The sequence below is a fragment of the Actinomadura verrucosospora genome (genome assembly GCF_039540335.1).
Classification (GTDB): Bacteria; Actinomycetota; Actinomycetes; order Streptosporangiales; family Streptosporangiaceae; genus Spirillospora; species Spirillospora verrucosospora.
In genome coordinates this window covers 169,647-226,088 of record NZ_BAABEV010000007.1, presented here as the reverse complement: position 1 = coordinate 226,088, position 56,442 = coordinate 169,647, and the positions used below count along the sequence as shown (strand labels likewise).

Sequence of the window (56,442 nt, the reverse complement as noted above, 5' to 3'; positions counted from 1 at the left end):
GCACCAGGTAGTCGACCAGGTCGCCCCGCAGCCGCAGGGCGAGCACGGTCGCCGCCGGCGTCGTCGGAACCCGCAGGTCGCAGGTCGCCCGGTGCGCGGCCGCCACGTCCGCGATCGCCCCGGCGAGCCGCGCGACCAGCGGCCGGGCCCCCGGCCGGTGCGCGCCCCCGGGCGGCCCCACCGGCGGGCCGGCCTGCGGGCCGAGCCCGTCCAACATCCGGGCCAGCAGCCGGGTTCCGAGCGAGCGGGAGTACCAGGCGGTCCCGTGCACGCAGCCGAGGTCGGTGCCGAGCGGCAGCCCGCACCCGTCGAGCACCACGACCGCCCCGGCGGCCGCCGCCACGAAGTCCTCGTTGGGCCGCTCGGGGCTGCCCTGGTCGGTCGCCCATTCCACCCGCATGTCCACTTCCACCCGCATGTCCACGTCCTCCCGTCGGCGGTGCCCAGTATGGCCGGACGGCCCGCGCCCCGGCCCTCAGACGAGGACGGCGCGGTCGTCGACGCGCGCGACCGCGCGGACGGGGGCGCCGTCCGCACCCGCCAGGGCCAGCGGGAAGAGGGAGACCTCGATCGCGCAGCCCGCCGCCTGGGCGTCGGCGAGACGTCCGAGACCGGTCAGGTTCTCGGCGATCACGGCTCCGGCGCCGCAGAGGACGCGGTGGGCGGCGAGCGAGAAGTCGTCCGAGCCGGGCGGCGGGGTCCGGTCCACGCTGAGCGCGTCGATGCCCACCGTCCTCACGCCCGCGGCGACGATGGCCTCCGCGGTCTCGGGCGCCGGATAGGGGTGGGCCAGGTAGGCCCCGGTCCCCCAGTGCCGCGACCAGCCGGTCGCGATGAGCAGGACGTCACCCGGCGCGAGCCCCGGCGGGACGGCGCCGGGCGGTATCGGCGCGCGAGGCGGGAGGCCCCGGACGTCCATCACCACGGCCGGACCGGTGAAGCGCTCCAGCGGCAGCTCGTCCAGCCTCGGCAGCGCGTCGTCGATGTGGAACGGGGCGTCGACGTGCGTGCCGGTCTGCGACCCCAGGTGCAGCCGCAGCACGTTCACCCCGGCGTCCGCGACCGTGAGGGCCGGGACGGCCTCCACCTCGGGATCGCCCGGATAGACCGGCATGCCCGTCACGATCGGCACCGACAGGTCGACCAGCTCAACGCCCATGCGATCGATTATCCCGGCCGCCGCCCCAGCCGATAGCGTTGCGACGTGTTGCCACATGTGACCGCCATCCGCTACGTGACGCCGCTCCGCGAGGGCGGATCGCTCCCGGGCGTCGTCGAGGCCGACGACCTCGGCACCTACGTCATGAAGTTCCACGGGGCCGGGCAGGGCCGCAAGGCGCTGATCGCCGAGGTGATCGCCGGTGAGCTGGCGCGCCGGCTCGGCCTCCGGGTGCCCGAGCAGGTGCTCATCGACCTGGACCCGGCGATCGGGCGGCACGAGCCCGACCCCGACGTGCAGGACCTGCTGAAGGCCAGCCCCGGCTGGAACCTCGGCGTCGACTTCCTGCCCGGGTCGCTCGGCTTCGACCCGCTCGGCTGGAGCCCCGACCCCGGCTTCGCGTCCCGGGTGCTGTGGTTCGACGCGTTCATCGGCAACGTCGACCGCAGCTGGCGCAACCCCAACATGCTCGTGTGGCACGGCGACGTGTGGCTCATCGACCACGGCGCGAGCCTCATCTTCCACCACGCGTGGCCGAACGCGGCCCGGCTGTTCTCCGGCCCCTACGACGTGGACGACCACGTGCTGACCCCGTACGCGACCCGGCTGGAGGAGGCCGAGGCCGAACTCGCCCCGAAGATCACCGAGGGGCTGCTGCGCGAGGTCGCCGGCCTCGTCCCGGACCACTGGCTGGAGGGCGAGCCCGGCTTCGCCGGCCCGCGGGCCCTCCGCGACGCCTACCTCGACATCCTGCTGCCGCGCGCCGGGAAGCCGCGCGAGTGGCTGCCCGCCCTCGACGTCAGCTCCCACCGTCCGGACACCTCAGCGCGGCGCGGCCAGAACCGTCCCGGCTGGCTCGGGGGCGCCTCGTGACCGCCGGCAGGACGACCAACATCAGGACGGCGGCCGAGCCGACGGTGTTCGAGTACGCCGCGCTGCGCGTCGTCCCGCGCGTCGAGCGGGGCGAGTCCATGAACGTCGGCGTGGTCGTGTACTGCCGCGCCCTCGACTACCTCGGATGCCGCACGCACCTGGACGAGCGGCGCCTGCTCGCCCTGGACCCCTCGCTCGACCTCGCGGGCGTCCGGTCCGCCCTCACCGCGGTCGACGCGGTGTGCTGCGGCGGGGAGCGCGCGGGCCAGGCCGCCGGGGAGGCCCCGGGCGCGCGGTTCCGGTGGCTGACCGCGCCGCGCAGCACGATCGTGCAGCCGGGTCCGGTGCACGCGGGGCTCACCGGGGATCCGGCGGCCGAGCTCGACCGCCTTCTCGACCTGCTCGTGCGGTAGCGGCCGGGTCCGCCGCGGCTCAGGTCCACTCCCAGCGGATGCCGTGGAAACCGGCGGCCATCCCGAACTCGATGAAGTGGACGCTCTGGTAGCTGGACAACCGCAGGTCGGCGGAGTCCTTCAGCGCGGTGTGCCCGTCGGGCCGCCACGTCCGGTAGCAGCGGGCGGGCAGCGCCGCCGGATGGAAGCGGACCTCGATGAGGTACTCGTGCTGCGGGGTGCGGAAGCCGCGCCCCTCCTCGGTCACGGGCGGACCGGTCTCCTCGAACCCGAAGCCGTACTCCAGCAGGTAGGTCTCGCCGCGCCCGAGCGCCCGGTCGAACAGCAGCTCGGCGGCGATGAGGCCGCTCGTCTCGTCCATCCGGACGCGGCCGAACCGGCAGCCGCGCACGGTGCGGGACGAGGGCAGCACGCCCTGCGGGTGGTGGTACACGGCGATCCAGCGGTCCACGCCGCGCTGCTGGGCCTGGAACACCGCGCGGACGCGGACCTCGCGCAGTTCGCGGCGCCGCCCGATGAGGTACTGGTCGTGCAGGCTGAGCCCGGTGAGCTGCCGCTCGCCGCGGTCGCCGATCTCGTCCAGGAGGTCGCGGACGCCGGGCTCGGGGCACAGCTCCTCGACCGGCAGCCAGGGTCCGGCGGGACGGTCGGTGGTCGGCCTGAGCAGCGTCAGCAGGGAGTGCCGCGGCAGTTCGAGGATGGTCTCCAGGCCGCGGACGGCGCGCAGCGAGTCGGCGCGCTCGGGACGGGTCCGGCCGCGCTGCCAGTAGCTCAGCGTGGACAGGCTGACCGCGATGCCCTGCTCCTCCAGGCGGCGCCGCAGGGAGTCGAGGCTCAGGCCGCGCGCCTGGATGGCGGCGTGCAGGGCGACGTTGAACGGCCCGTACTGGAGGATCTGGAGAAGATCGTCCTCTGCGACACTCTGCATGCTCGGCCTCCGGATCGGCTCCGGCCGGCCCCCGCAAAACGGCCTTGACTACCGCAATTGCCACTTCCGCGCTCACTGTAAGGCTCCCCGGCCCCGATGCCAACAGGCAAAGTGTCACAACCATCGGGCCCGTCCTCCGCCGAATCGGGTACCAATCCGGGCGTGCCGCGGCACCGGATCCCGGCGCCGCGGGTCCGGGCCAGCCGGCGCGGGACGGGCCCGGAAGCCGGTCAGAGGCCGCGCTTGTCGAGCAGGCGGTTCGGCGTCCGGCCGGGTTGCCGCGGATCACGCCGCTGACGGCGTTGGAGACGAGCCAGGCGCGGACAGCGCTGTAGGACGCGTGGCCCTAGGTGGCCTTGCCTTCCGGTGTCAATGCCATTCCCACTCGATGCCCACGATCCCGCGCCGGACGGTTCCGGCCGCGAGGTTCGCGCTTCCCGAGGTGCCGATCCACAACTCGCCGAGCCGCCGGCGCGGGGACGTGGAACTCTCGGCCGTGAAGCCGTAGCAGCGGGCGGGCAGCCGGTCGCCGTCGAACCGGACGAGCGCCAGATAGTCGTGGACGGGGTGGGAGAAGCGCCGGTCGTAGCTGTCGGGCGCGGGGAGCCCGATCGGGCCCAGCTCGTACTCGATGACCGCGGTGTCCCCCGTCGCCAGCACCCTGTCGAAGACCAGCTCGAACGCGACCAGGCCGCCCTCGGCGCGGATCCGGCCGGGGCGGCAGTACCGCACGTCCAGGAGCCCGGCCGCGTCGCCGTCCACCACGCCGGGAAGGTCGCCGTCACCTGTCTGGTGGACGCAGACCACGCGGTCGATGTCGTCGCCGGCCGCCCGCAGGACGGTGCGCACCGACAGCGTCCAGGACCGGCGCGCCTCGTCCAGCCGGTACACGTCGTGGACGCTGAGCCGTTCGAGCCGGTGGTCGCCGGAGCGGTCGAGCTGCCCGACGAGGCAGGCGTAGCGCTCGGCGTCCGGCCACAGGTCGCGGACGCCGCGGCCCCGCTCCGTCCCGTTCGGCCCGCCGGGGGCGCCCCCGCGCGCGGACGTGCCCCGGACGGGCGCGGCGCTCGGCGCGGGATCCTCCAGCAGCTCGATGAGGGCGCCGGACGGCACCTGCAGGATCTCCTCCAGCGCGACGACCACGGTGCGCGAGCGCGGCCGGCTGCGGCCCCGCTGCCAGTAGCTCAGGGTGGCCACGCTGACCGTGAGCCCGCGCCGGCCGAGCCGGTGACGGATCCGCTCCAGGGTCAGCCCGCTCGACTGGATCGCCTGCCGCAACGCCCCGGCGAACTCCACGGCGGGATGGTACCCGGCCCGGAAGATCGATTCAGGTACCGGGTCATATCAGGCACGCAATGACAATCAGAAGAGAACCGACATAAAAGAGCCCAGTTCGGTGAATCCGACCCGGCGGTACGCCGCCCGCGCGCGGGTGTTGTAGTCGTTGACGTACAGCGAGACGGTCGGCGCGACGCCGTGCAGCGCCTCCCGCACCACCGCGGACATCCCCGTCTCCGACCGGCCCTGCCCCCGCAGGTCGGGAGGCACCCACACGCCCTGCACCTGGCAGGCGCGCGGGGTGACGGCGCCGATCTCGGCCTTGAACATGACGCGGCCGTCCTCGATGCGGGCGAAGGCGCGGCCGTCGCGGATCAGCTCGGCGACGCGGGCCCGGTAGAGCACGCCCCCGTCACCGGCGTTGGGCGACACCCCGACCTCTTCGGTGAACATCGCCACGCAGGCCGGGTAGACGATGTCGAACTCCTCCATCCGGACCCGGCGCACGCCGGGGTCGGCGGGCACGTCGGGGACGGAGGAGGTCGCCATCACCGGCTGGGCGGCGCGGACGGCCCGCGGCGGCCCCCAGTACGGCGCGAGGATCTCCCACAGCTCTCCGACCGCGCCGACGGGTCCGACGATGGACGAGCAGCGCCGTCCCTGCGCCTGGGCCCGCTCGGCGAACGCCCGGACGGCCTCCGGCCCGGCCGCGACCGGGATGAGGTTGGCGCCCGAGTAGCACAGTGAGACGAGCCTGCCGTCCCGCAGGTAGCCCCACATCTGGGCGCCGAGGCGGCGCGGATCGAGTCCCGCGGCGTGTACGCGGGAGCTCACGAAGACGTTGGACACCGGGTCGGCGTCCAGGATCGCGAGGGCCTCCGCGCGGTACCTGTCGTCCAGCACGCGCACCGGCATCGAGCCCAGCATCCGCACGGCTACCGGCCCCCGGCCCTCACCACTGAAAGCTCCACGTGGACAAGCCTATGCCGTCCGGGGGCCGCACACCTCCACGGCCTCCGTCACGGCCTCGTCCGGGAAGTGGTCACCGGTGCGCGGCCGCGTGCTCCGCCCTGCCCGCCTTGGCCACGACGGGTTCGGGCCCGGCCGCGCACTTGCGGTCCGGCCCCGGCCGGTTCGCGGGCAGCGCCCCGCCGCCGAGGTAGGCGGCGACGGCCCCGTCGACGCACCTGTCGCCGGAGAGCGAGACGCCGTGGTTGCGCCCGCCGACCTGGACGAGCAGCCTGGACGTCGGGAACCGGCGGTGCATCTCCAGCGCGCCCGGATACGGGGTCGCGGCGTCCTCGGTGGCCTGCACCATCAGGATCGGCGGCAGCGCGGAGCCGCCCCCGACCCGCGGCTGCGGCCCGCCCGGAACCCCCCAGAAGGCGCAGGGCGCGTTGTACCAGGTGTTGCTCCAGGTCTCGAAACGGTAGCCGCGGCGGTAGAGGCGCTCGCTGTCGGCGTGCCAGCGCCCCCAGTCGCGCGGCCAGGCCGCGTCCCGGCACTGGACGGCGTTGTAGACCGTGTAGTTGTTCTGGTCGAGCCGTGACGGCGGCTGCCACACCTTGCGCAGCGGCCCCGGGTCGTGCCGGACGGCGTAGGCCGACAGCGCCCTCGCGTGCCCGGCCCAGTTGTAGTCGCCGTACCCGTCGGCGAGGAACGCCTCGTCGAGTTCGGAGGGCCCGATCCGCCCGCCGATCGGCTTGGCCTTGAGCGCCGCGCGCACCCTGGCGTAGGCGGCGGCGACCTTCCGTCCGGAGTCGCCGAGCCGGTAGGTCGTGTGGTGGCGGGCGATCCAGGCGAAGTACGCGTGGATGCGCTTCTCGAAGGCGACGTTCTGGTCGAGGTTGTCGCCGTACCAGACCCCGCTCGGCCGGACGACGCTGTCGAGCACCATGCGGCGGACCCGCTGCGGGTACATCGTGGCGTACACCGCGCCGAGGTACGTCCCGTAGGAGTACCCGAAGTAGCTGATCTTCTGCTGGCCGAGGGCGGCGCGGACGGCGTCCATGTCGCGCGCCCCGTCGGCGGTGCCCATGTGCGGAAGGATCGCGCCGTACCGGCGGGCGCAGTCGCCGGCGTAGTGCCGCGCCCGCGCCTTCCACGCCTCCTCCTCCGCCGCGCTCGCGGGGACCGTGTCGGGGCGGGCGCGGCCGGGGCTCTGGTAGCCGGGGTCGCAGATCAGCTCGGGCCTGCTGGCGCCGACGCCGCGCGGGTCGAAGCCGATCCAGTCGTAGGACGCGGCGACCCCCTTCGGCAGCGAGTCGGCGAAGAACCGGGCCAGGTCGCGCCCGTGCGCGCCGGGGCCGCCCCGGTTGAGCAGCACCACGCCCTTGGACCTCGGCGCGGTGTGCCGGGCGCGGCTGATCTCCAGGGTGATCTGCCTGCCGGCCGGGTCCGCGTAGTCGAGCGGCACCCGGACCGACGCACACTGCAGGCCCTTGAGCCGGGTGCCCTCCACCGGATCCTTGGCGGGGCAGGACTTCCACGCGAGACCGGCGGGCCTCGGCTCGGGACGGGGGGCGGGGGCGGCGTCCGCGGGCCTCCCCAGTGCGGCGGCGGCCCCGGCGACGGCGAGGGTGACCGCGGCGGCCGCCGTCCCGGCGGCGGCCCTCTTTCCAGCGTCGTTCAGCACGTTCGCTTTCTACCGGCGCGGCGGCCGGGAACCGCGCACCCCGAGGATCGCGCGATTCCAGCCCCAAACGGGACCACCCGCGAAAACCAAGCGCCGGTGAAGCGCGACGCGGTGCGCCCGCCCCGCCCTCGCTGAGGGACGGGACGGACGCACCGCGGAACACGCCTGCGCACTATCCGATGGCTGCGCTGCCCACCGTTGTGCTGACCACCGCTGTGCTGCTTACCGTTACGGGCGCCCGACCGGGAGGTCCTTGCCCGCGGAGGCGCGTGCGGCCTTCGCGGTCATGGCCGTCGGGTCGGGGTCGTTCAGCGCCGGGACGGCCTTGCAGTAGGCGTCCGGGCCGCGGTGGCTCTGCGGCAGCGCCCCGGTGTCGAGGTACGCCGCGACCTTGTCGTCCAGGCACGCGTTGCCGTTGAGCGTGTTGGCGTGGGTCTTGCCGCCGACCTCGAACACCAGGCGCGAGGACGGGAAGAGCTTGTGCATCTCCACGCCGCCCGCGACCGGGGTCGCCGCGTCCTGGGTGGACTGCACGAGCAGCATGCCCGCCAGGCCCTTGGCGCCCTTCAGCTTGAACTCCGGCCCGCCCTGGAACGGCCAGAAGGCGATCGGGGCGTTGAACCAGACGTTGCTCCAGGTGTTGAACCTGTAGCCCTGCCGGTAGAGCTTCGCGGCGTCGTGGTGCCACTTGCTCCAGTTGCGCGGCCACCGGGCGTCGGCGGCCTGGACGGCGTTGTACACGGCGAAGCCGTTGTCGTCGCCGCCGGGGTTCATCCAGTCGAGGAGCCCGGAGGCGTCCTTGTCGTTGACCCACGCCGAGAGCGCCTGCGCGAACGGGATGTAGTAGCCGGTGTTGTAGCCGGCGGACAGCACGGTGTCGTCCAGCTCGTCCGGACCCATCTGGCCGCCGATCGGCGCCTTCTTCGCGGCGGCGCGGACGGCGTAGTACTTGGCCTCGACGGCCTTCTCGCTCTTGCCGAGGTGGTAGAGCGAGTCGTACTTCGCGATCCAGGCCCACCAGGCCTTCATGTTGTGCTCGAACGCCTTGTCCTGCTCCAGCTGGGCGTCGTACCAGACCGTCTTCGGGTTGACGTTGCCGTCCAGCACCATCCGCTTCACGCGCTTGGGGAAGAGCGTGGCGTAGGTGGCGCCGAAGTAGGTGCCGTACGAGAAGCCGTACCAGCTGATCTTGTCCTGGCCGAGCGCGGCGCGGATCGCGTCGACGTCGCGCGCGGCGTCGGTGGTGCGCATGTGCGGCAGCAACCAGCCGAACTTCTTCGCGCAGTCCTGCGCGTACTTCCTCGACTTGGCGATCCAGGCCTTCTCCTCCTTGGCGGAGGAGGGCACGTAGTCCGGCCGGATCGGGTCGGAGAAGTTCGGGTCGCAGCTCAGCGCGGGCTTGCTGGAGCCGACGCCGCGCGGGTCGAAGCCGATGATGTCGTACTTGGCGGCGACGTCGGCGTGCCCGGTGCCGCCGATCCAGCGGGCGAGGGCGGGCGCGTACTGCAGGCCGCTGCCGCCCGGGCCGCCGGGGTTGACGAACAGGGTCCCCTGGTAGTTCTTCTCGTCGGTGTGCCGGAAGCGCGACACCGCGATGGAGATCTTGCGGCCGTTGGGCCGGGCGTAGTCGAGCGGCACCTCGACCTGGGCGCACTCGGCCTTGTTCATCGGGTCGCTAGGGCCGCTGACCTCGCACTTGCCCCAGTCGATGCCCTTGACCGCCGCGGCACCGAGGCCCCCGGTGTCCGCGCTCGCGGAGACGGCGAACCCTGCGCCGCCCGCCGCCACGACCGCAGCGGTCGCGACGAGAACGATCCTTTTCACTTGACCCCCTCAGATCGGCGACTCCGGGCCGGCGCCATGCCGGAGGGGGGCGTCGCCGATGCGTGGCTGATGCGTACTACCTGCGTGTCGCGACCTGCTCGCCGCGACCTGCGCGGCCGGCGGGTGCCGGACCCCGGGGACCGCTCCCCGGGGTCCGGACCGCATGGGCCGCGCCCGGCGTCAGCGGATGACGTCGGCCTTGAGCTGCGCGGCCTTCAGCGAGCCCGTGCCGCTCAGCGTCCTGGCGGTCGCCGTGGACGGCGGCTTCGGGTCACCGAGCTGCGGGACGTGGACGGTGCTCTGCTCCGGGCGCTCTCCCCGCAGGAAGTAGGCGTCGAAGTAGGCGTCCACCTGGGCGGAGCCGCGGTGCACGATGCAGTGCGTGCGGTCGCCGTCCTGGACGACGAGGCGCGAGCCCTTGAGCCTGCGGTGCATCTCCAGCGCGCCCGCGTACGGCGTGGCCGCGTCCGCGGTCGACTGGAACATGAGGATGTTGCGCGGCAGGTCGCGGGTGTGGCCGATGTTCACCGGCTTGCCGGCCTTGGCGGGCCAGTACAGGCACGGGGCGTTGTACCAGGCGTTGGCCCAGGTCTCGAACGGGTGCTTCCGGTCGATCCGCTTGTTGTCGCGCTGCCACTTGTTCCAGCTCAGCGGCCACTGGACGTCGGTGCACTGCACGCCGAGGTAGACGGCGTAGCCGTTGTCGTCGGAGCCGCCGGTCGTCGGCGCGCCGAACGTCCCCGCGAACGTGGCGGTGTCGCCCGACTTGTACGCCGCCAGGGCGGACGCGTACCCGTGCCAGATGGCCTGGCTGCGCCGGTACCCGGCGTTCAGGATCACGTCGGTCAGCTCGTCCGGCCCGACGGCGAGCGTCTGCCCGCTGTCCGGGTCGGTGTAGTAGACCGGCTTGTTCTTGAGCTGCGCCCGCAGGTCGTAGAAGAAGCTCCGGACCTGCTTCTGCGTGGTGCCGAGGTGGTACACCGAGTCGTACTTGGCGATCCAGCCGAAGTAGTAGTCGATGTTGATGTCGAACTGGACGTCCTGGTTCAGGTTGGCGTCGTACCAGGCGTCGGACGGGCCGACGTTGCCGTCCAGCACCATCTTCCCGACGTTCTTGGGGTAGACGGTGGCGTAGGTCGAGCCGAGGTAGGTGCCGTAGGAGGCGCCGTAGTAGTCGAGCTTCTTGTTGCCGAGCGCCCGCCGGATCGACTCCACGTCGTTGACCGAGTCGATCGTCTTGATGTGGTCGAGCAGCCCGGTCTTGTCGGCCTTGCCGCACGCCTCGGCGTAGCCCTTGGACAGCTTCAGCCACGTGGCGACCGACGTGCGGTCACCGGTGCCGTAGTCCGGGCGCGGGGCGTTGGTGTAGTTCGGGTCGCAGCTCAGGGCCGGGACGCTCATGCCGACGCCGCGCGGGTCGAAGCCGATGACGTTGTACGCCTCGCGCATCGGGGCGGAGTTCTGCGCGAACACCCGCGGCCCGAACAGGGCGCCGCCGCCGCCCGGCCCGCCGGGGTTGACCACGATGTCGCCCTTGGCCGGACCGGAGCCGGTGTGCGGCGTCCGGGTGAGCTGGATCGTGATCTTCTTGCCCTGCGGCTTGGCGTAGTCCATCGGCACCGACAGCTCGGCGCACTGGACGATCTTGGAGACGGGGTACAGCCCGTCGTACAGGTTGTGCACCGTCTGGACGAAGTCCGCGGGGCAGGCGTGCCACTGGGCCGCCGAGGGGTTGAATCCTCCGGCCGTTCCGGCGGAGGGGCTCGCGGCCTGTGCGCTTGTGGCGCCGAGACCGGTGAGACCGAGCCCGGCCACCGCGGCCACGACAACAGTCCTCTTCACATATCCCCCTATCGTGCCGACTCCGGTTGAGTCAGACATACGGGTAAATGAGTGAAGATTGTGGCGGTTCGGGCGTACCGCCCAACAGGGGCCCATCAGAGTGGATGCGGAATCGTGACAAGATCAGCGGAACTCTGTGATAACTCCGAACGTTCCGGTCGCGGATGCCCAGCTCCGGGGCGGGTTCCGGGCATACGAAAAGGCCCCGGGTCACAAGACCCGGGGCCCTGAAGTCCCGTTACGGCGCCGCCCGGAAGGCGGGCGCCGGCCCGGACGAGCGGGTCAGCCGACCACCACCTCGGCGCCCGGTCCGGAGACCGTGCCGTCCTCGGCGATCTCGATGCCCATCTCGTCGGCGATGCGCATCGCCTCCTCGATCAGGGTCTCGACGATCTGCGCCTCGGGGACGGTCTTGACGACCTGCCCCTTGACGAAGATCTGGCCCTTGCCGTTGCCCGACGCGACGCCGAGGTCGGCCTCGCGCGCCTCGCCGGGCCCGTTCACCACGCAGCCCATCACGGCGACGCGCAGCGGGACCGGGAAGTCCTTCAGCCCGGCGGTGACCTGCTCGGCCAGCGAGTACACGTCCACCTGCGCGCGACCGCAGGACGGGCAGGAGACGATCTCCAGGCCGCGCTTGCGCAGCCCGAGCGACTCCAGGATCGCCGTGCCGACCTTCACCTCCTCCACCGGCGGCGCGGACAGCGACACCCGGATCGTGTCGCCGATGCCCTCCGCCAGCAGCGCGCCGAACGCGACGGCCGACTTGATCGTGCCCTGGAACGCCGGGCCCGCCTCGGTGACGCCGAGGTGCAGCGGGTAGTCGCAGGCCGCCGCCAGCTTCCGGTACGCCTCGATCATCACGACCGGGTCGTTGTGCTTGACCGAGATCTTGATGTCGCGGAAGTCGTGCTCCTCGAACAGCGAGCACTCCCACAGCGCCGACTCGACCAGCGCGTCGGGAGTGGCCCTGCCGTGCTTCTCCAGCAGGCGCTTGTCCAGGGAGCCGGCGTTCACGCCGATGCGGATCGGCACGCCCGCGTCCTTGGCGGCGCGCGCGATCTCGCCGACCCGGTCGTCGAACTTCTTGATGTTGCCCGGGTTGACGCGGACGGCCGCGCAGCCGGCGTCGATCGCCGCGAACACGTACTTGGGCTGGAAGTGGATGTCGGCGATGACGGGGATCGGCGACTTGCGCGCGATCGCCGGCAGCGCCTCGGCGTCGTCCTGCGACGGCACGGCGACGCGGACGATCTGGCATCCGGACGCGGTCAGCTCCGCGATCTGCTGGAGCGTGGCGTTCACGTCGGCGGTGAGGGTCGTGGTCATCGACTGCACCGACACGGGGGCGTCGCCGCCCACCGGGACGTCGCCGACCATGATCTGCCGGGATCTGCGGCGGGGCGCGATCGGTCCCGGCGCCCCCTGCCCGTCGCCCTCGCCGCGGACGCTCGGTATACCCAGTGAAACGCTCATCCCTCTCCTCAATTTTCGGCCCCGTACAAAGCCTAGGTGCCCCGCGCGGCTGAGTTGACGGCACCCGGCTTCAGCCAGTGTGACCATTTGAGCACACTCGGTAAACGTTTCACGTCATTACGGCAGTCGGAGGGGGTTCAGCACGTCGGCGAGAATCAGCAGCACGCCGAATCCCACCAGCACCAGCACGGCCAGGTATGTCAAGGGCATGAGCCGCGTCATGTCCACGGTGCCCGGATCCGGCCGCCCCCTGATCCGGTTGACGCCGGCCCGCGCCCGCTCGTAGGCGACCACCGCCAGGTGACCGCCGTCCAGCGGGAGCAGGGGCAGCACGTTGAGCACGCCGAGGAAGATGTTCACCGAGACGACGAGCGACAGGTAGAGGGCGACCTTGTCGCGGGCGGAGCTCTGGGCGGAGAAGATCTGCCCGGACACCTCGGTCGCGCCGACCACACTGCCGACCTGACCGCCGGGCGTGCTCCCCCGCTCGGGCGAGAACAGCTTCGGGACGGCGGAGGGCAGGTCCGCCGCGGCCCGCCCGATCCCGGCCACGGTGCGGCCGATGCCCTCCCCGGCGAACACGGCCGCGTTGAGCGGCCCGGTCCGCTCGTACCCGGCGCCCACGACCTTCGCCGACATCCCGACGAACGGCCGCCCGTCCACGTCCGCGAGCGTGATCCGGAGCGTCACCGGCCTCGGCGCGCCCGGCCGCACGACCACGGCCGTCACGGTCCGGCCCGGCTCGGCGGCGTCGATCGCCCGGGTGAGCCCGCTCCAGTCGGAGATCGCAGTGCCGTCGAACGAGACGACGCGGTCGCCCGCGCGCAGCCCGGCCCGCACGGCGGGGGACGTCGGCCGGTTCCCGCCGCAGCCGCTGGACAGCGAGGCGGGCACGCACGTCGTGACCGCCTCGACCGTGCTGGTCACCGTGCCGGGCTCCCGCACGCCGATCGTCATGGCCATCGCCATGAGCAGCAGGAACGCGAACACCAGGTTGGCGACCACGCCGGCCGCGATGACGACCGCGCGCCTCCCGGCGGGCTGCCGGTAGAACGCGCGCGGGCGGTCCGCGGCGGGGATCTCCTCCAGCGGCGTGTAGCCGACGATCTTGACGAAGCCGCCCAGCGGGACCGCCTTCACGCCGTACTCCGTCTCGCCCCGGCGGGTGGACCACAGGGTCGGGCCGAACCCCACGAAGTACTGCGTGGCCTTCATCCCGAACCGCTTGGCGGTGAGCAGGTGCCCGCCCTCGTGGAGCATCACCGAGACCAGCAGCGCCACCACGAACGCCACCGCGCCGAGGAAGAAGGCCATCGGGTCCCCTCCGAGGTTCCTCCCGAGGCGGGCCCCCGGGTCAGACGGTCGCGGTCAGTTCCCTGGCCCTGGTCCGCGCCCAGGTGTCCGCCGCGAGGACGTCGTCGAGCGTCAGGCCTCCGGTGGTGCCCGAACCGTGCTCCTCCACTACCCGCGCGACGGTGTCGACTATCCCGAGGAACGGGAGCCGTTCCGCGCGGAAGGCCTCCACGCATTCCTCGTTGGCGGCGTTGTAGACGGCGGGGACCGTCCCGCCCAGCTCGCCGGCGCGGCGCGCCAGCGCGACGGCGGGGAAGGCCTCGTCGTCCAGGGGGAACAGCTCCCAGGTGTGCGCCCTGGTCCAGTCGACGCCGGGCGCGGCGTCCGGCACCCGGTCGGGCCAGTCGATGCCGAGCGCGATCGGCAGCCGCATGTCGGGCGGGCTCGCCTGCGCCAGCGTGGAGCCGTCGGTGAACTCGACCATCGAGTGGATGACCGACTGCGGGTGCACCATGACCTCGATGCGGTCCATCGGGACGTCGAAGAGCAGGTGCGCCTCGATGACCTCCAGGCCCTTGTTGACGAGGGTCGCGGAGTTGATCGTGATGACCGGGCCCATGTCCCAGGTGGGGTGGTTCATCGCCTGCTCCGGGGTGACGCCGGTCAGCTCGTCGCGGGCCCGCCCCCGGAAGGGTCCGCCGCTCGCGGTGAGCACCAGCCGCCGCACCTCCTCGGCCCGCCCGCCGCGCAGGCACTGGGCGAGCGCCGAGTGCTCGGAGTCGACGGGGACGATCTGCCCCGGGCGCGCCCGCTCCTTGACGAGGGGGCCGCCGACGATGAGCGACTCCTTGTTGGCGAGGGCGAGGGTGCGCCCCGCGTCCAGCGCGGCCAGCGTCGAGGCGAGGCCGAGGGCCCCGGTCACCCCGTTGAGGACCACGTCGCACGGCCAGGCGGCGACCTCGGCGACCGCGTCGGGACCCGCCACGATCTTGGGGATGGGGTAGTCGCCGGAGGCGTAGCCGCGCCGCTTGGCCTCGGCGTAGAAGGCGAGCTGGAGCTCCTGCGCGGCGGAGGCCCGGGCCACCGCGACGACCTCGGGCCGGAACTCCAGCGCCTGCTCGGCCAGCAGGTCCACCCGCCCGCCGCCGGCCGCCAGCCCCGTCACCCGGAACCGGCCGGGGTTGCGTCGGATCACGTCCAGGGCCTGGGTGCCGATGGAGCCGGTGGAGCCGAGGACGACCAGCTCGCGGGCGGCCGTGTCGGGGCTTGAAGGAGACGTCACGCGTCCATTGTCGGGCATCGGCCGCCCCGGGATCGCGCGGACGCCGTTCGCCCCGCCGTCGCCCGCCGCCGTCCCGGGCTCGTCTCAGTCCTCGCCGCCGTCGTAGGCGCTCCGCGCCCGTTCGACCTTCTCCAGGTTCTCGGCGGACCACTCCGCGAGCGCCGCGAACAGCGGCGCGAGGCTGCGGCCCAGCTCGCTGATCTCGTACTCGACGCGCGGCGGCACCTCGGGGTGGTAGGTGCGGATGACGAGCCCGTCGCGCTCCATCTGCCGCAGGCGCTGGGTCAGCACCTTCGGCGTGATCGTGGCGACGCGGCGCTGGAGCTCCACGAACCGCTGCCGCCCGTACTCGTGCAGCGTCCACAGGATCGGGGTCGTCCAGCGGCTGAACACGAGGTCGACCACCGGGGCGATCGGGCAGGCCAGCTCGGGGTCGAGCGCCTCCTCGGTCCTGGCGTCCACCATCACGGCCTCCCGGGGTAGTCACTTTCTTCTAGGTACCTACTATATCCAGGATGTTAGCTTTCCCCGTGTCGCACCGCGACGGCACCGCCCCGGCGGTGTCAACGCAGCTCAGAGGGAGAAAGCAATGATCGTTGTCATGGGCGCCACGGGGAACGTCGGGCGGCCGCTGGTGCGGGCGCTGGCCGAGGCGGGCGAGCGGGTGACGGCGGTGTCGCGCACCGACCCCGGCGACCTGCCCGCAGGCGTCGTCCACCGCGCGGCCGACCTCGCCGACCCGGAGACCCTCCGGCCCGTCCTGGACGGGGCGGACGCGCTCTTCCTGCTCGTCGCCGGCCACCTGCTCGGCACGCCCGAGGACCTGGACCCGCGCGCCGTCCTGGACGTGGTGAAGTCCGCCGGCGTGGAGCGGATCGTGCTGATGTCCTCGCAGGGCGCCGGCACGCGCCCGACGGCGCACAGCCACAGCCACCTCAAGGCGTTCGAGGACGCCGTCCGGGAGTCGGGGCTGGACTGGACCATCCTGCGGCCCGGCGGCTTCGCCAGCAACGCGTTCGCGTGGGCGGAGCCGGTCCGCGCCCACCGGGCGGCCGCCGCGCCGTTCGCCGACGTCGCGCTGCCGTTCGTCCACCCGTCCGACATCGCCGAGGTCGCGGCCGCGGCCCTGCGGGAGAGCGGGCACGAGGGCCGCGTCTACGAGCTCACCGGGCCCGCCCCGCTCACGCCGCGGGAAAGGGCGCGGACGATCGGCGACGTGCTCGGCGAGCCGGTGGCGTTCGCCGAGCAGACCCGGGAGGAGGCGCGGGCGCAGATGCTGGAGTTCATGCCCGCGCCGGTCGTCGACGGCACCCTCGACATCCTCGGCGAGCCGACCGAGGCCGAGCGCCGCGTCAGCCCCGACGTGGAGAAGGTGCTCGGCCGCCCGTCCCGCTCCTTCGCGCAGTGGGCCGGGGAGAACGTCCACGCGTTCCGCTGAGTCACCGGGACAGCGGGAGCCGGAGCACGAGGCGGGCGCCGTAGGCCCCGTCGGCGACCTCCAGGGTCCCGCCGTGGGAGAGGGCGATCTCCCGCGCGATCGGCAGGCCGAGCCCGCTGCCGCCCTTGTCGCGGCTGCGGGCCGGGTCCAGCCGGGCGAACCGCTCGAAGACGCGGTCCCGGTCGGCGAACGGGATTCCCGGGCCGTCGTCGTGCACCTCGACGACGGCCCCGTCGCCGTCCGCGCGGGCCTCGACCTCGATCTGCGCGGCGGCGTAGCGCTCGGCGTTGGCGAGCAGGTTGCGCACCGCGCGGCCGAGGCGCTGCCGGTCGCCGCCGACGACGAGGCCCGGCTCGACCTTCACCACCATCGCGACCGGCGGGCTGCGCAGCGCGGCCTCCGCCTCCACCAGCGCCCCGAGGTCGATGGGCTCCCGGGCGGGGATGTCGCCGGAGTCGAGGCGGGCGAGGACGAGGAGGTCCTCGACGATCCGGTGCAGCCGGTCGATGTCGGCCAACGAGCGGCGCAGGGTGTCGACGGCGTCGCCCTCCTCGGGGGCGGCGAGGGCCAGCTCGATGCGGGTGCGCAGCCCGGTGATCGGCGTGCGCAGCTCGTGCGAGGCGTCGGAGACGAACGAACGCCGCTGCAGGATCGCGGTCTCCAGCCGGTCGAGCAGCTCGTTCACGCGCTCGGCCAGCCGCTCCGCCTCATCGCCCGTGGCCGGGACGGCGACGCGGCCGCCCGCGTCGTCCTCGGTCAGCCTCTCCAGCTCCCGCCGGAGCCGTTCCACCGGCCGGAGCGACCCGCGCGAGGAGTGCGCCGCCCCCCACCTGGCCGCCGCGACGGCCACCGCCGCGAGAGCGGCCATGACGGCCGCGAGCACCCCGGGGCGGCCCACGCCGGCGAGCGCGTAGAGGACGGCGGCCGCCGCGCCCACCGCGGCCACCATCAGGCAGCCGAATGCGGTGTCCGTCGCCGAAGTCACACGCGTCCGCGGGAGGCGGGGCATGTGCGGCCGGACTCGCCGATCCTCGACGTTCCTGGCCGACATGTCTCCTTTGTACGTACGGACCTGCCAAAAGAGAGCAAAGGGCCTGGTCGGTGACCGCATAACCTGCCGAAAAGCGGTCATTGCCTCGACGGCCCGCCGTGCCGGGCGCCGGACATAACCCGCGAGCCCTTGGGGCGCAGGGCGACACGGGAGGCTTTGCCGCCCTTTTCACCTTCCCTAGCAGCGACAACACACTTCCCCGCCTATAAAGGAGGACGTGAAGGCGACTCCCACCGGGGGGATGGAGACATGGGCCAGAGGGGCGAGCCGGTCGTCGACCCGCAGGGGTTGAGCACGGCCCAGCGCCTGGGCGACGCGTGCGTCGTCTGCCGCAAGAGATGGCCCCGGCCGCGCGTCCGCGTCGGCCGCCTGCCGGACTCGTCCGGGGTGTTCGCGTGCGACGACTGCGCACCCGCCCCGCCGGTACCCCGCGCACGGCGGGGCCCCCGGGAGCCGCTCACGGGCGCCGGACGGACGGTGGGGGAGCCGCCGCCGGCGCGGACGGCGGCAGGCGCCGCCGTCATGGAGGTCTCTCCAGGGAGAGGGTGACCTGGGCGTTTCGGGGGGAAGCCCAGGACCACCCGTGAGGCGCGCCCGGCTGGGGGCGGTCGGGCGCGTCGGAGAGACTCTCGCGCGGACCTCAGGCCTTGGTGGCCTGGATCCAGGTCCGCGTCCACTCGGCGTAGTCGGTGCAGTCCTTCTCGCCCGAGTCGCCGCCGCACGCCTTCGACGGCGCGTGCGCGAACACGATCTTGTTGAGGTAGCCGCGGTCGCCCACGTGGTAGGCGGCGCAGAAGCCGGACTTGAGGCGGTCGCCCGAGCACGCCTGCGGGTTGGCGGGCGCGACCCCCGTCCACTCGGCGACCTGCTGCTGGACGTCCGGCGAGGCCGTCCACTGGAGCCACTGGTACATGCAGTTCGGGTGCTGGACGCGGGCGCCGATCATCCACGCGTCCATCCATCCGGTCGCGCCCTCGGACGGGATGACGCTCTGGACGGGCCGCGACGCGCGGTTCAGCACGTCAGCGTGGTAGGGCCAGGCCTGGCCGAGCACGGCCCGGCCGCCGGCGAACGCGCTGACCGCGTCGGCCGGAAGGTCCCAGTACTCCCCCACGTACCTGCGCTGCTGGGCCAGGACCCGCCCGGCCGCGGAGAGCTGCGCCGGCGTCAGCGAGTAGGGGTCGCGGATCTTGAGCTTGCGCTGCCGGCCCTTGAGGTAGAGCGCGGCCTCGGCGATCGCGAGCGGGCTGTCCCGCATGACGATCTTCCCGGAGTAGCGGCGGGCCTGTCCGGGGTCGAACAGCGCGGCCCAGCTCGTCGGCGCCTGGACGGCGCGAGTGTCGTACATCAGCAGGTTGGAGCCCCACACGTACGGCAGGCCGTAGTGCTTGCCGTCGCGTTCCAGGAGCTTGCGCAGCCTCGGTTCGAGCTTCTTGTACCCGTCCACGAGGTCGGGGTTGATCGGAACGGCCTGGTTCTCCTCGACCAGCCGCCCGGCGACCTCCGGCGGCGCGGCGACGCCGTCGTAGCGGCGGCCCCGGTCGCGCATGAGGTCGGCCATCTCCTCGGGCGTCTTGACGACCTTCAGGCCGATCTTGCAGCCGGTGCGCTCCTGGAAGGGCGTGACCCAGTCCACGCGCGGGTCGGTTCCGCCGCTCTCCACCGAGCCGGGCAGCGTGAGGAGGTTCAGCGCCCCCTCGCCGGGGCCGAGGGTGCTCACCACCTTGGCGACGCCCACCGGCTTGTCGTCCCCGCCGCTGCACGCGCCGAGCCCCGCGGCGCCGAGTGCCGCGGCCGCCGCCAGGGCCGTCGCCGCCTTGACCCGTGCCGTGGCCCTGCGCCGCATGTCGCTCCCGATCCGTGCCAGGGCCCTCCCCCTCGCGAACGGGCCCGTCGGCGCAGCGTAGCGTCTCCGCGGCGGGCGGACGCACGGACCCCGCTCGCGAACGGCGGTGCCGGACGACTCCCGCCGCCATTGCGCGGGTCGCGGCGGACGCCGACGATGCGATCGCCGGTCTCGCGGAACTTCTCATCCGTCCCGTGAGGACTTCGGCCGGAATTACCGAAGATCGCGACTCGCCTGTTTCCCGGCGGGCTTTCCCGCGGGTGACAACGGCATGACCATTACCGCACCCTCGGATGCGGATTCGGGCCGGACCGCTGGAAGGGGAGGCCGCCGGGCCCCGGAGGGACGGTGGGTGCTGGCGTCCGCGCCATACACGGAGGTTGCTGGAGAGGATATGGCGCGGGCCCGCGTCCCGTCCGGGGCCGCGGCGGCACCGGTGGGCGTGGTGGGGGTGGGGAACGGCGGATCACCCTGCGGTGCCGCCCGGCCACGCGATCACCGGTACCCGGCCGGACGGCGGCGGTGTGACGCCCTCGAGACGGAGGAGGTTCGAGGGACGCCGCACGTCCTGCCGGGGGTCGAGGGACGGCCGGACCAGGCCGCCCGGGGGCGCCGGCCCGCCGGCCGGGCGCCGCGCCGGCACGGCGCCGGCGACCACCTCGATCCGCGCGATGAGCCGCTGCGGAGTGTCGGCCTCGAGGAAGTCCCCCACGTCGCGGTCCCTGGGCGGCAGCGCCCACCAATGACCGGTGAACAGGCCGAACCAAATGGTCCAGCCCGGGAATCGCCTTCCGAGCGCGTCCACTTCGGCGGCGTGGTCGCCTGCGGTCATAGCGCGGCTCTCCTGCACATCCGGCTCCACCGGCCCGCGGCCGACGACCACGGGTTTCTTACTGCCGACCCTGACTTTTGAATTCGCTTCAATTAAGGGAGACAGTCAGATTGTGTCGCCGGACACAGACCCAGTCAATGGGGTGGAGCCATTATTCACCCGGCCACGCAGGACGGAAATTGACAACGGAAAAACGCGCTCGGTAGGTAATTCCCGCGGAGCCCTCAGCCGCTGGTGGGGAAGCCGAGGTTCACCCCGCCGTGGGACGGGTCGAGCCAGCGCGCCGTCACGGCCTTCGTCCGGGTGTAGAAGTGGACGCCCTCCATGCCGTGGGCGTGGCTGTCGCCGAACAGCGAGTCCTTCCAGCCGCCGAACGAGTAGTAGGCCATCGGCACCGGGATCGGCACGTTCACTCCGACCATGCCGACCTCCACCTCGTTCTGGAAGCGGCGCGCGGCCCCGCCGTCGTTGGTGAAGATCGCGGTCCCGTTGCCGTACGGGTTGGCGGCGATCAGTTCCATGGCCGCGTCGTAGGACCCGGCCCGCACGACCGACAGCACCGGGCCGAAGATCTCGTCCTGGTAGGCGTCCATGTCCGGGGTGACGTGGTCGAGGACGGCCGGCCCGAGCCAGAAGCCGTCGCCGGCGCCGCCCAGGACTTCCGGGTCGCGCCCGTCGACGGCGAGCGTGGCGCCCTGCGCGACGGCGCCGTCCAGATAGGACGCCACCCTGTCCCGGTGCGCCCTCGTGACGAGCGGCCCCATCTGCGCCTCGGGGTGGTCGCCCGGCCCCACCCGCAGCCCGGCGACCCGCTCCTTGATCTTGGCCGTCAGCTCGTCCCCGACCGGGTCCACGGCGACGACGACGGAGATAGCCATGCACCGCTCCCCCGCCGACCCGAATCCGGCGGACACCGCGGCGTCCGCCGCGAGGTCGAGGTCGGCGTCCGGCAGCACGAGCATGTGGTTCTTGGCCCCGCCGAGCGCCTGCACCCGCTTGCCGTTCGCGGCCGCCGTCCCGTAGATGTGGCGCGCGACCGGGGTGGAGCCGACGAAGCTGACCGCCCTGACGTCGGGATGGCGCAGCAGGCCGTCCACCGCCGCCCTGTCCCCGTGCAGGATGTTGAAGACGCCGTCCGGCAGCCCCGCCTCGGCCCACAGCTCGGCGAGCCGGACCGACGCCGACGGGTCCTTCTCGGACGGCTTGAGCACGAACGTGTTCCCGCACGCGATCGCGACGGGGAACATCCACATCGGCACCATCGCCGGGAAGTTGAACGGGGTGATCCCGGCGGCCACGCCGACCGGCTGGAGGATCGAGTAGGCGTCCACCCGCGAGGAGACGTTCTCGGAGAACCCGCCCTTGAGCAGGTGCGGGATGCCGCAGGCGAACTCGGCGACCTCCAGCCCCCGGGCGACCTCGCCGGCCGCGTCGGCGACCACCTTGCCGTGCTCGGACGAGATGAGCCGGGCGAGCTCCCCGCGGTGCGCGTCCACCAGCTCGCGGAAGCGGAACAGCACCTTCGTGCGCTGCGAGAGGGAGGCGTCCCGCCAGCCGGGGAACGCCGCCTTCGCGGCGGCGACCGCGGCGTCGACCTCCGTGTCCCCGGCGAGGTCGACGGTCCCGGCCACGCGCCCGGACGCGGGCTCGAAGATCTCGCCGCGCCGGGCGCTCTCCCCGCCGAACGGCTTCCCGCCGATCCAGTGCGTCACGTGCCTGGTCATGCGTCCTCCCGGCGAGCGGCCGTCTCCGGCCCGCCGGCGACGGCGGTCCCGTTGACGGCTTCCAGCGATGCGATCAGGATGCCGAGGCCCTCCGCGGCCTCGTCGTCGGTGAGGGTCAGCGGCGGCGCCATGCGCACCACGTTGCCGTACAGGCCGCCCTTGCCGACCAGCAGCCCCCGCTCGCGGGCGGCCTCCATCAGCGCGGCGGCGAGCGGCGGGCTCGGCTCGCCGGTCCGCGGGTCGGCCAGCTCGACCGCGAACATCAGGCCCTTGCCCCGCACGTCCGCGACGATCGGGAACCGGCCGGCCGCCGCCGACAGCCCCCCGATGATCGTCGCGCCCTGCCGGGCGGCGTTGGACCGCAGGTCGTGGTCGAGGACGTAGTCGAGCGTGGCGTTGGCCGCGGCCATCGACACCGGGTTGCCGCCGAAGGTGGAGATGCCGACCGCGTGGAGGCCGTCCATGAGGTCGCCGCGCGCGACGACGCCGCCGACCGCGAAGCCGTTGCCGAGCCCCTTGGCGAAAGTGATCACGTCCGGGGTGACGCCGTGGTCGTCGATCCCCCAGAAGCCCTGGCCCGTCCGCCCCCAGCCGGTCTGCACCTCGTCGGAGATGAACAGGATGCCGAACTCGTCGAGGACGCGCTTGTAGGCGGCGAACAGGCCGTCCGGCGGCATCGTGAAGCCGCCGACGCCCTGGATCGGCTCGGCGATGAGCGCGGCGACGTCGCCGCCGGTGGCGGTGGCCAGCACGTGCCGCAGGTCCTGCGTGCAGGCGTCGATGTACTGCTCGTCCGACATCCCGGCGAACTGCGGGAGCCGGCGGTCGGCGCCGTGCAGGAAGTGGACGTCCAGCGGGGAGTACGACAGGTTCGTCCAGCCGCGGTTCCCGGTGACGCCCGTCGCGGCGAACGACCGGCCGTGGTAGCTCTGCCGCATCGCGAGGACCTGGTCGCTGCGCCGCGCGTACGCGGCCAGCAGCAGCGCGGTCTCGTTGGCCTCCGTCCCGGAGTTGGTGAAGAACACCTTGGCGTCCGGGATGCCCGACAGCCGGGCGATCTTCTCGGCCAGCTCCACCTGCCCGCGCAGCAGGTACGCCGTGGAGGTGTGCACGACGCCGGTGGCGATCTGCCGCTCCACCGCGTCCCGGACCTCGGGCACGTCGTACCCGAGCATGTTCGTCAGGATGCCGATGAAGAAGTCGAGGTAGGAGTTCCCCTCGGCGTCGGTCACGCGGTTGCCCTTGCCGCCGACGATCTCGATGGGGTCCCGGTAGTTGAGCGCCATCCAGGACGGCATGACCGCCCGGTGGCGCCTGAGCAGGTTCGCGTGTTCCGACATGCCCCAAGTCTCGTTTCCGGCGGGCGGCCGCGGCCACCCGCAGAGTGTCAGGACCGGGCGCCTCCGCTTAACGGTCTGCTGGCGGCCGACCATCGGTAACGGCCGGATCATCGCCGCTGACACCCTGTGCGGATATCCTCGCCGTGATGCTGCCCACTGTCGACGACGTCCTCCAGCTCGACGCGGTACGCCGCGGCCAGCCGCACGTCGTCGCGGGCGCCGACCGCACCGGCAACCGGGTCCGCTGGGTGCACGTCGCCGAGGTCACCGACATCGCGCATCTGCTGCACGGCGGCGAGCTCGTCCTCACCACCGGGATCGCGCTGCCCGACGAGCCCGAGCGGCTGCGCGCCTACATCGCCGACCTCGCCGACGTCGGCGTCAGCGGCCTGATGATCGAGCTCGGCCGGCGCTACGCCAGCGTGCTGCCGCCCCCGCTGATCGCCGCGGCCGAGGAGTTCGGCCTGCCGGTGATCGTGCTGGCGCACGAGCCCGCGTTCGTCGACATCACCGAGTCGGTGCACGCCCGGATCGTCCAGGAGCAGTTCGCCGAGCTGCGCGCCTCCGAGCAGCTGCACGAGATCTTCACCCAGCTGTCGGTCGAGGGCGCCTCCACCGACGAGGTCGTCCGGCAGGTGGCGGCGCTCGGCGGGCACCCGGTGGTGCTGGAGAACCTCGCCCACCAGGTCCTCGCCGCGGACGCCGGCGGCGCCGACCCGGCCGAGCTGCTGTCGGCGTGGGAGACCCGCTCGCGGGCCGTCCGCCCCGGCCGCCGCACCGGCTACGACGAGGCGTCCGGCTGGCTGGTCACGATGGTCGGCGCGCGGGGGGAGGACTGGGGCCGGCTGATCGTCGACCTCGGCGCGCCGCCGTCCCCGCGCGAGACCGTGCTGATCGAGCGGGCCGCCACCACCCTCGCCCTCGGCCGGCTCCTCGACCGGCACGCCGAGAGCGTCGAGCGGCAGGCGCACGGGACGATCATCGCCCGCATCCTCGCGCACGCCTACTCCGACCCGCAGGAGGCGGCGGCCCGCGCCCGCGCCCTCGGCGTCCCGCTGTCCGGCCGCCGGCTGCTCGGCGCCGTGCTCCGCCACCGCGGCCCCGCGCTGTCCCGGTCCGCCCCGCCCGTCGGGGAGCTGTCGCAGCTCGCCGAGACGGCCGCGGCGGCCTGCAAGGACGCGCGCCTCGCCGCGCTCGTCGGCGTCCTGGACGAGGGCGGCCCGCACGCCCGCGTCGGCGTCCTGGCCTCCCTGCCCGCCCGCGCCGACGTGGAGACCGCGCTCACCGAGGTCGCCACCCGGATCCGCAAGCAGTCCGGCGACACCGTGATGGCCGCCGGGTCGGTGGTGGAGACGATCCGCGACGTCCGCCGCTCCTTCCTGGAGGCCGAGCAGGTCGCCGACGTCGCCGCGCGCGGCTCCGGGGCCCGCCTCTACTACCGCCTGCCCGACCTGCGCCTGCGCGGGCTGCTGCACCTCCTCCGCGACGACGCCCGCGTCCAGACCTTCGTCGAGCGCGAGCTCGGCCCGCTCCTGGAGTACGACGCCCAGCGCGGCAGCGACCTCACGCGCATCCTGGAGCTGTACCTCGAATCCGGCCGGAACAAGGCCGTCGCCGCCCAGCAGGCGCACCTCTCCCGCCCCGCCTTCTACGAGCGCCTCCGCCGCATCGAACGGGTCCTGGACGCCGATCTCGACGACGTGGAGTCGTGCGTGTCCTTCCATGTGGCGCTCCTGGCCCTGTCGTCCGTCCGCTGGGAACGTTCCTGACCGGGCCGGTGACCGGTGAAGGCCGTTCGCGGCCGGCTCCGCGCGCATACGCTTTAGCGCATGGCGGACGCGGTACTGCACGTTCATCGGTACGGGGACCCGGGCGGAGCACCGGTGGTCATGCTCCACGGGGTCTGCGGTCACGGGGCGCGCTGGCGGCGGACCGCCGAGCGGTACCTGCCGGACCGCTCCGTCCTCGCGCCCGACCTGCGCGGCCACGGGCGCTCGACGCACGAGCCGCCGTGGACGGTCGAGCGGCACGTGGCCGACGTCCTCGCGATGATGGACGCCGAGGGCGTCGAGCGGGCCGACCTCGTCGGGCATTCCTACGGCGGGATGATCGCGCTGCACCTCGCGCGGACCGCGCCGCGGCGGGTGCGGCGGCTCCTCCTGCTGGACCCGGCCATCGGGCTCGTCCCGGCGGCCGCGGGCCGGGAGGCGCGCGGACAGCTGTCCCCGGCGTCCTTCCGCGACGTCGCCGAGGCGCGGGCCGACCGGGCGGCGCGCTGGCCGGCGGCTCCGCCGGACGCCGTGGACGAGGAGGTCGCCGAGCACCTGGAGCACGGCCCGGACGGACGGCTGCGGTGGCGGTTCGAGCCGGCGGCCGCGGTGACCGCGTACTCGGAGATGGCCCGCCCCCACCTCGCGCCGCCCGCCGACGTGCCCACGCACCTGGTCATCGCGACGGCGGCCGACTTCGTCCGCCCCGAGTTCGTGGTGGACCTGCGCGCCGCGCTCGGCCCCGGCCTCGTGATCAGCGAGGTCGACGCCGGCCACATGCTCTACGTCGACCGGCCGGAGGAGACCGGGACGCTGGTCGCCGCATGGCTCAGCGCAGGCGGCGCCGACCGGTGAACGGCGGCAGGGTCAGCGGGGTGTGCAGGCCCGGCGGGGCCTCGGCCACGGCGGGGACGGCGCTGACCATGCGCAGCGCGGTCGAGGCGGCGGGGTCGTCGGCGGCGGGCCCCGCGAGGTCCATCCGCCAGGGCGGCTCGCCGTCGATCTCGACGCGGTGGCCGCCGGTCGCGCCCGGCGGCGGGGCCGGCCAGTGGGGGGCGATGTCGGCGCGCACCCGGGCGACGTGCTCGACGGTGATCACGGGACGGCCGCGCAGCAGCCCCGACACCTGGAACCGCAGGCCGGCGAGGGCCCCCTTGGCGACGCGGCCGATGTCCTCGGGCGCCGGGCACAGTTCGTAGGTCTCGGTCACCTCGTCCAGCGGAACGGCCAGGTGCTCGGCGAGGAGGCGCACGACCGGGCCCCACGCCCGCCTCGGCCCGCCCGGCCGGACGATCGGCGGACGGTGCCCGAGGGGGCCGCCGAAGCCGAGCCGGGCGCCGGCCTCGGGGTCGTCCCGGCAGGTGAACCGGGTGACCTTGACGGAGTGCACGCGCAGGCAGCCGCCGCTCAGCAGCAGCGGGAGGACGTCGTTCACCGGGCTGGGTCCGAGGGTGAGGCAGGCGGCGCCGCCGGTCGCGCACGCGGACCGGAGCCGGCGCACGAGGGCGCGGTCGGCGGACGGCGGATGGACGAGTGAGGGCAGCATGTCCGAGACCACGCCGGTGCCCGATTCCAGGATGCGGCACAGCTCCCCTGCCGCGTCCCGGGCGCGGGAGGCCGTGTGGCAGACGACATGGGGCCGCCGCGCCAGGAGCGGCGCCGGGTCCTCGGTGGCGCGGATCCCGGCCGGGCGGCCGCTTCCGGCCAGCTCGGCGGCGTCGACGCCGGCGTGCCGGGGGTCGACGGCGACGACCCCGGCGAGTTCGAGGTCCGGGTGCCCGAGCAGCGCCCTGAGCGACGATCTGCCGACGGGTCCGGTGCCCCACTGGCCGACGAGATAGGACATACCACCTCCTTTTGACCAAGCGCTCGGTCGACGCCGGCGCATTCTAGGCAGGCCCGCGCCGCCAGAACGCTCCCCTCGCGGGACGTACATCCGTGCTGGCAGGGAAGGAATGTCTGGTGACACTTCGCGCGGCGGGGCGCACGTTCGGCGTGGAGGAGGAGCTGCTCCTGGTCGACCCGGAGACGGGCGCGCCCCAGGCCCTGTCCGGCTCCGTGATCCACTACGCCCGGCGCCACGACGAGCTGTTCCTGACCGGCGGGCGGCGCTCCAAGGCGCTGGAGACCGAGCTCCAGCGCGAGCAGCTGGAGACGGCCACCCCGGTCTGCGGCTCGCTCGACGAGCTGTCCGACCACGTCCGGTCGGCGCGGATCGCGGCGGGCCAGTCCGCGGCCGGGGTGGGCGCCGCCGTCGCCGCGCTGGCGACGTCGCCGGTCAGCGTCCGCCCCTCGCTCACCCCGTCGCACCGCTACCTGCGGATGGCCGACGCCTTCGGCCCCACCGCCGACGAGCAGCTCACCTGCGGCTGCCACGTGCACGTCGGCATCGAGTCCCCCGAGGAGGGCGCCGCCGTCCTCGACCGGATCCGGCCGTGGCTGCCGCCGCTGCTCGCGCTCAGCGCGAACTCCCCGTTCTGGCAGGGCGCCGACACGGGCTCCGACAGCTGGCGGCACCAGGTCTGGGGCCGCTGGCCCTCCAGCGGCCCGACCGAGCTGTTCGGCTCGGCGAGCGCGTACCGGACGGCGGTGGACGCGCTGCTCGCGACCGGGGTCCTGGTGGACGAGGGCATGATCTATTTCGACGCCCGGCTGTCGCGGCACTACCCGACGGTCGAGATCCGCGTCGCGGACGTGTGCCTGGACGCCGACGACGCCGTTCTGCAGGGTGCGCTGGTGCGGGCGCTGGTCGACACCGCCGCGGACGCGTGGCGGCGGAGCGAGCCGCCCGACCCGGTGCGCACGGACCTGGTGCGCCTGGCCATGTGGCGGGCCGGGCGCTCCGGCCTGCGCGGCGAGCTCGTGCACCCGCGCACCCACACGGCCGCCCCCGCCCGCGAGGTGGTGGCCGCGCTCGTCGAGCACCTGGCCCCCGCGCTCGACCGCGCGGGCGATCTCGACACCGTCGCCAAGCTCCTCGGCGGCGTGCTGGAACGCGGGAACGGAGCCCGGTTCCAGCGCGCCGCCTACTCCCGTGCCGGCGATCTGAGGACCGTGGTCACCGCCGCCGTCCAGCGGACGATGGCGGTCTGACCGGCCCGCGGCCCGGTTCGGAAACGGCCCCCAGCGGTCCCCGGGGACCGCTGGGGCGCGGCCCCCGCGGCGGGCGGTCAGCCCGCCTGGCGCCGCTGGAAGGGGAGGTAGCGGTCGGCGCGCCGGTGCCGGGCGAGCAGGCCGGTGGACTCGACCGCGAGGATGCGGTCGAAGCGGAAGGCGCGCACGCCGCGGCGCATGCGGCACCAGCCGACGAGGTACCAGTGGTCGCGGTGCACCAGGCAGGTGACCGGCTCGACCTCGCGGATCGTGACGTTGGCGCCGGCGTCGCCGTAGCAGAGCCGGACGACGCGGTGCTCGGTGATGGCGGCGGCGACCACGCGGGCGCGGTCGGAGGTGGAGGCGTCCAGGGGCGTGGTGAGGGTGGCGAGCGTGGTGGTGACCACGTCGTCGTGCGGAGCGGCGTCGAGGAGGATGTGCAGGGCGCGGCGCGCGGTGGTGGCCTGCGGGCCGGTGCCGAGGTGCGCGAGCGAGAGCGCGAGGGCGGCGATCTCCGCCGCCGTGAGCGCGGCCGGCGCGGTGGGCGCGGTCTGGGGGTGCGTCGCAACGTTCGCCATGGTTCGATCATACGTTCGAACACTGACATTTTGCAGGCCCGCGCGGGGAGTCGCCGCCTTCGCGGTGCGGCCGGGGTCCGTCGGGCGCGGTGATCGGCCCCGCGCTTGAGAAGGCGGCCTCGCATGGTGAAAACTGGCCCCGGAAACGTGCCTATTCGGGGGAATCAGGGGCGAACATGGGCCAGACGTGGATCAGCGTTGAGTGAGCCGCGCCTGGACCGGCCTCCGATGAGCCGGGACGAGGCGGACCGGGTGCTCGCGCGCCTCCGGGAGGAGAGGGAACGGATCGGCGCGGCCCTGCTGGACCTGGAGGCCCACCAGGGGTACCAGTTGCTCGAAGGCGCGGCACTGCGGGGCGCGACGCTGCGCGTGCAGTCCGACGTGCGGTCGCGGACGGCGTCCCTGTGGCTGCTGTTCGACCTGCACGGGCGCGTCCTGTCCGCCGCCGAGGAGCTGCGGGCCCGCCACGGCAGGCCCGGTCAGGCGCAGCTCGCCGAGCTCACCCGCCTCCTGGAGGGGCCGTCGGTGGAGCTGCCCGCGGCTGAGGTGCCGCTTGAGCGGCGGACGCTGCTGGCCGTCCCGTCCGGCGAAAGGCTGACGCCGCGCGCGGCGGTCGACCGGATGACGCCGCTCTACGAGGAGGTCGCGCGGGCGGTCGCCGCGCTCGACGCGGTCTGGTCGACGCTGCTGTCGCGGCTGGCCGAGGTCGAGGCCGAGCGGCGGGCGGCTGAGGAGCTGCTGGAGTCGGCCGGCGGCGCGGACCCCGCCTTCGAGCGGCTGCGCGACGAGCTGGAGACCGTCGCCGCGACCGTGCGCGCCGACCCGCTCGCGCTGGCGCGGGACGGCCACGCCGACACCGCGCGGCTGGACGCGATCCGCTCCGGCCTCGCCGAGGTGCGCCGCGGCCTGGAGGAGGCGGAGCGGCTGCGCGAGGGGTTCGCCGCCCGGATCCGCGGCGTCGCCGCCGTCCTGGACCTGGTGCGCGAGGCCGAGGCCGAGGCGAGCTCCGCCCGCGACGAGGTCCTCGCCAAGATCACCGCGCCCGCGCTGCCGGACCCGCCCGACTCCTCCGCCGCCCTCGCCGACCGCCTCGCCGCCGTCACCCGGCCCGAGCCGGGCGCGGCCGCGCGGGGCGGGGGCTGGCGCGAGACCGCGCGGCGGGTCGCCGACCTGGAACGCGCCGCGGACGCGGCGCTGGCGCGGGCACGCGAGACCACCGGCCTGATCCGGGGCCTGCTGGACCGGCGCGAGGAGCTGCGCGGCCGCCTGCAGGCCTACCGGGCGAAGGCCGCGCGGCTCGGCCACGCCGAGGACGCCGAACTGGCCCGGTCCTACGAGCAGGCACGCGAGCTGCTGTGGACCTCTCCCTGCGATCTGCGGAAGGCCACCGTGGCCCTGAACGCGTACCAGCGGGCCGTCACCTCGCGAGCGAAGGGAGCGGACCGATGAGCCAGTGCGCGCAGCCAGGCTGCGGCGGGACGATCGCGGACGGCTACTGCGACGTCTGCGGCAACCCACCGGCGGCGTCCGCGCCCGCGCCGGCTCCGGCCGCCGCGCCGAGCGTCCCGGCCCCGCGCCCGCCCGCCGAGCGGCCCGACCAGTGCCACCAGGCCGGCTGCGCCGGCACGATCATGGACGGTTACTGCGACGTGTGCGGCTCACCGCCCGCGTACACCGCCCGCGTCCAGGCCGCCGCGAGCGCGTCCGGCGGCTCGGGCGCGTCGGCGGCCACGGGAGCGTCGGGCAGCACGGCGACCGGCAGCACCCGGACGGGCAGCACCCGCACCGGGTCGGCCCGCTCCTCCGGCCGCCGCGGCATGCTCGGCGCCGGGCTCGTCGAGGTGCCGCGCGTCCCCTACCGGGACCCGTCCAGCGCGGTGATGAGCGACCCGCAGGTCGCGGAGGCCAAGCGGTACTGCAGCGGCTGCGGCGAGCCCGTCGGCCGCGGGCGCGGCGACCGCCCGGGCCGCACGGAGGGCTTCTGCCCCAAGTGCGGCGCCCGCTTCTCCTTCACCCCCAAGCTCGTCCCGGGCGACCTCGTCGGCGGCCAGTACAGCGTGCTCGGCTGCCTCGCCCACGGCGGGCTCGGCTGGATCTACCTGGCCCAGGACAAGAACGTCAGCGACCGCTGGGTGGTCCTGAAGGGCCTGCTCGACAGCGGCGACGCCGACGCGATGGCCGCGGCGGCGGCCGAGCGCGCGTTCCTCGCGGAGGTCGAGCACCCCAACATCGTCAAGATCTACAACTTCGTCCAGCACGGCGGCGACGGCTACATCGTCATGGAGTACGTGGGCGGGGAATCGCTCAAGGACATCCTGCTGCGGCAGCCGCTGCCGGCCGGCCAGAAGCACCTGCCGCTCGCGCAGGCCATCGCCTACGGGCTGGAGGTGCTGCGGGCGTTCGAGTACCTGCACGCCCAGGGGCTCGTCTACTGCGACTTCAAGCCGGACAACGTGATCCAGTCCGAGGAGCAGCTCAGGCTGATCGACCTCGGCGGGGTGCGGCGGCTGGACGACCCGGACGGCGCGATCTACGGCACGGTCGGCTACCAGGCCCCCGAGATCGCCGACGCGGGCCCCTCGGTGTCCTCCGACCTCTACACGGTCGGCCGGGCGCTCGCCGTGCTGAGCTTCCCGTTCAAGGGCTACACCCGGGGGTTCGCCGACTCGCTGCCGCCGCGCGAGGAGATACCCGTCCTCCAGCGGTTCGAGTCCTACGACCGGCTGCTGCGCCGCGCGACGCACCGGGAGCCGACCGCGCGCTTCCAGGACGCGGCGGAGATGGCCGAGCAGCTCACCGGCGTCCTGCGCGAGGTGCTGGCGGCCGAGGACGGCGTCCCGCGCCCCGCCCCGTCCGGGCTGTTCGGCCCGGAGCGGTTCACGACGCGGATGGCGGGCGAGGCGCGGGAGGAGGCGGCGCTGCCGCCCGTCCCGCCGCCGGTCGCCGCGGCGGCGCTGCCGGTTCCGCTCGTGGACGGCGCCGACCCCGCGGCCGCGTTCGTGTCCGGGCTCGGCGCGCTGGAGCCCGCGCAGGCCGCCGAGGCGGCGGCGAACGCTCCCGAGAGCACGCCCGAGGTCAGGCTGGCGCTCGCCCGCGCCAGGATCGAGCTCGGCGCGGCCGACGAGGCCGACGAGCTGCTCGACGCGCTCGCCGCGGAGCGCCCCTCCGACTGGCGGGTGGGCTGGTACCGCGCGGTCGGGCTGCTCGCGCGGGGCCGGGTGGACGAGGCCGCGCCGCTGTTCGACCGGCTGTACGGGCTGCTGCCCGGCGAGGCCGCCCCCAAGCTGGCCCTCGCCTACTGCCGCGAGCGGTCGGCGCCGCACGACGCCGTCCGCCTGTACGAGACGGTGTGGCGCACCGACCAGAGCTACATCAACGCCGCCTTCGGCCTCGCCCGCGTGCATCTGGCGGCGGGCGACCGCCGCGCCGCCGTCGCCGCGCTCGACTCGGTGCCGAAGATCTCCATCCGGTACGTGCCCGCGCAGGTCGCGGCCGTCGTGACGGCGGTGCGCGACCGTCCCCCCGCCGAGCTGACGGCGGCCGAGCTGGTCGCCGCCGGTCACCGGCTCGCCGCCCTCGACCTGGACGCCGAGCGCCGCGACAGGCTCACCGCCGAGGTGCTGGAGGCCGCGCTCGGCTGGATCCTGGCGGGTCCCGGCACGGCTGCCGGGACGCAGGGCGGCTCCCTGTTCGGCGCCGCGCTCGCTGAGGGCCCGCTGCGCCGCCTTCTGGAAGGGACATACCGGGAGCTGGCACGCCGCACCCGAGACAGGGACGAGTGCCGCCGGCTCGTCGACTCCGCCAACGCCGTACGCCCGAGGACGCTGCTGTGACCGACGACCACACCCGAGCCGACGACACCGCCGGTACCGAACCCCCCGGAACCGGCACGGCCGGGACGGACCAGGGGAAGGCGGCCGAGCTCGCCTGCCCCGCCTGCGGCGCCGTGGTGTTCGCCGAGGAGATCTTCTGCGAGGAGTGCGGGCACCGGCTCGCCGACGGCCCGCCCGCCGCGGCCACCGGGCGCGACGGCGCCACGATCAGGCAGGAGTCCGCGCCGTCCGCCCGGCGGGCGGACCGGGCGGGCCCGTGCCCCGGATGCGGCGGGACGGCGATCGACGCCGACGGCTACTGCGAGACGTGCGGCCTGCGCCAGCCGGCCGCACGCGACCACGTCGAGATCGAGCTGCCGGCCGCGTCCGGCGGCAACGGCACCCGCCCGGTCGTCGCGGCGGGCGCGAGCGACCGCGGCCGCCGCTACAGCCGCAACGAGGACGCGCTGGCCCTCGCCGCGCACCTGTCCGGCGTCGCGGCGGTCGTGTCCGACGGCGTCGGGTCCTCGCAGCGTCCCGACGAGGCCTCCCGCGCCGCGGCCGACACCGGCCTCGGCGAGCTGGTGGCGCGGCTCGACGCCGGGGAGGACGCCGAGGACGCCACCCGTCACGCGGCGCTGCGCGCGGCCGCCGCCGTCGCCGCGCTCGCCACCTCGCCGTCCGACGCGCCGTCGTGCACCTACGTGTCCGCGGTGACGCGCGGCCCGGCGGTCACGGTCGGCTGGATCGGGGACAGCCGCGCCTACTGGCTGGCCGCGGACGGCTCCGGCGGGTCCGGCGAGGACGCCGCGGCGGGGCCCGCGCCCGACGAGATCGACGGGGCCGAGGTCAGCACCGGCGACATGGCCGAGCTCGGCGCGTCCCGCCGGCTCACCGAGGACGACTCGTGGGCCGCGTTCATGGTCGCCGAGGGGTCGCTGACCGAGGCGGAGGCGGAGGCGCACCCGAACGCGCACGTCATCACCGCGTGGCTGGGCGCCGACGCCGGGCAGGTCAACCCGCACGTGGCGACGTTCCGGCCGGGCGGTCCGGGCACGCTGCTGGTGTGCAGCGACGGGCTCTGGAACTACTTCCCGGCCGCCGCCGACCTGGCGGCCCTGCTGTCCGGCCCCGGCGGCGAGTCGCCGGGCCCGGCGGCCGACCCGCTCGGCGCCGCGCGGACGCTGGTGAGCCGCGCGCTGGAGGCCGGCGGCCGCGACAACATCACCGTCGCCGTGATCCCGGTCCCCTCCCCCGGCGGCTCCGGCGGCCGCGTCCACGAGAGCATCCCCCAGAGCACGGAGGAGCCCCGATGAGGGAGCCGCAGTTCAGCATCACCGTCGACCAGAACAAGTACCTGCCCGAGGGCGGCCGCGAGGTGCACGCCATCGTGTCCGTCGAGGCGGACGCGGGCGAGGGCGCCCCCGTCCCGTCCTCGACCCGGGCGTCCGAGGTCGTCATCATCGACACCTCCGGCTCGATGTCCTTCCCCGAGACCAAGCTGCGCGCGGCGATCGCGGCCGCGCAGGTCGCGGTCGACACGCTGCGCGACGGCGTGGAGTTCGCCGTCGTCTCCGGTTCCAACACGGCCAAGATGGTCTTCCCCCGGCACCAGGGGACGGTCCCGGCGACGCCGGAGACCCGCGCGGAGGCCAAGCACGCGCTGAGCCTGCTGAGGGCGGTCGGCGGCACCGCGATCGGATCATGGCTGCGGCTGGCCGACGACCTCTTCGGCGGCCGCGACGGCATCCGGCACGCGATCCTGCTGACCGACGGCAAGAACCAGCACGAGACGGCGGAGGAGCTCGACGCGGCCCTCGCCCGCTGCGGCGGGCGCTTCGTCTGCGACTGCCGCGGCGTCGGCACCGACTGGGAGGTCGCCGAGCTGCGCAAGGTCGCCTCCGCGCTGCTCGGCGGCGTCGGCATGGTGGCCGACCCGGCCGGGCTGGTCGAGGACTTCCGCGCCATGACGGAGGCGGCGATGGGCAAGTCCGTCGCCGACGTCGCCCTGCGCGTGTGGACGCCGCAGACGGCGCGGCTCCGGTTCGTCAAGCAGGTCTCGCCGTCGGTGGAGGACCTCACCGGCAAGCGCGCGGAGTCGGCGCCGCAGGCCGGCGACTACCCGCTCGGCGCGTGGGGCGCCGAGAGCCGCGACTACCACATCTGCGTCGAGGTGCCGCCGGGCGAGGTCGGCAAGGAGCTGCGCGCCGCGTGGGTGAAGCTCGTCGTGCCGGGCGCGCCGGGCGAGGAGGCGCGCGTCGTCGCGACCGCGAACGTCCTCGCCGAGTGGACCGACGACGAGGCGAAGTCCACCCGCATCAACCCGCGGGTGGCGGGCTACACCGGGCAGGCGGAGCTGGCCGCGGCGATCCAGGAGGGCCTGCAGGCCCGCAAGGACGGCGACCTCGACACCGCGACGGCGCGGCTCGGCCGGGCCGTGGTGCTCGCGGGCGAGGCCGGCAACGACGAGATCACCGCGATGCTCCGCAAGGTGGTGGACGTCGTGGACGAGGCGAGCGGCACCGTCCGGCTGAAGCGCGACGTCAACAAGGCCGACGAGATGGAGCTCGACACGCGCTCCAGCAAGACGGTCCGGACCCGCAAGGACGAGACGGTGACCACCAGGAGGGGCGAGAGCTGACCATGGCGAGCTGCCCCAGCGGACACACCTCGCAGGCGCAGGACTACTGCGACGTCTGCGGCGAGCGCATCGAGGGCGCCCCCACCGGCGCGGCCCCCCTCCCGTCCGGCCCGCAGCCGTCGCCGGGCGGGACTCCGTGCCCCGACTGCGGGACGCCCAGCACCGACCGCTTCTGCGAGGCGTGCGGCTACGACTTCGCCATCGGCGGCGGCAGGCCCACGCCGGAGCCCGAGCCCGCGGCTCCGCCGGAGCCCGAACCCGCGGTGCCCGTCCCGTCCGGACCGGGCACGGCGCAGCGCGGGCCGTCGGATCCGCGGCGTCCGCCCTCGCCTCCCGTGCCGGCCCCGCCCGTTCCGGCCCCTCCGGTGCCAGCGCCGCCCGTCCCCGCTCCCCCGGTCCCGGCCCCGCCCGTCCCCGCGCCGCCGGCGCCCGGGGCGGTGTGGACGGCGGTCGTGAGCGCCGACCGCGAGTACTACAGCACGGTCATCGCCGAAGAGGGCCCCGACTCGGCGTCCCTGGCGTTCCCCCCGTACGCGCCCGAGCGGCGGATCCCGCTCTCCGGGCAGCAGGTCCGCATCGGGCGGCGCAGCTCGTCGCAGCCGTCCCCGCCCGAGATCGACCTGCGCGAGCCGCCCGAGGACCCCGGCGTCTCCCACGTCCACGCGGTGCTGCTGGCGAAGCCCGACGGCACCTGGACGCTGGTCGACCCCGGCTCGACCAACCGCACCTGCGTGAACGGCTCCACCGACCCCATCCCGTACAACGTGGAGGTCCCGGTCTCCGAGGGCGACCGGATCCACTTGGGCGCCTGGACCACCATCACGCTCACCCGAGGCGAGGCGACATGACGGCCGTCCAGCAGTCCCCGCCGGCGGGGCGACCGGCCCCCGCCGCGCAGCCGTCGCCGCCCTCCCGGGAGGGCGGCGGCACGCGCCCCGGGACGGGCGGCGAGGCCCCGTCCGGTCTCGCGCGACTGCTCCCCCGCACCGTCGCGTCCCGCGTCAGGACGCTGACCGCGCTGTCGCTCGTGCTGCTGGTGGCGCTGCTCGGCGTCGGCTGGGCGGCGATCGCGAACGCCCGCGAGGGCGTGCGCGTCATCGGGCACGACGCGGGCCCGCAGGTCGTCGCCACCGGCGACCTGTACTTCCAGCTCTCCGACATGGACGCGCAGCTCGCCGACGCACTGCTGATCGGCGACGCGGCGGGCGGCGGACGCGAGCAGGCGCTCGCCCGCTACGACCAGAACCGCCGCAAGGCCGGCGACGCCCTGCTGAAGGCCGCGAAGCTCGCGGACGAGACGACCGAGAACAACACGGCCCGGGACCTGCTGGACGCGCTCGCCCGCTACGAGCGCCTCGCCGGGCAGGCCCTGCTGCTGGACCGGCAGTCCCCGCACGCGTCCGGGCCGCCGTCGCAGAAGGTCGTCGAGCTGTACCGGCAGGCGACCGACCTGATGAAGCTGGACCTGCTGCCGAAGGCCTACAACCTGACGCTCGACAACGGCACCCTCGTCCGGCACACCTACGAGGACAAGCGCTCGGCGGTCCTCCTCGGACGCACGGGCGTCCTCGCCACGGGCCTGGTCCTCCTGGCCGTCCTCCTCGGGTTCCAGCTCTACCTGGCCCGGCGGTTCCGGCGGCTGCTCAACGTGCCGCTCGCGCTGGCGACGCTCGGCACGCTCGCCCTGGTCGCGGCCGGGACCCTCATGCTCACCGGCCAGGCGAACCATCTGCGCCAGGCCAAGGAAGAGGGCTTCGACTCGATCCTCGGGCTCTCGCGGACGCGCGCAATCAGCAACAGCGCGAACGCCGACGAGACCCGGTTCCTGCTCGACCCCGGGCGGGCCGACGCCTACGAGCAGGTCTACCTGAGCAAGTCGCAGACCGTCCTGTACCTGAAGGCCGGCAATCTGACCCAGTACAACGCGGCCGTCCAGAAGGACCTGTCCTTCGAACCCGGCCGCGTGAAGTTCCTCGGCTTCCTCGGAGCCGAGGCCGACCGGCCGGTCCAGTCGGCCCGGCAGAAGGCGCAGCTCACGGACGTCATGAACAGGGTGCTCGCCGACTACCAGAAGGCCCAGGCCAACGACCGCCGGATGCGCGACCTCGTCGACCGGGGACAGCGCGACGAGGCGGTCGCCGCCCGCGGCGCGGCCGCCGCCGACTTCACCCGGTACGACCGCTCCCTGCAGGCGCTGGTCGCCATCCACAGGAAGGCGTTCGACGAGGCCGTGAAGGACGGGGACGGAGGCACGAGCGGCTGGTACGCGGTGCTGCCCGCCGCGGGCGCCGTCATCGCCGCGCTCGTCCTCGCCGGCGTGCGCCCCCGCCTGGCCGAGTACCGGTGGTCGAAGTGAGGGCGCGGAGCATCGCGGCGGCGCTCCTCACGGCCGCGGCCGTCCTCGGCGCGGGGACGGCGTGCGGGATCGCCGACGCCGGAGAGGACTCCGTCGCCGGAAAGGACGCGCTCGTCATCGGCGTCAACGGCGACCAGCCGGGACTCGGCGAACGCCAGGGCGACGGGTCGTTCACCGGATTCGACGTCGACATCGCCAAAGAGATCGCCCGGCGGATGGGCGTGGGCCCGGGCGACGTGACGTTCAGGCGGGTGACATCGGCGACCCGCGAGAAAATGCTCCAGGACGGCGACGTCGACCTCGTGGTGGCCAGCTATTCCATCACGCCGGAACGCAAGGTGAAGGTGTCGTTCGCGGGTCCCTACTATGTGGCCCACCAGGACATTCTCGTCCGCAGGTCCGAGGCCCGCGCCATCCGGAACATCGACGACCTGAAAGGGCGGCGGCTCTGCCGCGTGCCCGGGTCGGTGTCGTTCCCGCGCGTCCACGACGAGCAGGGCGTCGCCGCGCTCCCGGTCGAGGCGAGCGGGTACGCCGGCTGCCTCACCGCGCTCACCGGGGGCCGGCTCGACGCGGTCTCGACCGACGACCTGATCCTCGCGGGCCTCGCGGCGAAGGCGGCCGGCGGCGGTCTCACGCTCGTCAACGCCCCGTTCACCGACGAGCCCTACGGCGTCGGCATCAGGAAGGGCGACGTCGACGGCTGCGAGGCGGTCAACAAGGCGATCACGCGGATGTACCAGGACGGCACCGCGCCGCGGCTGCTGGACAAGTGGTTCCGCCCCGCCGGGTTGAAGGCCACCACCACCGTCCCGCAATTCGAGGGCTGCGTCTGAGAATTCGTCACCCAGCGCACGGAAGGCGTCACGGAATGGCACGGGAAGAACAGGTGAGACCGGCCGGTCATGGAGATCAGTCGGTTACGTAAGTTCCGGTCGGCGCGCATGATCGTAAGTTATGGTCGCGATCAAAAGTCGTTCCGGTAATCACCGTCACGCCCGAGGAGTGCAATGACGACGGTCATCCTGGTGGTGATGTGCGTCGTGGTGGGGGCGCTCGAACTGTACGCGGGCAAGCAGAGCCGGGACCAGGCCCATGCCTTCACCCGCCGGATCGACGAACTGAACGACCAGGTGACCAAGCAGAACAACGTGCTGGTCACCGTCGGCGAGCAGCTCACCGCGGAGCTGTCGCGCGTCAAGCAGGACGTGCTGCCCGCGCTCGACACCCGGCTCCGGCAGAACACCGGGCAGGTGGAGGAGCTCGCGGGCCTCGTCCACCAGGCGGACGACTACCTGCGGACCCAGGCGGGCAGGCTGCACGAGCTGGAGCAGCAGCGCATCACCCTCGCCGCGCTGCGCCGCAAGCTCGGCGAGGTCGAGACGTCGGTGCGGGCCGCCACCGGGGCGGGCGGCGGGCCCGTGGAGGGCAAGGTCGAAGCGGCGCTCGACCGGCTCGCGGACCTGGAGCGCGGCGGCGAGGAGATCCTGGAACTGCAGCGCGCCCTCACCCGCACCCTGGAGGACGTCGAGGACGTCGTCGCCGAGCTGCTGCGGTTCACCGAGGGCGAGCTCGACGACACCGTCACGGCGGCGCTCACCGGACGCCCCCGCCCCCACGGCGACGCCGTCACCGCGACCGGGCGCCTGTGGACGCGCGACGAGGAGCTGGAGGACATCCTCGGCGACATGTACGAGCGGTGCGTGCGCGCCAGCCGGCTGGCCGTCCGGTTCCGCACGTCCGAGGGCTCGAACGGCACTCCCGGCTCACCGGAGCGCCGCCGCTACTTCCTGGGCGGGCACGCCAGCGAGGACCTGGCGGGCGTGTTCAGCGCCCTGCTCATCTCCGCGGGCGCCGGCGCCCGGTCCGGCAACGGCCTGTCCGTCGGCGAGGCCAGGCGGGGCCTCGCGCGGGTGGAGCCGGGCGTCCCGGCGGGGGTGGAGCCCGCGCGCGGGCCCGAGGACGAGGCGGCCCTCAAGTCGCTCCTGCGGACGCTGGCGGAGTGCTCGGGCGCCGTCGCGCAGATCGGCCCGCTCATGGCCGTCCGGACGCGCGACGAGCTGCTGTGCGCGGTGCTGACGGCCGCGCAGTCGCTGGAGCTGGAGAGCGACGAGGTGTTCTGGGACCCGGCCGCCGCGAGCGTCCGGCTGCGGCGGCTGCCGTCCCATCAGCTGTGGGACCTCACCGGCTGGGCCACCGCCCCGTAGGCCCGCACGGAACGTTCCGCGGGGCCGCCGATGCGCACGTAGAGGGGGCAGCGCAGGGCGCCGGTCCGCGGGTCGGCCTCGACGCACAGGCCGATCCCGGCGGCGCGGTCGAGGAACACCGCGTTCTCCACGGCCCGCGCCCCGCGCACCGCGTACGGGACGGAGTCGGCGTCGCCGGTGTCGACGAGCTCCTCGAACGTCAGCCTCCGCGCGAACCGCATCAGCACCGCGGCGTCGACGACGCGGCTCCCGATCGCCGCCGACGGGCCCGCGACGACGATCCCGAAGCTCGGGTCCTCCCGGCCCCGCACGTAGATCTCCCGGTCCGGCTCCAGGCCCCGGCGCCGGTCGGGGACCTGGACGCCGAAGCCGGCGTCGCCGTTCAGGTACGCGGGCGGCCCGAAACCCGCCGGCGGCGCCCCGTCCCGGACGCGCAGCGCGCCCGCGGGCATCTCCCAGCCGGGCAGGTAGACGCCGAGGCCCCTCAGCAGCAGCCGCCAGATCGGACGTCCGGTCACCTCGGGCGCGAAATCGCCGCCCGGCCGGCCGGGCTCCCGCGGATTCTCGGCGTCGCCGTCCATGACGACCATGATCGGCGAACGGATCCGCGTCCGACAAGGCCCCGAGCGGAGCCGTGGCCCTTACCGTGCGGCCCCTGCACCTCCGGTGCCGCGTCGGCTACGGTTGTCCCACCCGGATCATGACGAGGACACGCCGTGAATCTGCAGGACATGATGGTGCACCGCGACACCTCGTCGCGGACGGTCGACAAGTATCTGATGTCCTACGAGGGCCGTGTCATCGCGGTTCGGCGGCATCCGGCCGTCCTGCTGCTACCGGTCGGGGTCGTCGTGGCCGGGCTCATCGCGTGCGGCGCGGCGAGCGCGGTCAGCGGGCAGGTCTGGATCTGGGGGCTGTGGCTGATCGCGGTCTGCTACCTGGCCTGGAAGGTGATCGCCTGGTCGGTCGACTTCTTCCTCGTCACCGAGCACCGGGTGATGGTCGTCAACGGCGTCCTCAACCGCAACGTCGCGATGATGCCGCTCGCCAAGGTCACCGACATCGCGCTGAACCGCTCGGTGCTCGGGCGGGTCTTCGGCTACGGCGAGTTCGTGATGGAGTCGGCGGGCCAGAAGCAGGCGCTGCGCAACGTCGGTTTCATGCCGTATCCGGAGCAGTTGTACCTGGAGGTCTCGTCGGTCATCTTCGGCACGGTCGAAGAGTCGCCGGACTGATCCCCGTTCAGGAGTCGAAGCCGAGGCCCATGCGGTCGAGGGTGCGGAGCCAGATTCCCCGGCGCCCCGCGTTGCGGTCGGCGCGGGCGATCTCGCGCCGGGTCAGCTCGATGACGCCGTAGCGCAGCGGCTCGGGCGGGAACGGGACGGGCTTGGAGCGCACCATCGCCAGCCGTGTCCGCTCGGTCTCCTCGCCGGGCGCGAGACCGACCCCCAGGAGGTCGAGCATGACGTCGGCTCCGAAGCGGGTGGCGCCGACACCGAGGCCGGTGTAGCCCGCCGCGTATGCGAGCCTGCCGTCGTAGGCCGTCCCGTAGAAGGCGCAGAAGCGGCTGCACGTGTCGATGACGCCGCCCCAGGCGTTGGTGAACCGCACACCCTCCAGTTGCGGGAACGTCGCGAAGAAGTGCCGGGCCAGAGTCGCGTACGTGGAGGGGCGCCGTTCCAGCGCGGGACGCATTCCGTTGCCGAAGTGGTAGACGGCGTCGTAGCCGCCCCACAGGATGCGGTCGTCGGCGGTGAGCCGGTAGTAGTGGAACTGGTTGGCGCTGTCGCCGAGCCCTTGCCGGTGCCGCCAGCCGATGGACGCGCGCTGCGCGGGCGTGAGCGGCTCGGTGACGAGCGCGTAGTCGTACACCGGGACGACGTAGTTGCGCAGGCGCCGAAGGATCGGCGGGAAGGCGCCGGTCCCCAGGGCGACGTGCCGGGCGGTGACCGTCCCGAGCGGGCGGGGCGCCCGGTCGCCCCGCCGCGGGGGCGCGGCGGCCGCCAGCCGGAGCCCGCGGGCGTCGGTGCGCGGCGCCGTGACGCGGGTGTTCTCGAAGACGCGGACCCCGAGGGCGCGGCACGCGTCCGCCAGGCCCCAGGCGAGCTTGGCCGGATGCACCATGGCGACGGCGTCGCGGTCCCACAGGCCCGCCAGGTAGGTGGGCGAGTCGACCTCGGCGCGGACCGCCTCCGCGCCGAGCATGATCGGTTGCCAGCCGTGCTCGTAGGCCTTCTCCGCCGCCTCCTGGAGCGCGGGCACCTGCCACTCCTCGGTGGCGACGCTCATCTCCCCCGTCGGCTCCCACTCGGCGTCGATGCCGTGGCGGGTCAGCGTCTCCGCGATGGCGCGCAGGTTGTCCCAGCCGAGGCGTTCGAGCGTGTGGGCGTCGTCCGGCCAGCGCCCGAGGCCGTTCTCCAGGCCGTGGGTGAGGCTGGCGGCGCAGAACCCGCCGTTGCGTCCGGACGCGGCGGCGCCGATCCGGCCGGCCTCCAGCACGACCACGTCCAGGGACGGGTCGCGCTCCTTGGCGAGCAGGGCCGTCCACAGGCCGCTGTAGCCGCCGCCGACGACGGCGAGGTCGCACGTCAGCGTGCCGGACAGCGCCGGACCCGCCTCGGGGCGGGCCGGGTCCCCGAGCCAGAACGGCTCGGGGGCGGCGTCGGCGAGCGCCCCGGCCACGTTCGCGTTCATGCTCGCGTTCGCGCGCGGGCGCTGCGCCGCGCCGACACCACCGCGATCAGCACGCCGACCGCGAAGATGATCGTCCCCATCACGTTGACCTGCGGCGGCGTCCCCGTCCTGGTGGAACCGTAGATCCACAGCGGGAACGTGACGGTGGCGCCGCTGGTGAAGTTGGTGATGACGAAATCGTCGATGGACAGCACGAACGCCAGCAGCGCCCCCGCCAGCACCCCAGGCATGATCATCGGCAGGGTGACCAGGCGGAACCGCGTCCACGGGCCGGCGCCGAGGTCCTGCGCCGCCTCCTCCACCGCGGGGTCGAGCCCGACGACGCGGGCCCGGACCGTCACGGCCACGAACGCGATCGAGAACATCACGTGCGCGAGCAGGATCGTCAGGTAGCCGCGCGGCAGGTTGAACGTGACGAACATCGAGAGCAGCGAAGCGCCCATCACGATCTCCGGACAGGAGATCGCCATGAACAGCACGAGGTTCGTCGAGCCCTTGCCGCGGAACCGGTACCGGCCGAGCGCGAGGCCCGCGAACGTCCCGATGACCGTGGTGATCAGCGTGCTGAGCAGCGCGATCGTCAGCGAGTTGACGACGGCCGCGGTGAGGTCGCTCTTGTCGAACAGGTGCGCGTACCAGCGGAGCGTGAAGCCCTGCCACTCGAAGTTCTGCTTGCTGCGGGTGTCGTTGAACCCGAACAGGATCATGATCGCGATCGGCAGGATCAGCCACGCGATCAGCACGAGGGTGTAGAGGTGCAGGCCGGAGATCCGGCGCCGGGGTGCGCGCCGCCGCGGGGTCTCGGCGGGCGCCGCGGGGGCCTTGGTGTGCGTCGTCATCGTCCCGCCGCCTCCAGGACGTCCTGCGTGCCGAGCGTGCGCGCGTAGGCGAAGATCCCGACGAGCAGGATCGCCATCAGCGCGAACGACAGCGCGGACGCCGTCGGGTAGGCGCTGTTGTTGAAGTACTCGGTCTGGATGACGTTGCCGATCATGGTGTTCTGCGGGCCGCCGAGCACCTCGGCGTTGACGTAGTCCGACGACACCGGCACGAACGTCATGATCACGCCGGCGAAGACGCCGGGCAGCGACAGCGGCAGGATGACCCGGAGGAACGCCTGCGCGCGGCTCGCGTACAGGTCGTAGGCCGCCTCCACCACGCGCGGGTCGATGCGTTCGAGCGCCACGTAGATCGGCAGGACCATGAACGGCAGGAAGTTGTAGGCGAGCCCGGACACGACCGCGACGCCGGTGTCGAGGACGTGGAAGCCCTCCGGCAGGACGCCGTGGTCGCGCAGCGGCCCGAGGACCGGCCCGTTGTCGGTGAGGACGAGCTTCCACGACACCGTCCGCAGGATGAACGAGACGAAGTAGGGAAGCAGCAGGAGGAACAGGTACGTCGACTTGGCGCGCCCGCCGCGGAACGCGATCCAGTACGCGGCCGGGTAGGCGAGCACGATGCACGCGACCGTCGCCAGCAGCCCGTACCAGAGCGACCGGACGAACTTGTCGCCGTAGGTGCTGAGCCCGTCGGTGTAGTTCTGCCAGTGCAGCGTCTGCTGGAAGCCGTCGATGAGGTTCCCGGTCTGCAGCGACAGGGACACCATCAGCACCATCGGGACGAGGAAGAACGCCGCCAGCCACAGCCCGCCCGGAAGGATCATCAGGTACGGCGCGAGCCGTCCCCGCACCCCGCCCATCACGAGCCCTTGGAGATCGGCTCGAAGATCTTCTGGTACTCGGTCTCCTCCGCCTGCGTGAGCCGCCGGTAGTGCCGCAGCCGGGCCAGGTCGGCCTGCGACGGGAAGATCAGCGGGCTGGTGCTGAGCCGGGTCAGGTCCTTCTTGTCGTCGCCGCCCGCCTGCTCGGCCTTCTGCGCGAGGAGCTTCTGGGTGGCCGGGATCGGCGGCATGTAGTTGATGAACTCGGTCAGCGGCGCGTTGTTCTCGGGAACGTAGAGCCAGTTCATGAGGGTCAGCGCGTCCACCGGGTTCTCGGCGGTCTTCGGGATGCACAGGTTGTCGGTCCAGATGGTGCCGCCCTCCTCGGGCACCACGAACTTCACGTCCGGGCTCGTCAGGCTGTACACGTCCCCCGACCACGCCATGGTCATCCACACGTCGCCCTTGCTGACGGCGTCGACGTAGTCCTGGCTGTAGTACTTGCGGACGATGCCCTTGTCGCGCTGCTCGCGCAGCTTGGCGGCGGCCTTCTCCCAGTCCGCCTTCGTCGACTTCTCCGGGTCGATGCCGAGCAGGAACATCCCGAAGTTCCCGAGCTCCTGCGAGTCGCCCATCATGCCGACCTTGCCCTTGTACTTCGGGTCGAACAGCTGGGCGATGCTGGTGATCTCCTCCTTCACGTACTTGGTGTTGTACGCGATCCCGGTGACCCCCGACTCGTACGGGATCGTGAAGGCGTTGCCCGGGTCGTAGGACGGGTTCTTGAACGACGGGCCCACGTTCGCCTGGAAGTTCGGCAGCTTCGACAGGTCGAGGGGCGCCAGGTAACCGAGCTGGCGGCACTGCTCCAGCTGGATCCCGTTCGTCATCACCATCAGGTCGAAGCCGATGGACTGCCCGGCGGCCAGCGGAGCCTGGATCTTGCCGAACCACGGGCCCATCTCCTGGATGACCTCCTTGTAGGTCACCTTGACGCCCGTCTCCTTCTCGAACGCCTTGATGGTCTCCCGGTCGTCCTGCATGTAGCCCGGCCAGTTCGCCCAATTGAGCCTGCCGCTCTTGGCCTTGTTCGCCCAGTACTTCTCGACGTCGCTCTGGGTGACCTTCTCCTTGCCGCCCTGCCCCTTCACCCCGCACGCCGACAGGGCGAGCCCGGCGCCCGCCGTGCCCATCAGCCTCAGGACGTCGCGGCGAGCCAGGCCGCCCGCGCCGGAGCGCGCCAGGCGCGGCCTTGTGAGTCCGCGGAGGAAGGAAGGGTCGAACTGGCTCATTGCGGGGCTCCAATGGCGTACGAGTGGCGCGGATCCCACGACAACCAGACGCTGTCGCCGCGCACGGCGATGTCGTCGGCGGACGTCGCGTTCTGCAGGAACACGACGACGTCGGCGCCGGCGGAGGTGGTGATGTTGTAGTTCGTCGACGTCCCGAGGTACACGACCTCGGTCACGGTCCCCCGGACGGCGCACTGCCCGTCCCCCGGCCTGTCCAGCCCGATCCCGATCTTCTCGGGGCGGACGGTCAGCTCCACGCGCTCCCCCGCGACGGCCTCCCGGCCGTGGCGCATCGGGACCTCGATCCGGCCGTCGGGGCCGTGGGAGAGCACCGCCCCGCCCGGCCCCGTCCCGGTGACCTCCCCCTCCAGCAGGTTGGACGTGCCGATGAACCCGGCCACGAACCGCGTCGCGGGATGCTCGTAGATCTCCCGCGGCGTGCCGAGCTGCTCGATCACCCCGTCGTTCATGACGGCGATGCGGTCCGACATCGTCAGCGCCTCGCCCTGGTCGTGCGTCACGTACACGAACGTGACGCCGACCCCCCGCTGGATCCGCTTCAGCTCGACCTGCATCGCCTGGCGCAGCTTCAGGTCGAGGGCGCCGAGCGGCTCGTCCAGCAGCAGCGCCCGCGGCTCGTTGACCAGTGCCCGGGCCAGCGCGACCCGCTGCTGCTGGCCGCCGGACAACTCGGCGGGACGGCGCTTCTCCCGTCCCGCCAGGTCGACGATCTCCAGCATCTCCCCCACCCGCCGCGTGATCTGCGCCTTCGGAACGCCGCGCCGGCGCAGGCCGAACGCGACGTTCTCGAAGACGCTCATGTGGGGGAAGAGCGCGTACGACTGGAACACCATGTTCACGTCGCGCCTGTTGGGCGGCACGTCCGTGACGTCCTGCCCGCGCAGCCGGACCCGCCCCGCCGTCGGCTCCTCGAAGCCGGCGATCATGCGCATGGTCGTCGTCTTGCCGCATCCCGACGGGCCGAGCAGGGAGAAGAACTCCCCCTCCGCGATCGACAGGTCGACGCCGCGCACCGCCGCCACGGTCTCGCCGTAGGCGTGGTAATCCTTCTCGACTCCCGCGAGTTCGATCGCGGGGACCGCGACGGCCGGATCGTCGCGCGCCGCGGCGGGTTGGGTCTCGGTCATGGGCGGGACTTCCTTCACGGGCTCCGGTCGGCGGCGCTCAGCCGCCGATGTAGTGCATGACGTGCTTGACGCGGGTGTAGTCCTCGATTCCGTACATCGACATGTCCTTGCCGTAGCCGGAGTGCTTGAAGCCGCCGTGCGGCATCTCCGACACCAGCGGGATGTGGGTGTTGACCCACACGGCGCCGAAGTCCAGTGCCTTGCTCATGCGCATGGCGCGGCCGTGGTTCTGCGTCCACACGCTGGCGGCGAGGCCGTACTTGACGCCGTTGGCCCACTCCACGGCCTGAGCCTCGTCCGAGAAGCTCTGGACGGTGATGACCGGGCCGAAGACCTCGTTCTGCACCATCTCGTCGTCCTGCCTGAGGCCGCCCACGACGGTCGGGGCGAAGAAGTAACCGCGGTCCCCCACGCGCTCGCCGCCGGTGAGGACCTTCGCGTGGCTGGGCGCCCGCTCGATGAAGCCCTGGACGCGCTCCAGCTGGTTCGCGTTGTTCACCGGCCCGTAGAAGGCGTCGGCGTTGCTCGGAGGCCCGACGACCGTCCCCTTGGCGGCCTCGGTGAGCGCCTCGGTGAACTCCCCGTGCAGCCGGTCGGCGACCAGCACGCGGGTGGCCGCCGTGCAGTCCTGGCCCGCGTTGAAGTACCCGGCCTCGGCGATGCCCGTCGCCGCCGCCTCGACGTCGGCGTCGTCGAACACGACCACCGGCGCCTTGCCGCCGAGCTCCAGGTGCACCCGCTTGAGGTCCTTGGCCGCCGACGCGGCGACCTCCATGCCGGCCCGCACGCTCCCGGTGATCGACACCATCTGCGGCGTCGGGTGCTCCACCAGCGAGCGCCCGGTGCCGCGGTCGCCGCAGATCACGTTGAAGACGCCCGGGGGCAGGAACTCGGCCGCGATCTCCGCCAGCATCAGCGTGCTCGCCGGGGTCGTCTCGGACGGCTTGAGCACCACGGTGTTGCCCGTCGCCAGCGCCGGCCCGATCTTCCAGATCGCCATCATCATCGGGTAGTTCCAGGGCGTCACCTGGGCGCACACCCCGATCGGCTCCCGCCGGATCGAGGAGGTGTGGTCGGCCATGTACTCGGCGGACGCCTTGCCCTCCAGCACCCGGGACGCGCCGGCGAAGAACCGGAGGTTGTCCACCATCGGCGGCACCTCCTCGTCCAGGGTCATCTGGACGGGCTTGCCGGTGTCCCGGCTCTCCGCCCTGACGAGGTCCTCCGCCCGCTTCTCGACCGCGTCCGCGAAGCGCAGCATCGCGAGGCTCCGCTCCCCCGGCGTGGCGTCGCGCCAGGCGGGGAACGCGTCGGACGCCGCACGGAACGCGGCGTCGACGTCCTCGGCGCCGGACACCGGCGCCTCCGCGTACGTCTCGCCGGTGCTGGGGTCGACCACCTCCAGCGTCCGCCCGTCCTTGGCGTCGACGTATTCTCCGCCGATAAAGTTGCGCAGCCGCTCGCCGCTCATCCTCAGGTCCCTCCTGGGCGCCGTCGCCCGTTGTGTCCTGTTGGCCCGACCCTTACAGAGGAGTCCGTCCAACACAAGTGATTCCGTTGTTACGATCGAATTTCACGACTGATTCACTTGGCCCAGAGGCCTCACACCCTCGATGCCGCAGCTAGGAGAACCGGATGGAACGGGCAGCCCGCGTCCAGCTCGACGAGACCGCCAAGCAGATCATCGAGCAGCTCCAGCAGGACGGCCGCCGCTCCTATGCCGCCATCGGCAAGGCCGTGGGCCTCTCCGAGGCCGCCGTGCGCCAGCGCGTGCAGAAGCTCCTCGACACCGGCGTGATGCAGATCGTCGGCGTCACCGACCCGCTCATGCTCGGCTTCCACCGCCAGATGATGATCGGCGTCAGGTGCGAGGGCGACCTGGAGAAGATCGCCGACGAGCTCGCCGCCCTGGACGAGATCGACTACGTCGTCATCACCGCGGGTTCGTTCGACATCCTCCTGGAGCTCGTCTGCGAGGACGACGAACGTCTTCTGGAACTTCTCGGCCGTATCCGCGCCGTCCCGGGCGTCGTCTCCACCGAGAGCTTCGTATACCTCAAACTTCGCAAACAGACCTACTCCTGGGGAACCCGCTGACTCCGCCGGACACCGCCGATTCTCGTTCTCAGAGGGGATGTCCTGGCAACTCCTCGCGGCGTACTTTGAAAGGCCGCAAGGAAGGAGACCGGCCATGCCCGAGTCGGTTCGCCAGGACCTTCCGGCCGATCCCGCCGACGATCACATCACCTTCCGTACCACCGCGGAGCAGTTTCTCGTGATCCGCGCGGCGGCCGAGCTGATCGGCTGGTCGGTCACCGACTTCGTCCTGTCAGCCGCCCTGGACCGCGCCGAACGCGACCTCTACGAACACGCCGCGGCGCAAGAGGCGGCAGAGCCCGCCCCCGACCCGATCCCTCCCTACACGGCCCTGCTGCTGGCCCTGTCCTGACCCACCCCGAGCAGACGAAGCCCACACGCTGACACCCCTCCCCGGCGGCGGTCGAACACGACCACCAGACGACCGCCGCCACAGGGCAACCAAACCGCCCAGCCCACCCATGATCAACACTCCCATTCCACTCACCCACTCTCAAACGCAAGCACTACCGGCAACCAGCCCTCCCAGAACAGCCACCAGCACCAGCAAAACCTGGCCCAACCACCAGGCACCAATCACGGCCAGCCACACGTAGAACGACCCACCACCAACACAGCACCGGCAGAAACCCAACCCACCCAACCGCCACCATGAGCGAGTCCAGCCAAACGACCCCAGAGAACCCCAGAGCGCAACACCTCCTAGCGGCCAGCCATCACCAGCAGGAGTTCAGAGCCGTCACCGCCAAGAGCTAATCGCGGCCAGACGGACCTCAGAAGGCACCCAGAACGACCAACCACTCTCAGCGACCAGCACCGGCCGGAGCCGAGGCCAATCACCGCCAGGTACGGTGCGGGAGCACCTGAGCACGGCTCGTCCTTGAGGCCCCGGCCGCGAACCAGAGCGCTCGCCTGCTGGGTGGCGCCGACGTCGCCTTCGGAGCCATCGATCACATCGGGCCGATGTGCCGTTGCCTGCGGGTGGGGCTGGAGAATGGGGGGATGGGTGAGGCTGTGAGCAAGGCATGTCTGTTCTGCGAAATCATCAAGGGAGAGCGGCCCGCGCACGTCGTGCTGGACGCACCGGACGCGATGGCGTTCCTCGACACCCGCCCTCTCTTCAAGGGCCACACGCTGCTGGTCCCCCGGACGCACTACGAGACGCTCACTGACCTGCCCGAGGACCTTCTAGGCCCGTTCTTCGCGCAAGCCCAACGCCTTGCGCAGGCGATGGAATCCGTCCTCGGAGCAGCCGGCTCGTTCGTCGCCATGAACAACCGGATCAGCCAGAGCGTCCCCCACCTGCATGTACACGTGGTTCCACGCAACCCGAAGGACGGCCTCCGCGGCTTCTTCTGGCCACGCCAGAGATACGCCTCCGACACCGAGGCCGCCGACTACGCAGCCCGCCTCTCAAAAGCCCTAACCACCCCCACCTAACCCAACCCCCCCAACAACCCCCACCCCACCCCACCACCGGCACCCAACGCACCACAACGGGCCGCGCGCCCTGACCGCGAAGGCCGAGGGGTTCTGTGCCTAGTACTGGCTCACCGTCAGGCCACGTCGAGGGCCTACCAAAGGTCGGCCAAGAGTCCCAAGCCCCGCCAGCCCCCAAGCCACCTCAGCACTTCAGACAACGTCAGCACCCCAAACCACGTCAGGCCACGCCAACACAGCAGCGTGTAGGGGCTACAGGCCCCCTAAGCGCGCCAACCGGACTCCACAGCCAGGGCAACGCGACGGATCCCAGACCACCCACCACGCCAACCGAGCTGCACACCGCATCAAGGCACCGTGCGAGCTCCCAGACCACCCAAGCGCACCGACCGGGCCACACACCACGTCAGCACGGCTGCGGGTAGAGGTCGGAGAACGCCCAAGCGCGCCAGCCGGACTGCACGCCGCGTCGTCAAGCCCATCGCTGAGGTACCCCACAGTCCTTCGGTGCCAGACGTCGCCCTGCGGAACGGCTCCGCAGCGATCGGCGCTGCGAGCAACGGCACGCAGACGAAGGCATGTCAGGGGCGGCCGGGCTTCGCTATCGAAGACTGGGCCTTCCTGGCCTGCTGGTGCACGCAAGAGGTCGCCTGACACACCCGTGACTTCAGGGCGAGGTTCAGGCGCGGGTGGCGTGGGTGGAGCTAACGCCGTCCTTACGGAGAGGTGTCTACAGTTCCGGTGCCATGCGGCTCGAGCGTGTCGCCTTTCGTTATCGGCGCCGGGACCCATGGGTTTTTCGGGATGTCACCGTGACGCTTCCGAAAGGAAGCGTCACTGAGGTGACCGGGCATAACGGCGCGGGGAAGTCCACGCTGCTGCGAGTGATGGCCGGCCTGCGCAGGCCACGAGCGGGCGTCGTCGAAGGCCGTCCCGCACGAGTGGGGTACGCGCCGGAGCGGTTTCCGGTCGACCAGCCGTTCAGCGTTCGCGCCTACCTGGGCCACTTGGCGGCCATCCGCCGCATCCCCGCTGGCACTGGTGACGTCTGGGCAGAGCGGCTGGCCTTTGCGCATCTCCTAGATGTACGGCTGCCCGAACTCTCGAAGGGCAGCGCGCAAAAGATCGGGCTTGCGCAGGCGCTCATGGCGGACCCCGAGCTGCTCATCTTGGACGAGCCCTTCGCGGGCCTGGACGCCGCTACCCGCGATTCCCTCCCCGAACTGATCTCCGATTTGGCCTCGCGCGGCACCACGGTCGTCGTCAGCGACCACCAGCGCTGCATCGAGGCGATGCCCGGCGTCGACCGCCTGCACGTCGCCAACCGCTCCGTGACACCGCTGGCCCCGGGGGACACCAGTCCTTGGACCGTCCTGGAGGTCGAGGTGCCCGGAGACGAGGCCGACACCGTGGAGACGAAGCTGAGGGCCGACGGCTACCGGGTGCGGAGGCGTGAAGAGTGATCGCACTTGTCCGCTTCCACGTGGCGGGTTACCTCCGCTCGCTGCGCGTCCTGCAGCCGCTGATCGTCGTGGCTCTGCTGGTGGCGTTGGTCCTCGCGCAGGGGCCGAGCGGTCCCGACGCGGGCGAGCTCGCGGTGCGGACTTTCGCGGATGTGGCGGCGATCATGTTCCCCGTGTGGGCGTGGTCGGCTCGCGCCCTCCTGGACACACAGCCCGATGAGCAGCGCGCTCTGACCGCCACCGCGGCCCGCCACCCGTCCGCGCCCACGTGGGCGGGCCTGCTCGCGGCCTACGGGGTGAACGTCTCACTGGGCGTCGTGACACTGGCCATTCCTCTCATCCAGGCCCTCCAGGCGGGCTCGCCGGGACGGGCGATCTTGGCAGGCTGCGCGTTGAACCTCCTCGTCGCCGTCCCCGGCACGCTGCTCGGGGCGTGGACGAGTCGCCTCCTCATCCCCGATCCCGGGATCTCACTGCTGGCGCTTCTCGGCGGCGCGACCGCTCTCCTCCTCCTGGGCATGGGACGGCTCTCCTGGCTTTCCATCCCGATGATCGACTGGATGCGCGCAGCTCACGACGGCCCGAACGTCTTCGTCTCGCACTTCCCCGTCACCGCCCTCCACCTCCTCATCTGGTCCACGGTCGTAGGCACTGCCTACTTCGTAACCACCCACCGCACCCCCTGACCACTCCTCGCGGTGGTGCATCCACCCTTCGGCGGCGGTGTCGCGGGCGCGACTCCCGAGGAGCACCAGCTCACACCTCGCCTTCGCCTGCTGACCCGGCCCTTGCCAGTGAGGCCCCCGATGCTTGAGCGAACGAGGTAAAGCGTTTCCGCATCCACGGCGAACATCACGCCGCCGCGTCCCCTGAGCACTCGACCACGGACACTCGCCTTAGGGGAGTTCACCAGCCCGAACAAGCTGGGACGCACAGCATCGCGCTGGGACGGCGCCATGGAGAGCGACCCCAGCGAGCACCAGGTCACGCCGCGCCTGCGTCGTCCGGCAGGGCTTTGAACGGACGGAGCTAAGCCTCTGTGGCTGGGGTAGTCATCACGGCCATGTGCGTGCCGCGCCCCGGAAGGGTCCGGCCGATCTCGTTGGCGTAGTTGTACAGGAAGAGGTAAGCGACAGCCTCTGTCCGCCTTCGACTGCGGCACAGCATGTTGGCAGGGCACAGGCCGCCGCCAGTATGAGCTGACGCTCCTCGCCACTTCCTCTTCGCGGCCAGCTCTACCCGCAGGCATCTCGCCGTTGAGAGCCCGGGACGGCCACCGGGGCGACGCTACGGGCCGACGGCCGTGTGAGTTGACGCTCCTCGCCGCTTCCACCTCGCGGCCGTCTCTATTCGCAGGCATCTCGCCGTTGAGAGCCCGGGACGGCCACCGGGGCGACGCTACGGACCGACGGCCGTGTGAGTTGATGCTCCTCGCCGCTTCCTCTTCGCGGCCGTCTTTGTTCGCAGGCATCTCGTCGTTGGGGGGCCGGGACGGCCACCGGGGCGACGGTATGGGCCGCCGCCCGTCGGGTGGTGTGTTCCCGAGGGTGTGAGGCTGTGGAGGCTGATTTGGCCCAGCGGGCGTTCGGTCGGGGGATGCCTTCGGGTGGGTTACGCGGCCTGGACGGTTAGCCATGTCTGCTCCAAAGGGGTGTCGTGGCGGTTGCAGAAGTAGATGCGGCCCGGGTCGCCCCAGTACCAGCCGAGGCGGTCGTCGGAGTCGAGTTGGAGGAGGAGGTGCCATTCCTCGACCGCGCGTTGCTCGTCCGGTGTGAGGGCCGGAGGATTGAGGGAGTTCAGGGTGCGGCCGGTCGAGGCGTACAGGCAGTCGGGGCCGACGGGACGCTGGACGAGGGTCGGCCAGCCGCCCAGTTGGTGCGCGGGCGCTTCGTCCGGGCAGGTGTGGCGCGTCCACGCGGCGTGCAGTTGTTCGTACACGGGCACGATGCCGTCGTAGACCATCTCCAAGCGCTGGATGACCGCCTCCTGAGGAGAAGGCAGGGAGAGGAACGGAGCGGCGCCTAGCGTGACCTGCGGGTAGGAAAGGGCGCCTGATGGCGGGGTCGCCGGGCGGAGGGTGCCAGTGAAGACGCGCCAGCCGTCGCGTTGGCTCGGTTCGTCGCCCCAGGGACGCGGGAGCCCGCTCGCGTAGTAGAACGCGGCGCGGCAAGCGGGCAGACCGGGCACCCTCGGCAGGCCGGCGAGGCCCGCGAAGTCGATCGCGCCTAAGAAGTCGAGCGGGCGGCCTTTCCAGGTCGGCCATGGCTCGTCCGGCGGCAGCTGCGGGGTGCCTCCAAGGTGGACGGGCACCTCACCGCGGGTGGAGAGGCGAAGCCCGGGCTTGGTCAGGGGCAGCAGAATGGCCGTGATCTCCGGCGCGAGGAAGGCGTCGAACAGGGCTCGGAGCCGTCGGTACTGTACGGCGAAAGGGTCCATGCACGTAGCGTGGCGCGACCGTCACGCGGTGCGCCACGTCCTGCGAAATTGTGGATAACTTCGTCAGCGTTCGAGGGCCGCCGCGAGTTGCAGCAGGAAGCGGTCGACCTCCTGCTCGTCGTAACCGGGCCCGAACCGGACGGTGCGGAACGCGCTCTCCCGCACGTCCCGGGCGGTCACGGGCGGGGCGATGCCGCGCAGGCCGGCGATCACGCGTTCGAGGAAGGCGTCCACATCCCGCACGTCGTAGCCGGGGCGCAGGCCGGCACCGGAGAAGCGCGCGTTCTGGATCCAGTTGATCAGCCAGGCCGGCTGGGCGCGGGTGCGGCCGGGGCGCTCCGCGATCGGCGCGCGGGCCTGGAGTTCCCTGATGCACTCGCGGAGCAGCTCGTCCACCGCGCGGTGGTCGTAGCCGCGAAGGACGGTGGTGAACCGGGCTTGGCGCACCTCGTCCGCGGGCACCGGCGGTCCGCCGCTCAGCGCTTGCGAGATCCGTTTGAGCAGGGCGTCGACCTGGTCCCGGTCGTAGCCTCGCAAGACCACCGGCAGCCGTGTACCCGTCCTCACCGGCACCGCGCTCCTCAGCCGTGTCCGCGCGCTCCGCGCGGCGCCGGGAACGCGCCCCGCGGCGCGCTCAGTCCTTGGTCGCCGCGGCCAGCTGCCCGCAGGCCCCGTCGATCTCCCTGCCCCGAGTGTCGCGCACCGTGACCGGGACCCCGTGGGCCTCCAGGCGCCGGACGAACTCGCGCTCGTCCTCGGGCCGGGAGGCGGTCCACTTGGAACCCGGCGTTGGGTTCAACGGGATCAGATTGACGTGTACGAGATGGCCGCGCAAGAGCCTTCCGAGAAGATCGGCCCGCCAGGCCTGGTCGTTGATGTCCTTGATGAGGGCGTACTCGATCGAGACGCGGCGCCCGCTGCGCTCGGCGTAGGCCCAGGCGGCGTCGAGCACCTCGGAGACCTTCCACCGGTTGTTGATGGGCACGAGGTCGTCGCGCAGCTCGTCGTCGGGGGCGTGCAGGGACACGGCCAGCCTGACCGACATGTCCTCGGCGGCGAGCTTCTCGATGGCCGGTACGAGCCCGACCGTGGAGACCGTGACCGAGCGCTGGGAGATGCCCAGCCCGGCGGGCGCCGGATCGGTGATGCGCTTGACCGCGCCTATCACGGCCTTGTAGTTGGCCAGGGGCTCGCCCATGCCCATAAAGACGATGTTGGAGACGCGGCCGGGGCCCCCTGGGACGCGCCCACGGGCGAGTGCGCGCGCGCCCGCGGCGACCTGCTCGACTATCTCGGCCGTGGAAAGGTTGCGGGTGAGCCCTGCCTGACCGGTGGCGCAGAAGGGGCAGTTCATCCCGCAGCCCGCCTGGGACGAGACGCACATCGTCGCCCGGTCGGGGTACCGCATCAGAACCGACTCGAACAGGACGCCGTCGAAGGCCTTCCAGACGGTCTTCAGTGTCGTTCCGCCGTCGCAGTCCAGTTCGCGTACTGGGGTCAGCAGCGAAGGCAGCAGTTCGGACACCAGCCGATCCCGGACAGCGGCCGGCAGGTCCGTCATCTTGGCGGGATCGTCGACGAGGCGCGCGAAGTAGTGGCGCGACAGCTGGTCGGCGCGGAACGGCTTCTCCCCCAGTGCGGCGACCGCCTCGCGACGCTCGGCCGTGGTGAGGTCGGCGAGATGCCTCGGCGGCTTGCCGCGCCTCGGTGCGGCGAAGACGAGCTTCGCCGGGGTCTTCTTGGGCGCGGCACCGGTCGCGGAGGGCTGGGTGGTAGACATGGTCCTTCCAGTGTCGCAAACACCTGTGCGTGCATCGTCCGTCCTGGACGTCCGCCCATACCTGAACAGCGACATTCCTGCACACGGCCTTGTCTGCGACTAAGGTCTCGATCATGTCGGTTTTGCGCAGGGGCGCCGCCTCGCCCCGGGGGTCAGCGGCCACGGTCGTCCACGCGGCGGCCAGCCCGTACGGCAGCCGGCGACTCACCGTGGAGACCGACGGCGAGGTCACCGCCGCCTACCTGAAGGACGCGCGCGACTCGGTGGTCGGGGCGGTCTGGGTCGCGAACCACCGCGAGGCCCCACGGGAACTGGACCGGTCGCGGCTCGACGCGGGCCACGCGCCCCTTCTGCCAGAGTCCCACGTGCGCCACCCCGCAGGACGCCCGGCGCTGGACACTGAAGCGCTGGAGGTCGTCTGGTTCGAGGAGGGCGACGGCGTGGCCCTGCTTGAGGGGGGCGACCTGCTGCTGGTGATCCCCGGCTGGTCTGACATGGGGCGCGGCATTCCCGGCTACGCCCGCGACGCCACGCTGCAGAGCCCGTTCGCCTTCCCTCTGGACGAAGGGATCGAGGACTTCGGGCCTCGCGTCGAGCAAGCACGCGAGCACTGGAAGAGATGCCGCGCAGACGGCTCCTGGGCGGAGTTCCAGCAGTCGATCCTCGGTCACCTCCTGCAGAGGCTGGGTCCCAGTGGCCACTACTGGCACGATGTCGGACGCCAGTTGGCGGGCGGCAGGCC

General features: G+C 72.8%; 50 protein-coding genes (2 of these 50 running past the window's edge). 21 read left to right on the top strand and 29 right to left on the bottom strand.

The annotated features are described in order from the left end of the window. A protein-coding gene (locus tag ABD944_RS11305) for a hypothetical protein (protein ID WP_345175118.1) crosses the window boundary here: on the bottom strand, positions 1-418 show its 5' portion. It extends 347 nt beyond the left edge of the window; only the first 418 of its 765 coding nucleotides appear in the window; it begins with the start codon at positions 416-418; its stop codon lies beyond the left edge, outside the window. Positions 419-475: 57 nt separating this feature from the next. Next, on the bottom strand, positions 476-1,159 hold the full coding sequence (locus ABD944_RS11300) for a cyclase family protein (RefSeq protein WP_345175117.1): 684 nt from the start codon (positions 1,157-1,159) through the stop codon (positions 476-478). A 45-nt stretch (positions 1,160-1,204) separates the two neighbouring features. On the opposite strand from ABD944_RS11300, the gene ABD944_RS11295 reads away from it, so the two are divergent. Continuing rightward, a complete protein-coding gene (locus tag ABD944_RS11295) occupies positions 1,205-2,032 on the top strand; it encodes a HipA family kinase (RefSeq protein ID WP_345175115.1) in 828 nt (275 codons plus the stop codon). Next, positions 2,029-2,445, top strand: a complete 417-nt coding sequence (locus ABD944_RS11290) for a DUF3037 domain-containing protein (protein ID WP_345175112.1) — start codon at positions 2,029-2,031, stop codon at positions 2,443-2,445. The genes ABD944_RS11295 and ABD944_RS11290 overlap by 4 nt, the downstream gene beginning before the upstream one ends. 19 nt (positions 2,446-2,464) lie before the next feature. Here the strand turns inward: ABD944_RS11290 and ABD944_RS11285 are convergent, their stop codons facing one another. The 10 genes from ABD944_RS11285 to ABD944_RS11240 form a co-directional block, all read right to left on the bottom strand. Then, entirely contained in the window at positions 2,465-3,373 is a 909-nt protein-coding gene (locus tag ABD944_RS11285) for a hypothetical protein (RefSeq protein WP_345175110.1), read from the bottom strand. A gap of 369 nt (positions 3,374-3,742) precedes the next feature. Further along, positions 3,743-4,669: a helix-turn-helix domain-containing protein gene (locus ABD944_RS11280; protein ID WP_345175108.1), complete on the bottom strand. Its 927-nt coding sequence runs from the start codon at positions 4,667-4,669 to the stop codon at positions 3,743-3,745. Positions 4,670-4,735: 66 nt separating this feature from the next. Next, positions 4,736-5,578: a GNAT family N-acetyltransferase gene (locus tag ABD944_RS11275; RefSeq protein ID WP_345175215.1), complete on the bottom strand. Its 843-nt coding sequence runs from the start codon at positions 5,576-5,578 to the stop codon at positions 4,736-4,738. A gap of 115 nt (positions 5,579-5,693) precedes the next feature. Further along, positions 5,694-7,286, bottom strand: a complete 1,593-nt coding sequence (locus ABD944_RS11270) for an alpha/beta hydrolase (protein WP_345175107.1) — start codon at positions 7,284-7,286, stop codon at positions 5,694-5,696. A 228-nt stretch (positions 7,287-7,514) separates the two neighbouring features. Next, the gene (locus ABD944_RS11265) at positions 7,515-9,110 is read right to left on the bottom strand and encodes an alpha/beta hydrolase (protein WP_345175106.1); all 1,596 of its coding nucleotides are present in this window, start codon (positions 9,108-9,110) and stop codon (positions 7,515-7,517) included. Between the two features lie 180 nt (positions 9,111-9,290). Then, positions 9,291-10,952: an alpha/beta hydrolase gene (locus ABD944_RS11260; protein WP_345175105.1), complete on the bottom strand. Its 1,662-nt coding sequence runs from the start codon at positions 10,950-10,952 to the stop codon at positions 9,291-9,293. 282 nt (positions 10,953-11,234) lie between these two features. Next, the gene (ispG, locus tag ABD944_RS11255) at positions 11,235-12,428 is read right to left on the bottom strand and encodes a flavodoxin-dependent (E)-4-hydroxy-3-methylbut-2-enyl-diphosphate synthase (RefSeq protein WP_345175103.1); all 1,194 of its coding nucleotides are present in this window, start codon (positions 12,426-12,428) and stop codon (positions 11,235-11,237) included. A gap of 117 nt (positions 12,429-12,545) precedes the next feature. Continuing rightward, on the bottom strand, positions 12,546-13,742 hold the full coding sequence (locus tag ABD944_RS11250) for a M50 family metallopeptidase (protein WP_345175101.1): 1,197 nt from the start codon (positions 13,740-13,742) through the stop codon (positions 12,546-12,548). Between the two features lie 40 nt (positions 13,743-13,782). Next, positions 13,783-15,021, bottom strand: coding sequence for a 1-deoxy-D-xylulose-5-phosphate reductoisomerase (dxr, locus tag ABD944_RS11245; RefSeq protein ID WP_378189292.1), 1,239 nt, complete (start codon positions 15,019-15,021; stop codon positions 13,783-13,785). 66 nt (positions 15,022-15,087) lie between these two features. Continuing rightward, positions 15,088-15,468, bottom strand: coding sequence for a winged helix-turn-helix transcriptional regulator (locus ABD944_RS11240; protein WP_345175098.1), 381 nt, complete (start codon positions 15,466-15,468; stop codon positions 15,088-15,090). 124 nt (positions 15,469-15,592) lie between these two features. Between ABD944_RS11240 and ABD944_RS11235 the strand changes: the two genes are divergently transcribed. Then, the gene (locus ABD944_RS11235; protein WP_345175097.1) at positions 15,593-16,441 is read left to right on the top strand and encodes an NAD(P)H-binding protein; all 849 of its coding nucleotides are present in this window, start codon (positions 15,593-15,595) and stop codon (positions 16,439-16,441) included. A 1-nt stretch (position 16,442) separates the two neighbouring features. Here the strand turns inward: ABD944_RS11235 and ABD944_RS11230 are convergent, their stop codons facing one another. From ABD944_RS11230 to ABD944_RS11205, 5 genes are all read right to left on the bottom strand, one after another. Beyond that, positions 16,443-17,426 (bottom strand): sensor histidine kinase, encoded by a 984-nt coding sequence (locus tag ABD944_RS11230; protein ID WP_345175096.1) that lies wholly within the window; start codon positions 17,424-17,426, stop codon positions 16,443-16,445. Between the two features lie 706 nt (positions 17,427-18,132). After that, positions 18,133-19,338, bottom strand: a complete 1,206-nt coding sequence (locus ABD944_RS11220; RefSeq protein WP_345175092.1) for an ABC transporter substrate-binding protein — start codon at positions 19,336-19,338, stop codon at positions 18,133-18,135. A 466-nt stretch (positions 19,339-19,804) separates the two neighbouring features. Beyond that, the gene (locus ABD944_RS11215; protein ID WP_345175090.1) at positions 19,805-20,170 is read right to left on the bottom strand and encodes a hypothetical protein; all 366 of its coding nucleotides are present in this window, start codon (positions 20,168-20,170) and stop codon (positions 19,805-19,807) included. 224 nt (positions 20,171-20,394) lie between these two features. Next, positions 20,395-21,894 carry a CoA-acylating methylmalonate-semialdehyde dehydrogenase gene (locus ABD944_RS11210; protein ID WP_345175088.1) on the bottom strand — a complete coding sequence of 500 codons (1,500 nt, stop codon included), beginning with the start codon at positions 21,892-21,894 and terminating at the stop codon, positions 20,395-20,397. Continuing rightward, positions 21,891-23,234: an aspartate aminotransferase family protein gene (locus tag ABD944_RS11205; protein ID WP_345175087.1), complete on the bottom strand. Its 1,344-nt coding sequence runs from the start codon at positions 23,232-23,234 to the stop codon at positions 21,891-21,893. The genes ABD944_RS11210 and ABD944_RS11205 overlap by 4 nt, the downstream gene beginning before the upstream one ends. A 146-nt stretch (positions 23,235-23,380) precedes the next feature. Between ABD944_RS11205 and ABD944_RS11200 the strand changes: the two genes are divergently transcribed. Both ABD944_RS11200 and ABD944_RS11195 read left to right on the top strand, forming a co-directional pair. Continuing rightward, entirely contained in the window at positions 23,381-25,003 is a 1,623-nt protein-coding gene (locus tag ABD944_RS11200; RefSeq protein ID WP_345175085.1) for a PucR family transcriptional regulator, read from the top strand. Positions 25,004-25,063: 60 nt separating this feature from the next. Beyond that, on the top strand, positions 25,064-25,858 hold the full coding sequence (locus ABD944_RS11195) for an alpha/beta fold hydrolase (protein ID WP_345175083.1): 795 nt from the start codon (positions 25,064-25,066) through the stop codon (positions 25,856-25,858). On the opposite strand, the gene ABD944_RS11190 is transcribed toward ABD944_RS11195, so the two are convergent. After that, entirely contained in the window at positions 25,833-26,849 is a 1,017-nt protein-coding gene (locus ABD944_RS11190; RefSeq protein WP_345175081.1) for an NAD(P)H-dependent amine dehydrogenase family protein, read from the bottom strand. The genes ABD944_RS11195 and ABD944_RS11190 overlap by 26 nt on opposite strands. A gap of 116 nt (positions 26,850-26,965) precedes the next feature. Here ABD944_RS11190 and ABD944_RS11185 point away from each other — a divergent pair, with 116 nt between their 5' ends. After that, entirely contained in the window at positions 26,966-28,096 is a 1,131-nt protein-coding gene (locus ABD944_RS11185; protein WP_345175079.1) for a glutamate--cysteine ligase, read from the top strand. 77 nt (positions 28,097-28,173) lie between these two features. Here ABD944_RS11185 and ABD944_RS11180 read toward each other — a convergent pair whose 3' ends face one another. Further along, positions 28,174-28,674: a helix-turn-helix transcriptional regulator gene (locus ABD944_RS11180; protein WP_345175077.1), complete on the bottom strand. Its 501-nt coding sequence runs from the start codon at positions 28,672-28,674 to the stop codon at positions 28,174-28,176. A 198-nt stretch (positions 28,675-28,872) separates the two neighbouring features. Between ABD944_RS11180 and ABD944_RS11175 the strand changes: the two genes are divergently transcribed. The 8 genes from ABD944_RS11175 (at position 28,873) to ABD944_RS11140 (ending at position 39,690) form a co-directional block, all read left to right on the top strand. Beyond that, on the top strand, positions 28,873-30,123 hold the full coding sequence (locus tag ABD944_RS11175) for a hypothetical protein (RefSeq protein WP_345175076.1): 1,251 nt from the start codon (positions 28,873-28,875) through the stop codon (positions 30,121-30,123). Then, positions 30,120-32,507, top strand: a complete 2,388-nt coding sequence (locus tag ABD944_RS11170; protein WP_345175074.1) for a serine/threonine-protein kinase — start codon at positions 30,120-30,122, stop codon at positions 32,505-32,507. The genes ABD944_RS11175 and ABD944_RS11170 overlap by 4 nt, the downstream gene beginning before the upstream one ends. Next, complete coding sequence (locus ABD944_RS11165; RefSeq protein WP_345175072.1) at positions 32,504-33,802, top strand: protein phosphatase 2C domain-containing protein; 1,299 nt, start codon at positions 32,504-32,506, stop codon at positions 33,800-33,802. Before ABD944_RS11170 ends, ABD944_RS11165 begins: the two co-directional genes overlap by 4 nt. Beyond that, a complete protein-coding gene (locus ABD944_RS11160; RefSeq protein ID WP_345175069.1) occupies positions 33,799-35,127 on the top strand; it encodes a vWA domain-containing protein in 1,329 nt (442 codons plus the stop codon). Before ABD944_RS11165 ends, ABD944_RS11160 begins: the two co-directional genes overlap by 4 nt. A gap of 2 nt (positions 35,128-35,129) precedes the next feature. Next, positions 35,130-35,975, top strand: coding sequence for an FHA domain-containing protein (locus ABD944_RS11155; protein WP_345175067.1), 846 nt, complete (start codon positions 35,130-35,132; stop codon positions 35,973-35,975). Further along, positions 35,972-37,483 carry a hypothetical protein gene (locus ABD944_RS11150; RefSeq protein ID WP_345175065.1) on the top strand — a complete coding sequence of 504 codons (1,512 nt, stop codon included), beginning with the start codon at positions 35,972-35,974 and terminating at the stop codon, positions 37,481-37,483. The genes ABD944_RS11155 and ABD944_RS11150 overlap by 4 nt, the downstream gene beginning before the upstream one ends. Beyond that, positions 37,471-38,319: a glutamate ABC transporter substrate-binding protein gene (locus tag ABD944_RS11145; protein ID WP_345175063.1), complete on the top strand. Its 849-nt coding sequence runs from the start codon at positions 37,471-37,473 to the stop codon at positions 38,317-38,319. The genes ABD944_RS11150 and ABD944_RS11145 overlap by 13 nt, the downstream gene beginning before the upstream one ends. A gap of 174 nt (positions 38,320-38,493) precedes the next feature. After that, positions 38,494-39,690 carry a hypothetical protein gene (locus ABD944_RS11140; RefSeq protein WP_345175061.1) on the top strand — a complete coding sequence of 399 codons (1,197 nt, stop codon included), beginning with the start codon at positions 38,494-38,496 and terminating at the stop codon, positions 39,688-39,690. Here ABD944_RS11140 and ABD944_RS11135 read toward each other — a convergent pair. Next, the gene (locus ABD944_RS11135) at positions 39,651-40,271 is read right to left on the bottom strand and encodes a hypothetical protein (RefSeq protein WP_345175059.1); all 621 of its coding nucleotides are present in this window, start codon (positions 40,269-40,271) and stop codon (positions 39,651-39,653) included. The two genes, ABD944_RS11140 and ABD944_RS11135, sit on opposite strands and share 40 nt — an antisense overlap. 135 nt (positions 40,272-40,406) lie before the next feature. Between ABD944_RS11135 and ABD944_RS11130 the strand changes: the two genes are divergently transcribed. Continuing rightward, positions 40,407-40,925 (top strand): PH domain-containing protein, encoded by a 519-nt coding sequence (locus ABD944_RS11130; protein WP_345175058.1) that lies wholly within the window; start codon positions 40,407-40,409, stop codon positions 40,923-40,925. 7 nt (positions 40,926-40,932) lie between these two features. On the opposite strand, the gene ABD944_RS11125 is transcribed toward ABD944_RS11130, so the two are convergent. From ABD944_RS11125 to ABD944_RS11100, 6 genes are read right to left on the bottom strand one after another with little or no spacing between them, the layout of a single operon-like run. Next, on the bottom strand, positions 40,933-42,384 hold the full coding sequence (locus ABD944_RS11125; protein WP_345175057.1) for an NAD(P)/FAD-dependent oxidoreductase: 1,452 nt from the start codon (positions 42,382-42,384) through the stop codon (positions 40,933-40,935). Then, the gene (locus ABD944_RS11120) at positions 42,381-43,223 is read right to left on the bottom strand and encodes an ABC transporter permease (protein ID WP_345175056.1); all 843 of its coding nucleotides are present in this window, start codon (positions 43,221-43,223) and stop codon (positions 42,381-42,383) included. The genes ABD944_RS11125 and ABD944_RS11120 overlap by 4 nt, the downstream gene beginning before the upstream one ends. Next, complete coding sequence (locus ABD944_RS11115) at positions 43,220-44,083, bottom strand: ABC transporter permease (protein WP_345175054.1); 864 nt, start codon at positions 44,081-44,083, stop codon at positions 43,220-43,222. Before ABD944_RS11115 ends, ABD944_RS11120 begins: the two co-directional genes overlap by 4 nt. After that, a complete protein-coding gene (locus ABD944_RS11110; RefSeq protein WP_345175050.1) occupies positions 44,083-45,336 on the bottom strand; it encodes a polyamine ABC transporter substrate-binding protein in 1,254 nt (417 codons plus the stop codon). Before ABD944_RS11110 ends, ABD944_RS11115 begins: the two co-directional genes overlap by 1 nt. Further along, positions 45,333-46,484 carry an ABC transporter ATP-binding protein gene (locus ABD944_RS11105; protein ID WP_345175048.1) on the bottom strand — a complete coding sequence of 384 codons (1,152 nt, stop codon included), beginning with the start codon at positions 46,482-46,484 and terminating at the stop codon, positions 45,333-45,335. The genes ABD944_RS11110 and ABD944_RS11105 overlap by 4 nt, the downstream gene beginning before the upstream one ends. Positions 46,485-46,521: 37 nt before the next feature. Then, a complete protein-coding gene (locus ABD944_RS11100) occupies positions 46,522-47,955 on the bottom strand; it encodes a gamma-aminobutyraldehyde dehydrogenase (protein WP_345175046.1) in 1,434 nt (477 codons plus the stop codon). 164 nt (positions 47,956-48,119) lie between these two features. On the opposite strand from ABD944_RS11100, the gene ABD944_RS11095 reads away from it, so the two are divergent. The 5 genes from ABD944_RS11095 to ABD944_RS11075 all read left to right on the top strand — a co-directional run bounded on the left by ABD944_RS11095 (position 48,120) and on the right by ABD944_RS11075 (position 52,170). Then, entirely contained in the window at positions 48,120-48,581 is a 462-nt protein-coding gene (locus ABD944_RS11095) for an Lrp/AsnC family transcriptional regulator (RefSeq protein ID WP_345175044.1), read from the top strand. 94 nt (positions 48,582-48,675) lie between these two features. Next, positions 48,676-48,933 carry a type II toxin -antitoxin system TacA 1-like antitoxin gene (locus tag ABD944_RS11090; RefSeq protein WP_185023107.1) on the top strand — a complete coding sequence of 86 codons (258 nt, stop codon included), beginning with the start codon at positions 48,676-48,678 and terminating at the stop codon, positions 48,931-48,933. 650 nt (positions 48,934-49,583) lie between these two features. Next, entirely contained in the window at positions 49,584-50,021 is a 438-nt protein-coding gene (locus tag ABD944_RS11085) for an HIT family protein (protein ID WP_345175040.1), read from the top strand. 746 nt (positions 50,022-50,767) lie between these two features. Beyond that, complete coding sequence (locus ABD944_RS11080; protein ID WP_345175038.1) at positions 50,768-51,484, top strand: ABC transporter ATP-binding protein; 717 nt, start codon at positions 50,768-50,770, stop codon at positions 51,482-51,484. Continuing rightward, positions 51,481-52,170 carry a hypothetical protein gene (locus tag ABD944_RS11075; protein WP_345175036.1) on the top strand — a complete coding sequence of 230 codons (690 nt, stop codon included), beginning with the start codon at positions 51,481-51,483 and terminating at the stop codon, positions 52,168-52,170. Before ABD944_RS11080 ends, ABD944_RS11075 begins: the two co-directional genes overlap by 4 nt. 925 nt (positions 52,171-53,095) lie before the next feature. On the opposite strand, the gene ABD944_RS11070 is transcribed toward ABD944_RS11075, so the two are convergent. From ABD944_RS11070 to rlmN, 3 genes are all read right to left on the bottom strand, one after another. Continuing rightward, positions 53,096-53,920 carry a DUF1963 domain-containing protein gene (locus tag ABD944_RS11070; protein WP_345175034.1) on the bottom strand — a complete coding sequence of 275 codons (825 nt, stop codon included), beginning with the start codon at positions 53,918-53,920 and terminating at the stop codon, positions 53,096-53,098. 63 nt (positions 53,921-53,983) lie between these two features. Continuing rightward, on the bottom strand, positions 53,984-54,487 hold the full coding sequence (locus ABD944_RS11065; RefSeq protein WP_345175032.1) for a DivIVA domain-containing protein: 504 nt from the start codon (positions 54,485-54,487) through the stop codon (positions 53,984-53,986). A 67-nt stretch (positions 54,488-54,554) separates the two neighbouring features. After that, positions 54,555-55,700, bottom strand: coding sequence for a dual-specificity RNA methyltransferase RlmN (gene rlmN, locus ABD944_RS11060; protein WP_345175030.1), 1,146 nt, complete (start codon positions 55,698-55,700; stop codon positions 54,555-54,557). Positions 55,701-55,813: 113 nt separating this feature from the next. Between rlmN and ABD944_RS11055 the strand changes: the two genes are divergently transcribed. Continuing rightward, on the top strand, positions 55,814-56,442 hold the 5' portion of the coding sequence (locus ABD944_RS11055) for a suppressor of fused domain protein (protein ID WP_345175028.1). It continues 517 nt past the right edge of the window; the window shows 629 of its 1,146 coding nt (coding positions 1-629); it begins with the start codon at positions 55,814-55,816; the stop codon falls past the right edge of the window.

What these genes read in the sequence shown, in the direction of transcription:
- ABD944_RS11300 (WP_345175117.1), bottom strand. Translation starts at nt 1,159, where the DNA reads ATGGGCGTTGAGCTGGTCGACCTGTCGGTGCCGATCGTGACGGGCATG.
- ABD944_RS11285 (WP_345175110.1), bottom strand. Translation starts at nt 3,373, where the DNA reads ATGCAGAGTGTCGCAGAGGACGATCTTCTCCAGATCCTCCAGTACGGG.
- ABD944_RS11275 (WP_345175215.1), bottom strand. Translation starts at nt 5,578, where the DNA reads ATGCTGGGCTCGATGCCGGTGCGCGTGCTGGACGACAGGTACCGCGCG.
- ispG (WP_345175103.1), bottom strand. Translation starts at nt 12,428, where the DNA reads ATGAGCGTTTCACTGGGTATACCGAGCGTCCGCGGCGAGGGCGACGGG.
- ABD944_RS11250 (WP_345175101.1), bottom strand. Translation starts at nt 13,742, where the DNA reads ATGGCCTTCTTCCTCGGCGCGGTGGCGTTCGTGGTGGCGCTGCTGGTC.
- dxr (WP_378189292.1), bottom strand. Translation starts at nt 15,021, where the DNA reads ATGCCCGACAATGGACGCGTGACGTCTCCTTCAAGCCCCGACACGGCC.
- ABD944_RS11240 (WP_345175098.1), bottom strand. Translation starts at nt 15,468, where the DNA reads ATGGTGGACGCCAGGACCGAGGAGGCGCTCGACCCCGAGCTGGCCTGC.
- ABD944_RS11235 (WP_345175097.1), top strand. Translation starts at nt 15,593, where the DNA reads ATGATCGTTGTCATGGGCGCCACGGGGAACGTCGGGCGGCCGCTGGTG.
- ABD944_RS11220 (WP_345175092.1), bottom strand. Translation starts at nt 19,338, where the DNA reads ATGCGGCGCAGGGCCACGGCACGGGTCAAGGCGGCGACGGCCCTGGCG.
- ABD944_RS11215 (WP_345175090.1), bottom strand. Translation starts at nt 20,170, where the DNA reads ATGACCGCAGGCGACCACGCCGCCGAAGTGGACGCGCTCGGAAGGCGA.
- ABD944_RS11210 (WP_345175088.1), bottom strand. Translation starts at nt 21,894, where the DNA reads ATGACCAGGCACGTGACGCACTGGATCGGCGGGAAGCCGTTCGGCGGG.
- ABD944_RS11205 (WP_345175087.1), bottom strand. Translation starts at nt 23,234, where the DNA reads ATGTCGGAACACGCGAACCTGCTCAGGCGCCACCGGGCGGTCATGCCG.
- ABD944_RS11200 (WP_345175085.1), top strand. Translation starts at nt 23,381, where the DNA reads ATGCTGCCCACTGTCGACGACGTCCTCCAGCTCGACGCGGTACGCCGC.
- ABD944_RS11195 (WP_345175083.1), top strand. Translation starts at nt 25,064, where the DNA reads ATGGCGGACGCGGTACTGCACGTTCATCGGTACGGGGACCCGGGCGGA.
- ABD944_RS11190 (WP_345175081.1), bottom strand. Translation starts at nt 26,849, where the DNA reads ATGTCCTATCTCGTCGGCCAGTGGGGCACCGGACCCGTCGGCAGATCG.
- ABD944_RS11180 (WP_345175077.1), bottom strand. Translation starts at nt 28,674, where the DNA reads ATGGCGAACGTTGCGACGCACCCCCAGACCGCGCCCACCGCGCCGGCC.
- ABD944_RS11170 (WP_345175074.1), top strand. Translation starts at nt 30,120, where the DNA reads ATGAGCCAGTGCGCGCAGCCAGGCTGCGGCGGGACGATCGCGGACGGC.
- ABD944_RS11160 (WP_345175069.1), top strand. Translation starts at nt 33,799, where the DNA reads ATGAGGGAGCCGCAGTTCAGCATCACCGTCGACCAGAACAAGTACCTG.
- ABD944_RS11155 (WP_345175067.1), top strand. Translation starts at nt 35,130, where the DNA reads ATGGCGAGCTGCCCCAGCGGACACACCTCGCAGGCGCAGGACTACTGC.
- ABD944_RS11150 (WP_345175065.1), top strand. Translation starts at nt 35,972, where the DNA reads ATGACGGCCGTCCAGCAGTCCCCGCCGGCGGGGCGACCGGCCCCCGCC.
- ABD944_RS11140 (WP_345175061.1), top strand. Translation starts at nt 38,494, where the DNA reads ATGACGACGGTCATCCTGGTGGTGATGTGCGTCGTGGTGGGGGCGCTC.
- ABD944_RS11135 (WP_345175059.1), bottom strand. Translation starts at nt 40,271, where the DNA reads ATGGACGGCGACGCCGAGAATCCGCGGGAGCCCGGCCGGCCGGGCGGC.
- ABD944_RS11125 (WP_345175057.1), bottom strand. Translation starts at nt 42,384, where the DNA reads ATGAACGCGAACGTGGCCGGGGCGCTCGCCGACGCCGCCCCCGAGCCG.
- ABD944_RS11120 (WP_345175056.1), bottom strand. Translation starts at nt 43,223, where the DNA reads ATGACGACGCACACCAAGGCCCCCGCGGCGCCCGCCGAGACCCCGCGG.
- ABD944_RS11115 (WP_345175054.1), bottom strand. Translation starts at nt 44,083, where the DNA reads ATGGGCGGGGTGCGGGGACGGCTCGCGCCGTACCTGATGATCCTTCCG.
- ABD944_RS11110 (WP_345175050.1), bottom strand. Translation starts at nt 45,336, where the DNA reads ATGAGCCAGTTCGACCCTTCCTTCCTCCGCGGACTCACAAGGCCGCGC.
- ABD944_RS11105 (WP_345175048.1), bottom strand. Translation starts at nt 46,484, where the DNA reads ATGACCGAGACCCAACCCGCCGCGGCGCGCGACGATCCGGCCGTCGCG.
- ABD944_RS11100 (WP_345175046.1), bottom strand. Translation starts at nt 47,955, where the DNA reads ATGAGCGGCGAGCGGCTGCGCAACTTTATCGGCGGAGAATACGTCGAC.
- ABD944_RS11095 (WP_345175044.1), top strand. Translation starts at nt 48,120, where the DNA reads ATGGAACGGGCAGCCCGCGTCCAGCTCGACGAGACCGCCAAGCAGATC.
- ABD944_RS11090 (WP_185023107.1), top strand. Translation starts at nt 48,676, where the DNA reads ATGCCCGAGTCGGTTCGCCAGGACCTTCCGGCCGATCCCGCCGACGAT.
- ABD944_RS11085 (WP_345175040.1), top strand. Translation starts at nt 49,584, where the DNA reads ATGGGTGAGGCTGTGAGCAAGGCATGTCTGTTCTGCGAAATCATCAAG.
- ABD944_RS11080 (WP_345175038.1), top strand. Translation starts at nt 50,768, where the DNA reads ATGCGGCTCGAGCGTGTCGCCTTTCGTTATCGGCGCCGGGACCCATGG.
- ABD944_RS11070 (WP_345175034.1), bottom strand. Translation starts at nt 53,920, where the DNA reads ATGGACCCTTTCGCCGTACAGTACCGACGGCTCCGAGCCCTGTTCGAC.
- rlmN (WP_345175030.1), bottom strand. Translation starts at nt 55,700, where the DNA reads ATGTCTACCACCCAGCCCTCCGCGACCGGTGCCGCGCCCAAGAAGACC.